Annotated in this window: 49 protein-coding genes (1 of these 49 running past the window's edge); 24 read left to right on the plus strand and 25 right to left on the minus strand. The window is 58.5% G+C overall.

The features are described 5' to 3' along the window. The coding region (locus GWQ29_RS18940; RefSeq protein WP_275920077.1) for a hypothetical protein at positions 1-367 on the plus strand (367 nt) is incomplete at its 5' end. 60 nt (positions 368-427) lie between these two features. Continuing rightward, complete coding sequence (locus tag GWQ29_RS18945) at positions 428-1,624, plus strand: NnrS family protein (protein ID WP_125602511.1); 1,197 nt, start codon at positions 428-430, stop codon at positions 1,622-1,624. 16 nt (positions 1,625-1,640) lie between these two features. Here the strand turns inward: GWQ29_RS18945 and GWQ29_RS18950 are convergent, their stop codons facing one another. Beyond that, positions 1,641-2,210, minus strand: a complete 570-nt coding sequence (locus tag GWQ29_RS18950) for an XRE family transcriptional regulator (RefSeq protein ID WP_192896390.1) — start codon at positions 2,208-2,210, stop codon at positions 1,641-1,643. Positions 2,211-2,331: 121 nt separating this feature from the next. Between GWQ29_RS18950 and GWQ29_RS18955 the strand changes: the two genes are divergently transcribed. Further along, positions 2,332-3,483 carry a benzoate/H(+) symporter BenE family transporter gene (locus GWQ29_RS18955; protein WP_125602513.1) on the plus strand — a complete coding sequence of 384 codons (1,152 nt, stop codon included), beginning with the start codon at positions 2,332-2,334 and terminating at the stop codon, positions 3,481-3,483. A 149-nt stretch (positions 3,484-3,632) separates the two neighbouring features. Continuing rightward, positions 3,633-4,697, plus strand: coding sequence for a DUF3103 family protein (locus GWQ29_RS18960; protein ID WP_021140730.1), 1,065 nt, complete (start codon positions 3,633-3,635; stop codon positions 4,695-4,697). A gap of 67 nt (positions 4,698-4,764) precedes the next feature. Here the strand turns inward: GWQ29_RS18960 and metF are convergent, their stop codons facing one another. Then, positions 4,765-5,661 (minus strand): methylenetetrahydrofolate reductase, encoded by an 897-nt coding sequence (metF, locus tag GWQ29_RS18965; protein WP_021140731.1) that lies wholly within the window; start codon positions 5,659-5,661, stop codon positions 4,765-4,767. A gap of 329 nt (positions 5,662-5,990) precedes the next feature. Here metF and GWQ29_RS18970 point away from each other — a divergent pair, with 329 nt between their 5' ends. Continuing rightward, complete coding sequence (locus GWQ29_RS18970; RefSeq protein ID WP_275920078.1) at positions 5,991-6,791, plus strand: GNAT family N-acetyltransferase; 801 nt, start codon at positions 5,991-5,993, stop codon at positions 6,789-6,791. 65 nt (positions 6,792-6,856) lie between these two features. Here the strand turns inward: GWQ29_RS18970 and GWQ29_RS18975 are convergent, their stop codons facing one another. The 6 genes from GWQ29_RS18975 to GWQ29_RS19000 all read right to left on the minus strand — a co-directional run bounded on the left by GWQ29_RS18975 (position 6,857) and on the right by GWQ29_RS19000 (position 17,130). Continuing rightward, positions 6,857-8,437 carry an extracellular solute-binding protein gene (locus tag GWQ29_RS18975; protein ID WP_275920079.1) on the minus strand — a complete coding sequence of 527 codons (1,581 nt, stop codon included), beginning with the start codon at positions 8,435-8,437 and terminating at the stop codon, positions 6,857-6,859. 8 nt (positions 8,438-8,445) lie between these two features. Then, positions 8,446-10,425 carry a methyl-accepting chemotaxis protein gene (locus tag GWQ29_RS18980; RefSeq protein ID WP_275920080.1) on the minus strand — a complete coding sequence of 660 codons (1,980 nt, stop codon included), beginning with the start codon at positions 10,423-10,425 and terminating at the stop codon, positions 8,446-8,448. Between the two features lie 219 nt (positions 10,426-10,644). Beyond that, the gene (locus GWQ29_RS18985; protein WP_021140735.1) at positions 10,645-11,256 is read right to left on the minus strand and encodes an OmpW family outer membrane protein; all 612 of its coding nucleotides are present in this window, start codon (positions 11,254-11,256) and stop codon (positions 10,645-10,647) included. A gap of 454 nt (positions 11,257-11,710) precedes the next feature. Beyond that, entirely contained in the window at positions 11,711-13,399 is a 1,689-nt protein-coding gene (locus tag GWQ29_RS18990; protein ID WP_275920081.1) for a diguanylate cyclase, read from the minus strand. Positions 13,400-13,543: 144 nt separating this feature from the next. Continuing rightward, complete coding sequence (gene uvrA, locus GWQ29_RS18995; protein ID WP_275920082.1) at positions 13,544-16,372, minus strand: excinuclease ABC subunit UvrA; 2,829 nt, start codon at positions 16,370-16,372, stop codon at positions 13,544-13,546. A 95-nt stretch (positions 16,373-16,467) separates the two neighbouring features. Further along, entirely contained in the window at positions 16,468-17,130 is a 663-nt protein-coding gene (locus GWQ29_RS19000; protein WP_275920083.1) for a LuxR C-terminal-related transcriptional regulator, read from the minus strand. Positions 17,131-17,649: 519 nt separating this feature from the next. Here GWQ29_RS19000 and GWQ29_RS19005 point away from each other — a divergent pair. Both GWQ29_RS19005 and GWQ29_RS19010 read left to right on the plus strand, forming a co-directional pair. After that, positions 17,650-18,240 (plus strand): single-stranded DNA-binding protein, encoded by a 591-nt coding sequence (locus GWQ29_RS19005; protein ID WP_005316531.1) that lies wholly within the window; start codon positions 17,650-17,652, stop codon positions 18,238-18,240. A 168-nt stretch (positions 18,241-18,408) separates the two neighbouring features. Beyond that, a complete protein-coding gene (locus GWQ29_RS19010) occupies positions 18,409-19,167 on the plus strand; it encodes a transporter substrate-binding domain-containing protein (RefSeq protein ID WP_275920084.1) in 759 nt (252 codons plus the stop codon). A 75-nt stretch (positions 19,168-19,242) separates the two neighbouring features. Here GWQ29_RS19010 and GWQ29_RS19015 read toward each other — a convergent pair whose 3' ends face one another. Next, positions 19,243-19,365, minus strand: coding sequence for a hypothetical protein (locus GWQ29_RS19015; protein WP_005316524.1), 123 nt, complete (start codon positions 19,363-19,365; stop codon positions 19,243-19,245). 455 nt (positions 19,366-19,820) lie between these two features. On the opposite strand from GWQ29_RS19015, the gene GWQ29_RS19020 reads away from it, so the two are divergent. The 4 genes from GWQ29_RS19020 to GWQ29_RS19035 all read left to right on the plus strand — a co-directional run bounded on the left by GWQ29_RS19020 (position 19,821) and on the right by GWQ29_RS19035 (position 24,236). Beyond that, on the plus strand, positions 19,821-20,699 hold the full coding sequence (locus GWQ29_RS19020) for a cation diffusion facilitator family transporter (RefSeq protein WP_034524357.1): 879 nt from the start codon (positions 19,821-19,823) through the stop codon (positions 20,697-20,699). 172 nt (positions 20,700-20,871) lie between these two features. Beyond that, positions 20,872-21,156: a DUF3811 domain-containing protein gene (gene yjbD, locus GWQ29_RS19025; RefSeq protein ID WP_275920085.1), complete on the plus strand. Its 285-nt coding sequence runs from the start codon at positions 20,872-20,874 to the stop codon at positions 21,154-21,156. A 493-nt stretch (positions 21,157-21,649) separates the two neighbouring features. Then, the gene (gene cspA, locus GWQ29_RS19030; RefSeq protein WP_005316548.1) at positions 21,650-21,862 is read left to right on the plus strand and encodes an RNA chaperone/antiterminator CspA; all 213 of its coding nucleotides are present in this window, start codon (positions 21,650-21,652) and stop codon (positions 21,860-21,862) included. Positions 21,863-22,289: 427 nt separating this feature from the next. Then, positions 22,290-24,236, plus strand: a complete 1,947-nt coding sequence (locus GWQ29_RS19035; protein ID WP_265422327.1) for a ligand-gated channel protein — start codon at positions 22,290-22,292, stop codon at positions 24,234-24,236. 31 nt (positions 24,237-24,267) lie between these two features. Here GWQ29_RS19035 and GWQ29_RS19040 read toward each other — a convergent pair whose 3' ends face one another. From GWQ29_RS19040 to GWQ29_RS19050, 3 genes are all read right to left on the minus strand, one after another. Further along, complete coding sequence (locus tag GWQ29_RS19040) at positions 24,268-25,683, minus strand: sensor domain-containing diguanylate cyclase (protein WP_275920086.1); 1,416 nt, start codon at positions 25,681-25,683, stop codon at positions 24,268-24,270. A gap of 172 nt (positions 25,684-25,855) precedes the next feature. Continuing rightward, a complete protein-coding gene (locus GWQ29_RS19045) occupies positions 25,856-27,241 on the minus strand; it encodes an ATP-binding protein (protein WP_275920107.1) in 1,386 nt (461 codons plus the stop codon). A 10-nt stretch (positions 27,242-27,251) separates the two neighbouring features. Continuing rightward, entirely contained in the window at positions 27,252-27,974 is a 723-nt protein-coding gene (locus tag GWQ29_RS19050) for a response regulator (protein WP_265422287.1), read from the minus strand. A gap of 193 nt (positions 27,975-28,167) precedes the next feature. Between GWQ29_RS19050 and GWQ29_RS19055 the strand changes: the two genes are divergently transcribed. The 4 genes from GWQ29_RS19055 (at position 28,168) to GWQ29_RS19070 (ending at position 31,711) form a co-directional block, all read left to right on the plus strand. Then, entirely contained in the window at positions 28,168-28,353 is a 186-nt protein-coding gene (locus tag GWQ29_RS19055) for a hypothetical protein (protein ID WP_265462703.1), read from the plus strand. A gap of 83 nt (positions 28,354-28,436) precedes the next feature. Further along, positions 28,437-28,766, plus strand: coding sequence for a hypothetical protein (locus tag GWQ29_RS19060; RefSeq protein WP_034524465.1), 330 nt, complete (start codon positions 28,437-28,439; stop codon positions 28,764-28,766). 373 nt (positions 28,767-29,139) lie between these two features. Continuing rightward, positions 29,140-29,490 (plus strand): hypothetical protein, encoded by a 351-nt coding sequence (locus tag GWQ29_RS19065; protein ID WP_005316566.1) that lies wholly within the window; start codon positions 29,140-29,142, stop codon positions 29,488-29,490. A gap of 226 nt (positions 29,491-29,716) precedes the next feature. Beyond that, positions 29,717-31,711 (plus strand): methyl-accepting chemotaxis protein, encoded by a 1,995-nt coding sequence (locus GWQ29_RS19070; protein ID WP_265422289.1) that lies wholly within the window; start codon positions 29,717-29,719, stop codon positions 31,709-31,711. Between the two features lie 62 nt (positions 31,712-31,773). On the opposite strand, the gene GWQ29_RS19075 is transcribed toward GWQ29_RS19070, so the two are convergent. Next, on the minus strand, positions 31,774-32,193 hold the full coding sequence (locus tag GWQ29_RS19075) for a hypothetical protein (RefSeq protein ID WP_169046939.1): 420 nt from the start codon (positions 32,191-32,193) through the stop codon (positions 31,774-31,776). Positions 32,194-32,351: 158 nt separating this feature from the next. Further along, entirely contained in the window at positions 32,352-33,353 is a 1,002-nt protein-coding gene (locus GWQ29_RS19080; protein WP_219598208.1) for a sensor domain-containing diguanylate cyclase, read from the minus strand. 495 nt (positions 33,354-33,848) lie between these two features. Here GWQ29_RS19080 and glnK point away from each other — a divergent pair, with 495 nt between their 5' ends. The 3 genes from glnK (at position 33,849) to GWQ29_RS19095 (ending at position 36,690) form a co-directional block, all read left to right on the plus strand. Beyond that, the gene (gene glnK, locus GWQ29_RS19085) at positions 33,849-34,187 is read left to right on the plus strand and encodes a P-II family nitrogen regulator (RefSeq protein ID WP_005316576.1); all 339 of its coding nucleotides are present in this window, start codon (positions 33,849-33,851) and stop codon (positions 34,185-34,187) included. A 25-nt stretch (positions 34,188-34,212) separates the two neighbouring features. After that, a complete protein-coding gene (locus GWQ29_RS19090) occupies positions 34,213-35,454 on the plus strand; it encodes an ammonium transporter (protein ID WP_275920087.1) in 1,242 nt (413 codons plus the stop codon). A gap of 603 nt (positions 35,455-36,057) precedes the next feature. Beyond that, positions 36,058-36,690 carry a porin family protein gene (locus GWQ29_RS19095; protein WP_005316583.1) on the plus strand — a complete coding sequence of 211 codons (633 nt, stop codon included), beginning with the start codon at positions 36,058-36,060 and terminating at the stop codon, positions 36,688-36,690. 300 nt (positions 36,691-36,990) lie between these two features. Here GWQ29_RS19095 and GWQ29_RS19100 read toward each other — a convergent pair whose 3' ends face one another. Then, on the minus strand, positions 36,991-37,992 hold the full coding sequence (locus GWQ29_RS19100; protein ID WP_275920088.1) for an AraC family transcriptional regulator: 1,002 nt from the start codon (positions 37,990-37,992) through the stop codon (positions 36,991-36,993). 57 nt (positions 37,993-38,049) lie between these two features. On the opposite strand from GWQ29_RS19100, the gene GWQ29_RS19105 reads away from it, so the two are divergent. Then, complete coding sequence (locus GWQ29_RS19105; RefSeq protein WP_275920089.1) at positions 38,050-38,448, plus strand: VOC family protein; 399 nt, start codon at positions 38,050-38,052, stop codon at positions 38,446-38,448. A gap of 186 nt (positions 38,449-38,634) precedes the next feature. Here the strand turns inward: GWQ29_RS19105 and GWQ29_RS19110 are convergent, their stop codons facing one another. The 9 genes from GWQ29_RS19110 to GWQ29_RS19150 all read right to left on the minus strand — a co-directional run bounded on the left by GWQ29_RS19110 (position 38,635) and on the right by GWQ29_RS19150 (position 52,162). After that, the gene (locus tag GWQ29_RS19110; RefSeq protein ID WP_169046945.1) at positions 38,635-39,132 is read right to left on the minus strand and encodes a GNAT family N-acetyltransferase; all 498 of its coding nucleotides are present in this window, start codon (positions 39,130-39,132) and stop codon (positions 38,635-38,637) included. 147 nt (positions 39,133-39,279) lie between these two features. Beyond that, positions 39,280-39,828, minus strand: coding sequence for a GNAT family N-acetyltransferase (locus GWQ29_RS19115; protein WP_275920090.1), 549 nt, complete (start codon positions 39,826-39,828; stop codon positions 39,280-39,282). A gap of 387 nt (positions 39,829-40,215) precedes the next feature. Then, entirely contained in the window at positions 40,216-40,926 is a 711-nt protein-coding gene (locus tag GWQ29_RS19120) for a hypothetical protein (protein WP_275920091.1), read from the minus strand. Positions 40,927-41,308: 382 nt separating this feature from the next. After that, positions 41,309-43,372 (minus strand): exodeoxyribonuclease V subunit alpha, encoded by a 2,064-nt coding sequence (gene recD, locus GWQ29_RS19125; RefSeq protein WP_275920092.1) that lies wholly within the window; start codon positions 43,370-43,372, stop codon positions 41,309-41,311. Then, positions 43,369-47,004 (minus strand): exodeoxyribonuclease V subunit beta, encoded by a 3,636-nt coding sequence (gene recB / locus GWQ29_RS19130; protein ID WP_275920093.1) that lies wholly within the window; start codon positions 47,002-47,004, stop codon positions 43,369-43,371. Before recB ends, recD begins: the two co-directional genes overlap by 4 nt. Then, entirely contained in the window at positions 47,004-50,408 is a 3,405-nt protein-coding gene (gene recC / locus GWQ29_RS19135) for an exodeoxyribonuclease V subunit gamma (RefSeq protein ID WP_275920094.1), read from the minus strand. Before recC ends, recB begins: the two co-directional genes overlap by 1 nt. Positions 50,409-50,679: 271 nt before the next feature. After that, entirely contained in the window at positions 50,680-51,072 is a 393-nt protein-coding gene (locus GWQ29_RS19140) for a DoxX family protein (protein ID WP_005316605.1), read from the minus strand. Between the two features lie 40 nt (positions 51,073-51,112). Then, positions 51,113-51,799 (minus strand): pirin family protein, encoded by a 687-nt coding sequence (locus GWQ29_RS19145; protein WP_021139925.1) that lies wholly within the window; start codon positions 51,797-51,799, stop codon positions 51,113-51,115. A 30-nt stretch (positions 51,800-51,829) separates the two neighbouring features. After that, positions 51,830-52,162 carry a hypothetical protein gene (locus GWQ29_RS19150; RefSeq protein ID WP_017411873.1) on the minus strand — a complete coding sequence of 111 codons (333 nt, stop codon included), beginning with the start codon at positions 52,160-52,162 and terminating at the stop codon, positions 51,830-51,832. Positions 52,163-52,419: 257 nt separating this feature from the next. Between GWQ29_RS19150 and GWQ29_RS19155 the strand changes: the two genes are divergently transcribed. Both GWQ29_RS19155 and GWQ29_RS19160 read left to right on the plus strand, forming a co-directional pair. Continuing rightward, positions 52,420-53,334, plus strand: coding sequence for a LysR family transcriptional regulator (locus GWQ29_RS19155; protein ID WP_017411874.1), 915 nt, complete (start codon positions 52,420-52,422; stop codon positions 53,332-53,334). Positions 53,335-53,772: 438 nt separating this feature from the next. Then, the gene (locus GWQ29_RS19160) at positions 53,773-54,537 is read left to right on the plus strand and encodes a helix-turn-helix transcriptional regulator (protein ID WP_005316617.1); all 765 of its coding nucleotides are present in this window, start codon (positions 53,773-53,775) and stop codon (positions 54,535-54,537) included. Positions 54,538-54,571: 34 nt separating this feature from the next. Here GWQ29_RS19160 and GWQ29_RS19165 read toward each other — a convergent pair whose 3' ends face one another. Then, on the minus strand, positions 54,572-55,336 hold the full coding sequence (locus GWQ29_RS19165) for a UTRA domain-containing protein (RefSeq protein ID WP_265462719.1): 765 nt from the start codon (positions 55,334-55,336) through the stop codon (positions 54,572-54,574). Between the two features lie 232 nt (positions 55,337-55,568). Between GWQ29_RS19165 and GWQ29_RS19170 the strand changes: the two genes are divergently transcribed. The 3 genes in view from GWQ29_RS19170 to GWQ29_RS19180 are tightly spaced (at most 9 nt apart) and all read left to right on the plus strand, a layout consistent with a single transcriptional unit that may run on beyond the window. Beyond that, positions 55,569-56,615 (plus strand): ABC transporter substrate-binding protein, encoded by a 1,047-nt coding sequence (locus GWQ29_RS19170; RefSeq protein ID WP_169047640.1) that lies wholly within the window; start codon positions 55,569-55,571, stop codon positions 56,613-56,615. A gap of 9 nt (positions 56,616-56,624) precedes the next feature. Continuing rightward, positions 56,625-57,458, plus strand: a complete 834-nt coding sequence (locus GWQ29_RS19175; protein ID WP_275920095.1) for an alkaline phosphatase family protein — start codon at positions 56,625-56,627, stop codon at positions 57,456-57,458. Continuing rightward, on the plus strand, positions 57,458-57,671 hold the beginning of the coding sequence (locus GWQ29_RS19180) for an ABC transporter permease subunit (protein WP_265434489.1). It continues 683 nt past the right edge of the window; only the first 214 of its 897 coding nucleotides appear in the window; its start codon is at positions 57,458-57,460; the stop codon falls past the right edge of the window. Before GWQ29_RS19175 ends, GWQ29_RS19180 begins: the two co-directional genes overlap by 1 nt.

Consider the following 57,671-nt stretch of genomic DNA (forward strand, 5'->3'; position numbering starts at 1 on the left):
CGTCTTGGTCACTTCACCAGACATTGAAAATCAACAAAATTGTTTGATGTTCGATGCTGTGAGTGCCCACACAGATTGCTTGATTCAAATTGTTAAAGAGCGTCACGCTTGTCGCGTTGAGGAGGCGCATATTACGCTCCTCACTTCAAAAGTCAAGCGGTTGTTTTCGCTTTTCTTTCGGCGCCGGCTTCACAAGGAAGCTGACTCATCAGTTCGGCGTGTTCCCGTGCTGGTAGGGGCGCATTATAGGGAGCGCCGCCGGGATGACAAGGGCTTTTTCATCACAATTGTTCGTTCGCTCAGATATGCAGCAAACCTGTGCGTTTTTGCTCAAAACCCCATCAACTCAGGCTTTGACTGGATTTAAATTGAACATTTAAAAAGTCACTTTATAATTGTCTTTTCAAATGTCAATTAAGGTTTCGCCATGCATCAGATCCTGGATAGCCGCAAAGAAGAACAGATAGTTCCTCTGTTCCGCCTGGGGTTTCGGCCTTTCTTCCTGCTCGGGGCCCTCTTCTCTGTCTTGGCCATGCTGGGCTGGCTGGCACAGCTCAATGGCTGGATCCTGCTGCCAGGAGTCGGCAACCCCATCTGGTGGCATGCCCACGAGATGCTGTTTGGTTTCGGTGCGGCCATAGTGGCGGGCTTTCTGCTGACCGCCGTACAGAACTGGACGGCCCATCCCGGCGTTCGGGGCTGGCCGTTGGCACTGGTCGTGGGTCTGTGGGCCGTACCTAGGTGTTTGTTGCCCTGGCTGGGAGAAGGGAACCCGGTTCTGATGATGATGGATCTGATGTGGCTACCGCTCTGCGCCTGGTTCCTGGCCAAACCCATCATAGTGACCCGCCAATGGCGCAACCTCTTCTTTGTCCCCCTGCTCGTGGTACTGACTCTGCTCAATGGCGCTAGCTGGTTATGGCATGAGGAGTGGATCGTCATAGAGCATCTGCTGATCACGACAGTAGTGCTGTTCACGACCCTGATTGCAGTGATGGGAGGACGGGTCATCCCCTTCTTCACCGCCCGAGGTACCGGCCTGGAGAAAGCCGCCCCCCTGCCGTGGCTGGAGCGCATAGCACTCGCATCACTGTGGCTTATTTTGCTGTGCTGGCTGCTGCTCCCCACCCAATGGACCACCAGCACTTATATGGTGCCTCTATATATAGTGGCTGCAGGTTTACATCTGTGGCGACAACTGCGCTGGCGCCTGCCGACCACCCTTGCTCATCCCCTGCTGTGGTCACTGCATCTCGCCTACCTGTTTATTCCGCTCGGTCTGCTCGCTCTCGGAGCGCAGGCTGCAGGACTGACCATCACCTTGTCGACGGCCAGCCACCTGCTCAGCGCCGGCTGCATGGGCACCATGATCCTGGGGATGATAGCGCGCGTCTCCCTCGGCCATAGTGGCCGAGCCTTGCAAGTAGGCCGCCGGATAAGCTGCGCGTTCGCACTGGTCATAGCGGCAGCGGTGATCCGGGTTGTGATCCCGCTACTCTGGCCTGCCTATACCCTGCACGGCTGGAACCTGAGTGGTCTGGCCTGGGTCGGCGCCTATGGGCTGTTCGTCTGGGTTTATGCCCCCATACTGACCAGCACCAGGGCGGATGGCCGTCCGGGCTGATCATCCGGGCTTATTCTCAGGGCCTGGCCGCAGGATAGTGGATCAGGTTGTGAAAGATCGCAGGTGCAACCCCCAGATTGCGATAACCATGGGGGCGGTCGGCGGCAAAGCGCACCGCCTCCCCTTGCACCAGTGAACGCCACTCCCCTTCCACCAGCACCTCCATCAGACCACTGATGACGATGACATGCTCGGTCACACCGGGCTCATGGGGTTCGGATTCGCGCTGATACCCGGGTAGCAGCGTCAATTCAAACAATTCAAAACCAAATCGCTTCTCATAAGGAAATAAGGGAGCGACCTGCATGCCCTCTCCCGCAGGCTGCTGGCGAATGGCGTCGGCGGTACGATAGAGCACCTCTCCCTGCGCTGCCGGGGTAGGCTCGATGAAGCTGGAGAAGGAGACTCGAAAGCCGGTGGCGATCTTCCACAGGGTCGCCACAGTGGGACTGGACTCTCCCCGCTCAATCTGCCCCAGCATGGCCTTGCTTACCCCCGTCTCACGTGCCGCCACATCCAAGCTCCAGCCCAGTTCGCTGCGCAATCCCTTCAGACGTTGGGCCAGATGCTGATTCATCTCTTGCATGACTGCCTCTTTATTACTCTTGCATGAATCGCCTTGTGCGCTATAGCGCACGACGATATAGTCAGAAGACACATTGTACGTAATAACGCACAAGCCGTCACAATCCGACAAGGACGTCACTATGCCCTTCGCCCTTCCCCACCTGGTGGCTGGTTTCATCGCCGTGATGGTCGGCTACACCAGCTCCGTCATCCTGATCATTCAGGCTGCTACGGCGGCGGGGGCCGATGCCACCCAGCTTGCCTCCTGGCTATGGACGCTGGGTATCGGTATGGGAATAAGCTGCATCGGCCTCTCCTTTTATTACCGCATACCAGTACTGACCGCCTGGTCGACCCCGGGGGCCGCCCTGCTGATCACCAGCCTGGGCAACTTCACCCTGGCTGAGGCCATAGGCGCCTTCGTTATCTCTTCCCTGCTGATCACCCTGTGCGGCATCAGCGGTTGGTTCGATCGCCTGATGCGGCATATCCCGGCTCCGCTGGCCGCCGCCATGCTGGCCGGAGTCTTGCTCAGATTCGGGCTGGATCTGTTCAAGGTCGCGCCACAAGATCCCTTGCTGCTTGGCACCCTGCTGCTGGCCTTCCTGCTCGGCCGCCATCTCTGGCCCCGCTACACCATGGTGCTGGTACTGGCGATGGGAATAACCATCTGTGCCCTGCGGGGGGATCTACAACTCGACACTCTGCACTGGCAGCTCGCCAGCCCGGTCTGGACCTTGCCTAACTTCTCCTTCGATGCCCTGTTCGGCATAGCCCTGCCACTGTTCATCGTCACCATGACCTCCCAGAACATGCCCGGCATTACCATATTGCGAGCCCACGGTTATCAACCGGCCACCTCCTCCCTGATCGGCTGGACCGGACTGATCGGCCTGTTGCTGGCCCCCTTCGGCGGTTATGCCTTCAACCTGGCCGCCATTACGGCCGCCATCTGCATGGGCAAGGACGTGGATCCCGATGCCAGCCGTCGCTGGCCGGCCGCCGTCTGGGCTGGCGGCTTCTATCTGCTGACCGGTTGCTTCGGGGCAAGCGTGGCCACCCTGTTCACCGCCTTTCCTGCAACGCTGGTCACCTGCGTGGCCGGGTTGGCCCTGCTCGGCACCATAGGCAGCAGCCTGCACACGGCATTGCAACAAGACGAAGCGCGAGAAGCCGCCCTGATCACCTTCATCATCACGGCCTCCGGGATCAGCCTGCTGGGTGTCGGCGCCGCCTGCTGGGGGCTACTCATCGGTGTCATCCTGCATCAAGTCAACCAGCGGAGAAACTGACCTGACCATCTGGGGAGCCTCCCGTGAGACACAGCACATAATTCAGAAAAATTGGTTCACAGCTGAAACTAATTGCCATTAAGTGGTGCCGAGGCACTTCTTCTTCCCCGATGTGTGCCTCTGTCAGACTCATAAACTGGAGAACAATAATGAGGAATCAGGCTGTCATTTTGTTACTGGCACTGCTGGGCGCCACCACCGCCCACGCTGCCGACTCGGATCGGGAGCTGGCACGCCAGCTCGCGCTGCAGCAGAAAAACCTGCTGCCACTGCTGAGCAATCAGGAGTACCAGAGCCCGCTGCCCAACCTGCTGCAAAAAGCCAGTCCACGGCTGAAACGGCAGGCGAGCGATGCCAACCAGGCCGCCATCAGCCGGCAAGGGCTGGACGGCGAGGTCAAGCAGTTGATGCAACTGCGACTGGCCAACCCGGAGCAGGCCGCCGCACTGCAACAAGGGGTCGAACCCCTGGTTGCCTATGTGCCGAGCGGAGATGAGAAGAGCTGGAGTGCGATCGAAGCTTTCGACAGCGCCGGCAACCCCGTCTATCTGGATGTGGACAAGGCACCGGCGCGACCTGTCCTGGTGGTGGAAGCAGACCCCGTCAAGGCCAAGAACGCCGGTCTGAAGGTGATGCGCAAGGCGCTGGCCGCAGCCGATCTGCAGGCTGCCCCGCGCACCGCCGCCAGCACGGCACCGCTCAAGACCAGCATCCTGAAGAAGATAAGACTGAAGGATGATCAGGAGCCCTGGCTGCTGGGTGCGGCCGAAGTCTATGCGGTGGTCGCCGGGGTCAATCCCAGCCGGGATGAGCCCGTGGTCGACATAGTCGACATGCCCTACCTCGACTATGACAACACAGACTACACCCCCAACCAGATCCTGGTGTACTGGGATCGCTACCGCTGGGGTGCCGTCGACATCGTCATGATGGAGCAGGATGACAACGTCAACTACAAGGAGCTGAGCGCCTTGTTCATCGATGCCCTCAAGCTCGCCTTTACCGCTGGCGGCGTGCCGGAGGCGCTGCCATTCCTGGATCTCGGCGGTCGCATCGTCAAGGCGCTGCCCGACTCCTGGATGACCAACAACGATGACTATCTGGATACCTTCTACACCCTGGAGCAGGACCAGAGCTATCACCAGTATCCGGGTGCCGCCGGCAATGCGGTCATCGATCTCGAACCAAAAGAGATAGCCCCAACCCGGCCTTGACAAGCCGCTATGAAAAAAAAGCCAATGAGCAACTCATTGGCTTTTTTTGTGCCTGCGGCAACCTGTGTCAGGCCGGGTCCTTCGGCCTGACCCCCAGAGTATGGCAGATGGCGTAGGTCAGCTCTGAGCGGTTCAGGGTATAGAAGTGGAAATCCTTCACCCCCTCCTGACTCAGCACGCGCACCTGGTCGATGGCGATGCTGGCGCCCACCAGGTTGCGGGTCATCTGATCGTTGTCCAGCCCCTCGAAACGCTGATGCATCCAGCGCGGGATCTTCACGTTGGTAAAACCGGCGAACTTGGCCAGGGTCTGGTAGTTGGAGACAGGTAGTATCCCGGGCACGATTTCGGCATCGATGCCGATGGCGGCGCAGCGATCCCGAAAACGCAGGTAAGTCTCCACATCGAAGAAGAACTGGGTGATGGCGCGGTTGGCACCGGCATCAATCTTGCGCTTGAGGTTGAGCAAGTCTGACTGCGCACTTCTGGCCTCGGGATGACCTTCCGGATAGGCGGCCACCGAAATATCGAAATCAGCTTCTGACTTGAGCAGAGCCACCAGATCGGTGGCATACATGTCCGGCTTGTCGAGTCCGGGCGGCAGGTCACCGCGCAAGGCCACTATATGGCGGATGCCGCTGTTCCAGTAATCGCGGGCTATGGTACGCAGCTCGTCGCGACTGGCATCGATACAGGTCAGGTGGGGCGCCGCGATCAGGCCGGTACGCTCCTTGATGTCCTTGATCACTTTGTGAGTACGATCCCGGGTGCCTGAGTTGGCACCATAGGTCACGGAGACGAACTTGGGTTCCAGCACTTTCAGCCGTTCGATGGACTGCCAGAGGGTGTTTTCCATCCCTTCACTGTTGGGTGGAAAAAACTCGAAACTAACCCCTATGTCACCGCTTAAATCGGCCAGACTCTGGTTGAGTGCCTCAACCTGACGTGCACTGTGAAATCCCATCTGCTCTCTCCCTGCCCTGCAACCCATTCCTCTACGTCAAAACGGATGTTTGGACGTCTAAACGTCTTTCTATCTTTATGAGAAAACGGATCAAAGTCAACCCTGATTTACAGATAGGAGTGAGACTCTGCTGTTTATTTGGCAATTAACCTGAAGTAACGATTGGCACCCCATCCCAAAAGCCGTGGAGTCGCGTTATGATGAACACAGATCGTCCTGGACGTTCTGAATCTGCGTGTGATTGTTTGGCCGGAGGTTTCTCCGGCCCCTTTTTCAACCTCTTCCCTTCCCTGCCGATAACCAATTGAGCAATTCGCAGGAGCCTCGTCATGGATACCCACCCCGGTTTTGCAACAGACCTGCTGTTCGATCGCTATCAGGGCAACGTGGTAGACCATGAGCAGTTCTGGGCCGTGCGCACCCCTGATGCTCCCGATTACTATTTTGGCAACTACCTGCTGCTCCCCACTCCCCCCAGCGATCGTGACAAAGGCTGGCTCGAGGCCAGTTTTGACAAGCTGATCGGGCTGGACCCCAGAGTGCAGCATCGCACCTTTCAGTGGCCGCTGGCAGAAGGCCAGAACAGCCGCGTAGCAGGTTTCGTGGCAGCGGGATATCAATACATGGAATGCGTTGTGCTGGCGCTGGATGCCACCAACTTGCACCAGGCTGCCACTATCGACCAAACCGCAGAAGCCCGCCCTTTCTCGCCCGCAGACTGGGATGTCTGGCTGGCGTTCGAGCTCAATGAGCGAGATCCCGGTCACTCGGTGGAAAACTATCTCCCCTACCTGCAATCCCGACGTCGCCTGTATGAAGCCATGATCGCGGATGGACTCGGGAAGTGGTGGGGGATCTGGCAGGAGGAGCAGCTGGTTGCCAGCTGCGGGCTCTTCTTCACCGAGACCATGGGTCGGTTTCAACTGGTACGTACTCATCAGGAGTGGCGTAACCGGGGGCTATGCCGTCAGCTGCTGAGCCAGGTCGCGCGCCAGGGGTTGGAGCGGGCCAGGCAGCTCATCATAGTGGCCGACGAGCACTACCACGCTCAGCGGGTCTATCGTTCATTGGGCTTTACCCCTGTGGCCCGCATCGGCAGTCTCTGCCGCTGGCCCCATGAGACCCAATAGTCCGAGTAGCAGGCAGAAATGAAAACGGGAGGCTGGTGCCTCCCGTTCTTTAATGGTGTTGCCATTTACTGCTGTGGCGCTTCCAACTCTTCGGACAGTGCCTGCTCAATCTCGGCAAATGGCACCGGTGACGGGGCGGCCGCCGCAGAGGCTGGCACAGCCGGCGTGATCGATGGAATGGGCGCGGTTGGGGCATCCTCTGTCACGGCGGGTGTGGCCGAAGATGGCGAAAGAACGGCAGGCTCCTCTGTCGTGGCGGAGACAGCCGAAGGCGCAGGCTCGACCGGTACCTCGGTCGCGGGGGTAGCCGAAGGCGCCGGTGCGACCTGAGCCTCAGTGGTGGGTACCGCAGGTACGACAGTGGCGGGAACAGCCGGTGCCTCACATTGGCAATCCTGCCCCTTGGCCTTGTTGCCCTGATGGGGTGGATACCAGCCCTTCAGCCCTTGCTCCAGCCGGTCTGCCGCCGCTTGTGGTGCCATCTTGCCCAGCAGCACGGCCTGACTCACCTCGGCCAGCTCATCCCCCAGTTTGGGTTTGCCACGGGAGAGGATCTGGGTCGCCACCCGTATGGTGGAATCACACTGATCGCGCCACTCCATCATCTCCTTCGCCGCCGGATTGGTGACATCAAAGAAGTGGTTGGAGAGGGAGAAGAACCCTGGCAGCGAGTTGGTATAGAGCTCGGCAAACTGGGGAGTGGTCAGCCACTGCAAGAACGCCATGGCCGCCTCCTTGTTCTTGCTGGCGGGGTTCATGCCCATGCCGATATCGGTGTGATCGGTAAAGAAACAACCATCACCCTGTTTGGCTACTGGTGGGCGCATGACGCCAAAATCGACCTTGCCGGTGAAGGGGGCGATTTCCCACGAACCCGCCACGTAGAAGGCGGCCTTGCCGGAAGTGAACAGCTCATTGGTGGCAGCATAGTCCCGGTTCTCACCCCCCTCTCCCAGGTAGGGGCGCCAGCGAGCCAGCTCCTCAAATACCTTGACGTATTGCGGGTTGTCGAGCCGCTCCTGCCCGCCGATCAGCGCCAGACGACCATCTTCCCCTTTCCAGTAGTTGGGGCCTATGTTCTGAAAACCGAGTTCGGACGAAACCCAGCTCTCGGCACCACTCATGGCCAGCGGCACATAGCGACCGTCAGCTTTCACCTTGTCTAGCGCGGCAAAGAAACCATCGCGGGTTTGCGGCACTGTCAGGCCCAACTCACTGAAGATCTTCTTGTTGTAGAAAAAACCGTGGATCACTGACGCCATGGGCACACAGAAGGTCTGGGCACCGGAATCGGTTTGCCAGGGTGACTGGGCAAAACTCGGGAAGTTTTCCATCCCCGACATCTCGGTCAGCTCCGCCAGATGACCGGCCTTGAACAGGGCAAGGGAGTCGTCAAACGGGCGACAGGTAATGAGATCTCCTGCCTTGCCATCCTTCAGACTGGTCAACAGGGTCGGCATATAGTCGACATTCTGCACACCATTGAATTTCACCTGGATTCCCGGGTGAGCAGCCTCGAAAGCAGGAATGATCTTCTGCTCCCACAATACTTTGTCATCCGTTCGCCAGCTCTCGATCACCAGCTCACTGGCCACCAGTTGACCACATAACAGGAGACTCAGGGCCCCAATCCACTTGTTAGACATAAGCCCTCCTAGACCTTGAAATGTGCGATCAATTGCTGCTGCTTGGCGACCAGATCCGCCAGCACTTCACTGCTGCTTGCCGACTCTCTCGCCTCCCGCTCGGTCTCGTAGGCCACGTCGGCGATGCCGGCGATATGTCGAGCCACCCCCTGGCTGACCGAAATCTGCTCCTGGGCGGCATGGGCAACCTGATCCGCCATCGACTTGATGGAGGTCATCCGCTCGGCGATGGACTGCAATGCCAGGTCCATTTCACGAGTCTGTTCAACACAACTGCGGGTCTGGTCCTGACTACGGCCCATCACCTCCACCACCTGTTTGCTCGAGTTCTGCAGGTTCTCGATCATCGCCTGGATCTCTTCGGTCGAGGTCTGGGTACGGTTGGCGAGCGCTCGCACCTCATCAGCCACCACGGCAAAACCGCGACCGGCATCACCGGCACGGGCCGCTTCGATGGCCGCATTCAGGGCAAGCAGGTTGGTCTGCTCGGCAATGCTGCGGATCACATCCAAAATACTGCCGATGTTGTTGCTGAACTCTCCCAGCTTGTAGGTGATGCCGACGGCCTCTTCCATGGCACCAGCCAGTTGTTCGGTGATGCGACGTGTGGTGGCCACTTTCTGACGGCCACTTCTCGCCTCATCATCAGCCAGATCCACTTCCCGTTTTGTACCATCGGTGGAACGGGCCACCTCGGTGGCGCTCACTTCCAGCTCTGTGATGGCTGCAGCCACCTGATCGGTCTGGCTCTTCTGATCCTGCACCCGTGACATGGCCCGCTCGCTGATCTCGGCGGCGCGGCTCGCCTCTTCCACCAGGTGGCGAGAGCCGGCGTTGATCTGGGAGAGCAACTCCCCCGTCTTGCCCGCCAGGGTGTCGATGGAACGGGAGAGGCTGCCGAACTCACAACTGCTCTGATAGTTGATACGGCGGGTCATGTCACCGGCAGCCATGTAATTCAACTCTTTGTTGATCATCTGTAGCGGCCGCTGAATGCTGCGCGCCGTGGTATAGCCGATGATGAGCGCTGCCCCGGCCGAAATGGCGGCGACGATCAGGATCCAGAAGCTGGCACTGCTGACCGCATCATCCGCCGTGGTACGGCTCTGGCTGGCGATGGTCCCGGCCGACTGGCCCATCTGGTCGAGCAGGCTCAAGCTGTTGACCAGGTTGGCGTCGAGCTGCTGGTTCAACGTCTGCAGGGATGCCGCCAGTTGCTGGGCATTGCGCATGGTGGCAAGCAAGCCTTGCTGACCGAGTGCCAGCTCTTGCATGCGATCCAGGTTGGACACGAAACGCTGCTTCACATCGTCGGGAACCAGCACGCGTTCGAGACGCTTGCGGGCCATCTCTATGTCCTTGCTGAGCACCTTTTCCAGCTCATTGAGGTCGGTTTTGGCATCGGCTCGGCGAATGTTTTTCAGATCACGGGCGATCCCGGAGGTGATGAGTTCGGCCTTGTTGCGCATGGAGCGCTTGCTTGCCGTCTGTTGCAGCAGCAGATCCGCCGCACGCTGATAGGTGTCCTCCAGCCGGATAAAATCGATCTCCAGCTTGTGGCGCTGAACCAGGGCATTGACCCACTGGCTGTGCTGGGCGAGCACCTGGTCCGCCAGACCATAGAACTGCCTGGTGGCGCTATCGACCTGCTGGAAGCGGGCATTGGCCTCAGCGACCCCGGTGAACTTGCCCATCTCCTGGCTCAGCTGAGTGAAGCGGCTTTGCTGCTCTTTGAACTGGCTGGCGAGTTGTGGCAACTGACTTGCCTCCTCGCTGGTCCGATAGACCAATACCCAGCGGTTGCTGTCTTGCAGGGCGCCTTTCAGGCCCGCAACGGCAATCACCAGTGGCGTCGCTTGGTCGGATACCTGCGACAAACCGTCGTTGATACCCCTGATCTTCACCGTGCTGATCACGCCAAGCAGGATCAACAGCAGCAGCATCAACACAAATCCGGCGATGATCCGCTGCACAATAGATAAACCCATGGAGACATCCTCACTCGTGGGGGGAAGGTAACGTGAACATAGACACTATCGGCACAAGCGGCGAATTATAGAGGGTGGGCTTGGGTTATTTTATTGATCCATATAGGGTTGGATCACAATTGACTGAGGATAACGCAGACACAAAAGGGCCCGAACAGTGTCGGGCCAAAGAGACGTGCTTAGCTGTTGAGGCCCTTGACGGACCGGTTCGGCTACTTGTCAGAAGCGATAGCCGACACCAAACATGAAGGCCATGGGATCGATGGAGGTCTTGATGGTACCGACGGCAGTGTGTACATCGGTGTCGATATCCATGATCCAGGCAGAGGCGTTGACGAACCAGCGATCGTTGATCGCCATGTCCAGACCGACCTGACCGGCCATGCCCCAGGAAGAGTCTACGCTGACGTCGGTTCCTGCCAGGGCACCACGCCCTTCCTCATCAAAGAAAGTGGTGTAGTTCACACCGGCGCCTATGTAAGGACGAACCTTGCTCTTGGCATCACCGAAATAGTACTGCGCCATCAGGGTCGGTGGCAGGTGCTTGACCTTGGCAACCTCACCCAGACCAGCAGTGGAAACGGAGTGGGAGAACGGAGTGGCTGCCAACAGCTCGACACCCCAGTTATCCGTGATCAGATAAGAGAGAGTCAGACCCAGCTGCATGTTGCTGTCAATTTCCAGCTCGCCGGTACCCAGTACGTCATCACTGCTCGTTTGAGGAGAGACAAATGCCAGGCCGCCGCGCACCAGAATATCGCCAGCCTGGTGGGCCATGGCGACGGGAGAAGCAAGTGCGGCTGCGATCATCAGAGGGAGGATCTTTTTCATCACATTTTTCCTTTTAGTTTTCGTTCTATGTTGCAAGCCTGAAGACTATAAAAGGATGTGAATGCGGGGTTATTGATTTAGCTCAAAAGTTACCAAGAAATAGATAGATGTGTACAGCAGCTTCCAGATTGCCTGAAGCTCCGACAAAATAAATTAAATACCATTAATAACAATAGGTTAGTTTAAATAACTTCAGATTAAACCCCATTAAATAACCATTCAAATATATCTTATGGTGGATTTAAGCAGCGGCTTGTGACTACCTAGTCTTCATGGCAGTGTATTTTTGTATCAAATGTGACTCGGCTGTGAGCGGAATATTCATAACAGACAGACCAAAGGGAAACACAATAGTCTCCGCGTAACCATCATATGAGATCCCCCTTTTTCCAGCTGATGTGGCAGGTATTTATCCCCTGCATCCTACTGTCTGTACATACCTGTCAATACAGGCTCATCCAGCGGGCTGATGGAGATGGGATGCCTGACACAAGAGGAACTCTCCCTCCACTATCTGCTCCGGGCTCAATGCCCACTGCTCCCGGGCCAGTTCACCGCTATATCCCCGCCAGCGATCCCGTCCCTCCTGCTTGGCCCTGTACAGCGCCATGTCCGCCAGCTTGAAGCTGAGATTCCAGAACGAATCTTTCAGCTCGGGGTGCAGGGGGTAACTGCAATACCCTAGTGATGCCGTCATCCGGAGGGGCACCTCTTCCCGACCGAACCGATATTCGGCAATCTTGCGGCGCAAGCGCTCAATCCGATCGGCCACCCGCTCCGCCTCCTCACAGGTCAACAACAGCAGGAATTCCTCCCCGCCCAGCCGGATCAGCGGCTCCTCCTCGCCGAGAGCATTGCGCATCAATGCGGCCAGCTGGCACAACACCAGATCTCCCATGTCGTGGCCAAAGCGATCATTGACCTGCTTGAAGTAGTCCAGGTCCAGGATCACCAGCACCCTGGCAGCGGTGACGTTATCCCGGGTCAGCAACCACTCGTCGAGGTAGCGCCGATTGGAGGCATGTGTGAGCGGATCCGTATAGGCGGCGACCTCCATCCTGGAAGAGTGCGCCTGCAAGGCACTGTGGTGCAGACTGATCTTGGCCGCCATCTCCCTGAACTTGCGGCTGAGCAGGGCCATCTCCTGGCTGCTGTCGATAAGCGGCAGCAGGCTCACATCCTGCTTGTCGCCAAATTTCTGCAACGCCTTCACCATCTCGCTGACCGGCCCCAACACTATGGCTCTCAAGCGGGCCAGGGCCATCAGAACGCAGGCGATGCTGATCAACAACATGCCAAAGAAGGTCCAGATAGCCCCCTCCATCGCCCCCTGCAACACATCACGATCGTCTTCCACTATCAGGGTCAACACGGGGTCGCCATTGCTGTCGAGCAGCAGCCCCTCTCCCCTGATCCGCTGCAGTCCCAGATCAACCAGGCGATAGCTCATCTGTGGCTTGAGTGGCTTGAAGGAGAGGAAGTTATCGGAAGGCTTTGGCTGGGAGAGGGTCAAAGAGAGGGCTGTGCGCTCAGCCAGATCATGCAGATAGCGAGCATCCAGCCAGCGAGTCACCAGCAGATAGCCATTGGGTGTGGCGTTTCCCAAGGTGTTGGTCACCGGCTGGAGCGAGTAGATGAGGGGGCCCCACTGGGATCCCCTCACACCGCTCAGGCTGCGAATCCCCTCCTGACGGGATTCACGCAGCAACTGCAGCTTGAGATCATCCAGGAAGAAGGGAAGCAGGGTCGTGTCCGTGCCTGGCGTCTCGGGCAGCAGGGTGCGGGTCCAGATCTCGGCCCCCTGCAAATCCATATAGCTCAATACGTTGAGTTCGAAATCCCGCATCGGGGTATCGACCAGCAAATTGGAACGAATATAGGCCTGATTGGGGTGAGCCAGAAAGCGATAGCTCTCATCCCAGATGCCCCAATCCCGGGTGAAGGCATTGATGGCACTGATATCACCCTGCACCGCCTTGATCACCCGCTGCAGGTGCTCCTTCATTCGCCGCTCTTCGACCCGCTGCGCCGCCGGTACTTGTGCCAGGGCAATCACGATGAGCAGCATCAGGATGGCTCCGGCCCAGACGGGAAACATGGAGTAGGCCAGCAAATGATCGATGGAGCGAGAAGGTTGAGCCATGAACGCCAATATCCTTTGGACGGCAAACGAGGGAGCGAAAACTGTCTTGTACCAAGTATGGAGTATCCACCTCCTGGGGCGACAACTGAATCACTTCCATAAAAAACAAGGGGCCCAGGGCCCCTTGTTTCATGACTGCTGTGATTATTTTACCAACAGCGGCGCCAAAAAGCGCGCCGTATGAGAATCCTCACAACGGCTGATCTGCTCCGGCGTGCCCGTCACCAGAATGCGACCGCCGCCAGCCCCCCCCTCGGGTCCCAGATCGACGATCCAGTCGGCGGTTTTGATGACGTCCAGATTGTGCTCGATGATAACGATGGTATTGCCGCGATCCCGCAGTTGATGCAATACCTTGAGCAGCTGCTGGATATCGTGGAAGTGCAGCCCTGTGGTCGGTTCATCCAGGATATAGAGGGTCTGGCCGGTGTCACGCTTGGAGAGCTCGCGCGCCAGCTTGACCCGCTGCGCCTCGCCGCCAGAGAGCGTCGTCGCTGACTGACCAAGGCGAATGTAAGAGAGACCCACATCCATCAAGGTTTGCAGTTTGCGCGCCACTGCCGGTACCGGATCGAAGAAGGCACGCGCGTCCTCCACCGTCATGTCCAGTATTTCGTGGATGTTCTTGCCCTTGTACTTCACCTCCAGGGTCTCGCGATTGTAACGCTTGCCCTTGCAGACATCGCATGGCACGTAAACGTCCGGCAGGAAGTGCATTTCCACCTTGATGACCCCATCCCCCTGACAGGCTTCGCAGCGACCGCCCTTGACGTTGAAGGAGAAGCGACCCGGCAGATAGCCACGGGAGCGCGCCTCCTGCGTGCCGGAAAGCAGCTCGCGGATCGGGGTGAACAGGCCGGTATAGGTGGCCGGGTTGGAGCGCGGGGTACGACCGATGGGGCTCTGGTCGATATCCACCACCTTGTCCAGGTGCTCCAGTCCCTCAACGCTGCGATAGGGCGCCGGGGTCGACTCGGTCGCCTTGTTGAGCTCGCGGTGGGCAATGCGGAACAGGGTGTCGTTGATCAGGGTCGACTTGCCGGAGCCAGAAACACCGGTGACACAGGTCATCACCCCGAGAGGCAGGTCCAGATTGACGTTGCGCAGGTTGTTGCCGCTCGCCCCTTTGAGTTTCAACCACTTGCCGGTGAGCGCCGTACGCTCGGCAGGAATGGCAATCCGCTTGCGGCCAGAGAGATAGTCACCGGTCAGCGAATCCGGGTTGTCGATGATCTGCTGGGGTGTCCCCTGGGCCACGATATTACCGCCGTGCACCCCGGCCCCGGGGCCTATGTCGAGCACGTGGTCAGCCAAGCGAATGGCATCCTCGTCGTGCTCCACCACGATGACGGTGTTGCCCAGATCGCGCAGATGGATGAGGGTCGTGAGCAGCCGCTCGTTGTCACGCTGGTGCAGGCCGATGGAAGGTTCATCCAGCACATACATGACCCCCACCAGGCCGGCGCCGATCTGGCTCGCCAGCCGGATGCGCTGGGCTTCCCCGCCGGAGAGGGTCTCTGCACTGCGTGAGAGACTCAAATAGTTGAGGCCGACGTTAACCAGGAAGCCGAGCCGTTCGACGATCTCTTTCAGGATCTTCTCGGCAATCTGGGCGCGCTGGCCGGTCAGGCTCAGTCCCTTGAAGAAGGCCAGCGCATCCCCGATAGACTGTTCGGCGATGGCGGACAGGTTGCGGTTGTCCACGAATACGTGACGCGCCTCTTCTCGCAGCCGACTGCCGCCGCAACTGGTACAGGATTTGTTGGCGATGTACTTGGAAAGCTCTTCCCGTACCGAGTTGGACTCGGTTTCACGGTAGCGCCGCTCCATGTTGTGCAGGATCCCCTCGAACGGATGTTTGCGCACCACCACATCACCGCGATCGTTCATGTAACGGAACTCGACCTCGGTACGGCCCGAGCCACGCAGGATCACCTCCTGGGTTTTGAGGGGCAGATCTTCCCACGCCGCCTCCAGATCGAACTTGTAGTGATCGGAGAGGGATTTGAGCATCTGGAAGTAATAGAAACTGCGCTTGTCCCAGCCACGAATGGCGCCGTTGGCCAGACTGATGGAAGGATCATGGATCACCTTGGCCGGATCGAAGTATTGCTGTACCCCGAGCCCATCACAGGTGGGGCAGGCACCGGCAGGATTGTTGAATGAGAAGATGCGCGGCTCCAGCTCCGACATGGAGTAGCCACACTCGGGGCAGGCGAAGTTGGCAGAGAAGGTCATGGGCCCAACCCCCTCCTCCCCATCCATGGGCACCACCTGCACGATACCGCCTGAAAGAGTCAATGCCGTCTCGAACGATTCGGCCAGCCGCAACGCCAGGTCATCGCGTACCTTGAAGCGGTCCACCACCACTTCTATGGTGTGCTTCTTGTGCAGCTCCAGGGTGGGTGGATCCGAGAGATCGCACACCTCGCCATCGATACGGGCCCGGATATAGCCCTGGGCCGCCAGATTCTCCAGCAACTTGATGTGCTCACCCTTGCGATCCCGCACCACGGGGGCCAGCAGCATCAGTTTGCTGCCCTCCGGCTGGGTCAGCACCTGATCCACCATCTGGCTGATGGTCTGGGCGGCGAGCGGGATGGCGTGAGTCGGGCAACGGGGCTCACCTACCCGCGCAAACAACAGACGCAGGTAGTCATAAATTTCGGTGATGGTGCCGACGGTCGAGCGCGGGTTGTGGGAGGTGGATTTCTGCTCGATGGAGATGGCAGGGGAGAGCCCCTCTATATGATCCACATCCGGTTTCTCCATCAGGGAGAGAAACTGGCGGGCATAGGCAGATAACGACTCCACATAGCGACGCTGCCCTTCGGCATAAAGGGTATCGAACGCCAGGGAAGACTTGCCTGAACCGGAGAGGCCGGTAACCACGATCAGCTTGTCGCGGGGCAGGGTCAGATTGATGTTCTTGAGGTTATGGGTGCGAGCACCCCGGACCACTATCTTTTCCATCTTGTTGCACGCTCGATACACAAATCAGAGCGAATCAGTATGGCATAGAGACTACTGGATGAATAGACAGGTTTTATCCATCATGCCCATCGATTTCAGAGATATTCTTTCGCCCAGCTAACCGCCTGCAACCGGTTCTTGACGTTCAATTTCTTGAAGACGTTATAGAGGTGGGACTTGATGGTGTGCTCGCTCACAAACAGGCTGTCGGCAATCTCGGTATTGGAGGCACCCGTCATCAGGTAGCGGATGATCTCCTGCTCGCGCGCAGTCAGCAGCGTCTGGTTGCGCAGGTGATGTTCTCCCCCCTTGCGGTAGTAGTTGACCAGATCGCACAGCAAATGGCGCGGGATCCAGTACTCCCCCTGCAACACCTTGCGAATGCCGAGCACCAGCCGATCCAGCGGATCCTGGCGGAAGAAGAGTCCGCTGGTGTGAGGCCACATCAGCAGCAACTCGCGATCCGTGCTGGTCGGGGCATTGAGCAATATCGTATTGGCTTCCCCGAAGCGACTGGAGATCTCCCTCGGCCACCCCCCCTGCTGGCTCGACTTGAGGTAATCCAGATCGACCAGAAATAATGGATGTGACTCTCGCCCATCCTGTTCCGGCAGCGCCTCCAGGGTGCTTACCAGCAGGATGGGGAGTGTCAGCTGCTCAGTCAGATAGCTCTGAAAACTGGTCGCCTGCACATTATTTTCAGTCACCAGTACGACTATGGTGTATGGGGTGGTCATGAAGAGCACGTCCTTGAACATTCAGGCCATGGTTTTTTTGGCAGCAGAGAGTACCAAGCCCCCCAAACGCTGCAGCATTAAAAAAGCATTAGACGCCAGTGTGCCTCTTTTGAAACTCACCAATTTCCCAAGCAATACAAATGACTAGCCACCCCCCCCCATTTGGGGGGAATACTGGCACTGTGCCCGGCAAAGAGTGTCACAGTGCAGTCGGAACCCGTTTTGCTACGTTTGCTCAGGCCATCCAGCCCTGCTCGCTTGCTGGTCATGGTCGGCCTCGTGTAAGTTAATCCTTCGGTTCATGCTCCGGGTGGAGGATGACAGGGCAGGAAGATGTGCGCTCGTTCACGCCAACTGTTATTATTGCGGCCAAAATCTGAAAGCGGAACATTGGCCAGCTGGCCGACTGAACCGGGTTCAGTCATCGCATGATGTGTCAGTGTCGCCAAGCGATGCTGCCTATCTCGCAGAAAACAAACGATATGTTGAATTGGTCCGGGCATATGGCCTGGCCGGTATATAAAGGGTGGAAGAGAGATTATGGCCAGTCGAGGCATCAATAAAGTCATTCTGATCGGTAACCTGGGACAAGACCCGGAAGTACGCTACATGCCGAGTGGCGGTGCCGTGACCAATATCACCCTGGCCACCTCTGAAACCTGGCGCGACAAGCAGACCGGTGAGCAGAAAGAGCGTACAGAATGGCACCGTGTGGTGTTCATGGGCAAGCTGGCCGAAGTGGCTGGCGAGTACCTGAAGAAGGGCTCCCAGGTCTATGTCGAAGGGAAACTGCAGACTCGCAAATGGCAGGATCAAGGTGGCCAAGAGCGTTATACCACTGAAGTGCTGGTAGACAGCTTCAGTGGCGTGATGCAGATGCTGGGTGGTCGCCCGCAAGGTGGCGCTGGCCAAAACATGGGTGGCCAACCTCAAGCGCAAGGCAACTGGGGTCAACCGCAACAAGGCATGCCAGCCCAGCAGCCGGTAAACCAGGCTCGTCCTGCCGCCGCACCGCAGCAGAACATGCAGCAGCCACAAGGCGGTTATGGTCGTCCGGCCCAGCAGCCCCAGTCAGCACCGCCGGTCTACAACGAGCCGCCGATGGACTTCGACGACGATATCCCTTTTTAATCGGCAATGAATCCCGAGAGGCCCTGTTCATGCAGGGCCTTTTTTTACCTGTTATTGACGCAGGCACGGCATGCGGTGCTGTTCCTGTGTGAATGTGGCCGTTATTTCCACGTGTCACAGGCCGTCTTGGGATTATGCTCAGGACGACTCGTTTGCCAGAGAGAACTCATGGTGTTTCTGCATCGCACGCTACTGCTCACCATTTGTCTGACCGCCGCCATGGTGGCCCCCCGGCTATTTGCCGCCGAACTGCTGCGGGTGGGCGTCAGCTTCGCCATCCCCCCCTATGTGATCGAGGAAGAGGGACGCGGGATCGAGCTCGACCTGTTTAAAGAGGCCTTTCGCGACAGTGGCTATGAGCCCCGCTTTGAATATCTGCCACTGGAACGCACTTTCCGGATGCTGGAGTCCGGCAAGCTTGACGCCATCATCAACGTCAAGCCCGGCATGCTGAACAATGTCTTCCTGTCACAGCCCGTAATTGCCTTCCATAACCGGGTGTTCACCCTCGGCAAGACTCATATCAGCACACTGGACGATATGAAAACCCTGAGAGTCAGCGCCTTTCAGCGGGCTCGCCAGATACTGGGAGGTGCCTTTGCCAGCATGGCGGATCAAAATCCCCGCTATGAGGAGGTCGCCAAACAACAGGGGCAGGTTCACAGACTGATGCTGGGGCGGGTGGATGCAGTGATCCTGGAGCAGCGGGTGTTTTACTACTATCTGACAGAGCTGGCCGACAGCAAATATGGCGCGGAGCTCTATGCTAGTGGCCGGGTCAGGCAATATGACCTGTTTGCGCCAACCCATTACCATTTCGCCTTTCGTCAGGTGGAGCTGCAACGCAGGTTCGATCGCCAACTGGATGCCATGCGAGCCGACGGACGCTATAGGAAGATCTTCGAGGCCTACGGCGCCACACCATAAGGCGAAAACATAAAAGCCAGCCTGTGAAAGGCTGGCTTGATACTGGCTCCAGAGGAACTACAGCGTGGAGGAGCGTTACTTTATAGCGCTGCCATTTTTCAGGTCTGCTTTCTGACGTTTGGCGTCGCGCTTCTCTTTCAGTGACATCTGCGGTTTTTTCTTGGCATCTTTGCCGTTGTGATGTTCTTTGTTACTCATCATCAAACTCCAAAAATGTTACCCAGACAGTTGGAACCCAGGTTCCAGCATGCCATCCGAATCGTAGACTTCAGTAGTACGCTTTCAGTGACGACCGATTGATCGCACTCACTCCAGCATACCCCCAATGTTGCGCAAGAATCCACCCTCATCAGCCAGGGTTCGTCCTGAGTCATGCCTCCATCTCGGCCACGATCGGATACCCGATGGCATGAAAGGCCAAAAAACCTGAGTATGCCTGATAACGTTCGCCTCCCCTGACATATTCACTCACGAATCGAAATAAATCACCAAATCAAAAATAACTATTCTTTAAATAAGACAAGATAATTTAGATAAGCATTCTCACTACCGTCAGAAACAAAATATTACAACCTGAATAGGCGGTTTTATTTTCAAGCTGATATTATCCCGACTTATTTTTATAATTATGTTTCCGAGAATAAGGACATCCCATGACCAGAAAAACGAGGGCGGCGCTGGTCTCCGTCTGCTCAAACATCACACTGATTATCATGAAGATATTCGCTGGCATTTTGAGTGGCTCCGTCAGTATTATTTCGGAGGCCATTCATTCGGCAATGGATCTGGTGGCGGCTCTCATCGCCCTGTTTGCAGTACGCAGGTCAGATATTCCCCCCGATCAACGCCATCCTTATGGACATGACAAAATAGAAAACGTCTCCGGCGTGATCGAAGCTTTGCTGATCCTGCTGGCCGCCGGCTGGATCATCTTCGAAGCTATCGGCAAGTTGATCACACCAACGCCGATCGAAAGCGTGGGTTTTGGCGTACTGGTCATGCTGATCTCGGCGCTGGTCAACAGCGGCGTCTCCACCTATCTGTATCGGGTGGCGAAAGAGGAAGAATCCGTTGCCCTGGCAGCGGATGCCCTGCACCTCAAGGCAGACGTGTTGACCTCCCTCGGGGTGGCTGTCGGTCTGTCAGGCATCTGGCTCGCCGCCGGGCTGGGTTACAACCTCTATCTGCTCGACCCCATAGTCGCCATCTGCGTGGCGCTCTTCATTCTCAGAGAAGCAATATCCATGCTTGACCAGGCTTTTCAACCACTGCTGGACCACAGCATGAACGAAGAGGAGCTGGCCATGACGACCCGAGTGATCGAACAGTGCTGCCCGGAACATGGGGGCTTTCACGCCCTGCGCAGTCGCCAGGCCGGACGCCGTCGCCACATCGATTTCCATCTGACCTTGCCCAAGGAGATGAGCATCGAACACTCCCACGCCATCTGCGATCGGATAGAAGAAGGCATAATGCGTCACATACCTCATGCCATAGTGCTGATCCATGTCGAACCAAGCGGCCACAGCTGAGAGCTGTACCAGGCAAACCGGGACATACGAGAAATCTGCAGTGAACTGGCAGATAAATGACGGAGAAAAGTGCGGAACCGGCTCTTTTATGCCAGCAGAGCGGATTGCATAAGAAATAGTCGGTGAAAATGTGTTAATGTATTCCACCCCCCAGCCGCCCCAGGAGCGCGCCGTGAAAAAGTTGGAAATGAAAGACCTCACCGAAGCCGAAAAGGCCGAGATAACCCTGTTGCTCCAAAAAGCCCAGGCCAATGCTGATCATCAGCTGACCAACGCAGAACGTAACAGGGTCCGTGAGGAAGGCCGGCTTAAAATCGTGGCAGATCGTGCAGAGGCGGCCAAGGTGGCTTCCAAACTGGCTCGGGAAAAGGCCAAAGAACGGGCCAGAAATCAGGTACTGCCAGAAACCTTCAGCTGGATCGACTCCGTCAGCAACAAGTTTCGCAGCAAGCGCTGAGTTAGCGCTGTGTTGATGAGCGCCCACCCACACCAGACCGGTGTGGGTGGGCGTTTGCCATTCAGGCCCTGCGGCAACCAAGGAAGAGCACTGCTATACCACCCTTGATCAGGAACGCCTCTACGCCAGTCAGAAAGCAGTCACAAAAAAGCTCGGCGCCAATCATAGCAAGGGCCAGCGCTCAATCTCGCCAGTGAACGCCGTGGCTCATGTGACAATATGAAGTTGATAGCACGTCGATAACCAGAAATTAATATTGAGATAAAGTTTGCTTTAACGAAGAGAGCATGTTTTAATCTCTCTCGATGGTTCGGTAGTTCAGACCTGTTTATGTTAGGCAGTCATTTTAGTAAAGCAGTGATTAGTATAAGAGTTATCTATGATAGTTCTTATTAAATAATTCTCCTTCTTTAGTGCTCCCCATACGTATTGCTGACGAAAAATCATAGATTGCCAAATTTTGGCACTTAAAACACTATTTTAGGAAATTATTATGTCTAACAAAATGACTGGTACCGTTAAATTCTTCAACGCCGAGAAAGGTTTTGGTTTCATCTCCCCGGCTGACGGCAGCAAAGACGTGTTCGTACACTTCTCTGCAATCCAGTCCACCAGCTTCAAAACTCTGGACGAAGGTCAGCGCGTTGAGTTCACCATCGAGCAAGGCCAGAAAGGCCCGGCTGCTGCCAACGTAGTTGGTCTGTAATTCAAGCAAGGAAGCCTTCACGCTAGCTAACGCCTGCTGAGAAGACCTTCTGCAAGAATTAAAAAAACCCGCCTAGGCGGGTTTTTTGTTGTCTGAAATTCAGTGTTTACCCCGTTTACCCTCTCTCTCAGCCCTTTCATCTCTCCCTCGACTCTGTTCATCTTGCTGCTTTATGTCACCCAGGTACTCCCCGCTCTGTCTGCCCCTCCTGCTGGCCCTATGACAGCTCAATAAACTTAATGAGATTAATTATCATTTACACATCTTTCACTGATCATTACAATGCCAGCCGACAAACGGGAAGATTATTCAATTGAACCTTCCCGGTCCTGATTTCACGCGGGATGCAGTGAAGTCACACCATCGAGTTCACCCAAAGGATGAATGTCACTTTCTCATTAAAAGAGTTCAGGCCAACATGATAAAAATGCACCGCAACAAGCTGACCACGCTCATTCTCGCCGCCCTCGCCTCCCACGCCTATGCCACCGAACAGGAAGTCATGGTTGTGACGGCTTCCGGCTTCCAGCAGAAGATCGAAGATACCGCCGCCTCCATCTCGGTAGTGACCCGTGAGCAATTGGAAAAACGCGCCTACCGCGACGTGACCGATGCACTGAAAGATGTGCCGGGCGTGGTGATCACCGGGGGTGGCAGCAGCAGTGACATCAGCATTCGTGGCATGGGCTCCAAATACACGCTGATGCTGGTGGATGGCAAGCGTGTCGACAGTCGTGGCACTCGTCCCAACAGCGATGGCCCAGGCATAGAGCAGGGCTGGTTGCCACCGCTGCAAGCCATAGAGCGTATCGAGGTAGTGCGTGGCCCCATGTCCTCCCGTTACGGATCCGATGCCATGGGCGGCGTCATCAACGTCATCACCCGCAAGACCGCCAGCATGACGGCGTGGCAGGGGTCGCTGCATGCTGACTCCACCTTCCAGGAGAACAAAGACTCAGGCAACATCTTCCAGACCAACGCCTACACGGCCGGCGCTCTGGTAGACGGGCTGCTGGGGGTGCGTCTGAACGGCCAGCTTTCCCATCGCGGTGAGGATCAGTTCCAGAATGGCTTCGCCGAACAGGAGATGCGCAGCGGCACTGCCGTGTTCAGCCTGACCCCTGACGAGCACAATCGCTTCGACTTCGAGGCCAGCCGCGGTCTGCAGGATCGTGATCGCACGCCGGGTGAGTCCATCCCGGCCAAGTCCAAGCCCAGCCTGAGCACTTACGAGCGCACCAACTACGCCATCACCCACGACGGCCGCTACGACTTTGGCTCCTCCACCAGCTATCTGCAGCGGGAAGAGAACACCAATCCCGGCCGCCAGATGAAGCTCATCAACACCATAGCCGACACCCACACCCAGTTTGAGCTTGGGGATCACTACCTGAGCGTGGGTGGCCAGTACCGCTACGAGGATCTGCAGGATCAGGGCAACCAGCTCAACGTGGTCAACCGCGCCAACCAGTTGACCCGCTGGAGCTGGGCCATGTTCGTGGAGGACGAGTGGGCACTGACCGACAGCTTCGCCCTGACCGGTGGCGTACGCATGGACAGGGATCAGAACTACGGCACTCACTGGAGCCCGCGTCTGTACGGGGTCTGGCATCCGGCCGAGTCATGGACGCTGAAAGGGGGCGTCTCCACCGGCTATCGTTCACCGGATCTGCGCATGTCGGCCGCCAACTGGGGCCAGGCCACGGGTGGGGGCACTCAGGATGGGATGCTGGTGGGCAGCCCGGCACTCAAACCTGAAACCAGCGTGAGCCAGGAAATCGCACTGCTGTGGGATGGTCAGGAGGGGTTGAGCACTGGGCTGACGCTGTTCAACACTGACTTCGAGGACAAGATCTCCGAGATCCGCCGTTGCACCAGCAAGAGCGATCCCTCATGCACCCTGAACGGTCATACCTATGACTTCATCAGCGACCGCATCAACGTCGACAAGGCGAATATGCGCGGGGTGGAAGGCACGGCCAACTGGGCCATCAACGAAGACTGGTCGCTCGCCTCCAGCTACACCTTCACCCAGTCCGAGCAGAAGAGCGGCTCGATGGAAGGCAAGCCCCTGAACCAGATGCCGCGCCACATGTTCAACACAACGGTCGACTGGCAGACCACAGAAGAGGTCAGCCTCTGGTCACGGGTCAACTTCCGCAGCAAGACCTCTGACTACCTGAGCCGGGTCAAGATGGCAGAGGGCACGCCTTCCTACACCTTCTTTGACACAGGTCTGGTCTACAAGGCCAACAAGAACCTGGACGTGACTGCCGGTATCTACAACCTGTTCGACAAGACGGTGGATTACACCAGCTTCGGTACAGTGCTGGACGGGCGCCGCTACACACTGGGAATGACCTACAACTTCTGATGAATCGCCGCCGCCCATCCCGGGCGGCGGCCTATGTCTCCCCTTTTTCCGCGTCCTCTTCTTCATAACAGGCTGCCTGCCAGGTATTGCGACCACGGGATTTTGAACCGTACATCAGCTTGTCTGCCTGCTGCAGCAAGCCAGCGCTCTCTGCCCTAACCCCTGATGGAACCCAGACGGCCCCCGTGCTGATGGAAAGCCCCAGCTCACCGGCACTGGTCTGCAACTTCTGAGCACTCACCCCCCGTCCGATCCGGCTTGCCCAGCCTTGCAACGCCGCCATATCTACCATCGGCAAGCTGATACAAAACTCCTCTCCCCCGATCCGGGCAAACAGCGCATCGCTTGGCAAGATGGCCTCCACCCGCTCGGCCAGGGCGACGATCACCTCATCCCCGACGCCATGGCCAAAGTGATCATTGATGCCCTTGAAGCGGTCGATGTCGAACAGCAGCAGGGCCGAAGCCTGACCGCTTGCCAGCCGCTCGGCCAAGAGCGGCAAGAAGGCGCGCCGGTTCAGGATCCCCGTCATGGAGTCTGTGTTGGCGAGGCTCTCCAGCCGGGCATTGGCCCGGACCAGCTCGGCGGTACTGCTCGCCACAGCGCGCCTCAGCTGCACTATGTAAACCAGCAATACAGCCCCTGCCGTCGCCGATAGCCAGAACCATAAGTGAATTGGATAGACGGTCTCTATATGCATCCATTTGCGGGTAATGCGCTCCCTGTCCGCCTCGCCCATGTGAGAAAATCCCTGCTCCAGCTCCTGCAACAGGGCCTGATTGCCCTTGGCGACGGCAAAACGCACCTCATCGCTGTAGAGATGGCGTACCGGAATGAAGCGGGTGGGATCTTTCGAGGTGTAGATATAAAAATTGGCCATCTGCAGATCGGCGATGAAGGCATCCAGCTTTCCGCTCAAAGCGGCACTCAGCATGGCATCGTTATCGTCAAAGGCTTGCAGGCGCGTGTTGGGAAAGTGCTTGCGGGCGTAATACTCCTCATAACCTCCCGCTACCACCCCCACACTCTCGTGCAACAGGTAGTAATTAACATCTGTGCCGCGCAGAGAATTGGCAAAAAACAGCTGGGCATCCAGCCGGGAGAGCGCCCGACCATAGTCATAGAGCGGAGTGCGCTCCGGTGACCAGAGCAGGCCACCATGTACATCGGCCTTGCCGGAGCGCACCAGCTCCAGCGAGGTCTGCCAGTCCACCAGCTTGAACTGGACCGGCCGCCCAGTGACCCGCTCGAACTCCCGCCAGTAGTCGATCAACAGGCCATCCGGCTGCCCCTTGTCATTGATGTAGGAGAAGGGCTGCCAGGCCTTGGAGTTGGCCACTATCAGGGGTTTGACCGCCGGGGTAGCCCAAACGGGCAGCAAGAGTGCAAGGAGCAGCAAACCTGCGCCCCAGCTGACCCGCCAACCTGCCCCAGAAGAGACCGCCATTCCTGAACCCACCTTGTTATTGGACATCTATGCGGCCATTTATTATCACTAGCTTCATCATAGAAGAGCAAGCATGACCCAGTATGAAATTGGCGTTATTTCAGTCTGATAGCAGCAAAATAAACCAAGGAGGGCGCCACCTGGGCGCCCTCCTCATACAGACTCGACACAGTTACAGGGGCAGGCTAATCCTGGCTTCCAGCCCACCCTGCTCCCGGTTGTGCAGGGTGAGTTCGCCCCCATGCTGATGTACCAGAGTGCGAGCGATGGAGAGGCCCAGCCCAACGCTACCGGATTCGATATTGCGCGCCTCATCGAGCCGCACGAACGGCTTGAACACATCTTCCAGCCGTTCAGGATCTATGCCAGGCCCCTGATCGCAGACCCGGATCAACAGCTCACTCTCGGTGCGCTCCAGCGATACCTCGGCACTGCCGGCGTACTTGATGGCATTGCCGATGAGGTTTTGCAGCGCCCGCCGCAAGGTATTGGCGCGGCAGGCATAAACCTGCTTTCCCTCCACCAGGCAAGTCACCGGCTGACCGGTATCGGCATAGTCGTCACACAGACTCTCCAGCAGACTGACCAGATCCAGCTCCCTGGTCGCCTCCTGTTGCCCCTCTTCCCGGGCAAAGCTCAAGGTGGCCGCCAGCATCTGCTCCATCTGTTGCAGGGTCTGCTGAATGCGTTCCTTGTCCTCTCCCTCGGCCAGAAACTCGGTTCTTAGCCGCAAACTGGTGATGGGGGTGCGCAAGTCATGGGAGATGGCCGCCAGCATCCGGGTTCTGTCCTGCACGAAGCGGTCGAGCCGGGTATGCATGCGGTTGAACGCCTGGATGGATTCACGGATCTCGGTCGGCCCCTCTTCGTGGAGCGGCTCTATATCCTCGCCACGCCCCAGCCGGTCGGCGTTGGCGGCCAGCTGCTTGAGCGGCCGGGTTGCCCGGCGAAACAGCCAGATCATCAGGCCTATCACCATGCTAGCTACCAGCATCAGGTTGAAGGTGGTCTGCCAGGACCAGCTCGACGACTCCTTGTCCACCAGAGAGCTGAACTGCAGCCAGCCCCCGTGCGGCAACTGGATGGAGCCATACAGCCGCATGTCCTGCGGTGGCGGCATCCCCTTGCGGTCCTTGATCATGCGGGAGTGGTGTTTCCAGGCGCGGCTGCGCTGGGCATCCTGCTTCAGCTCGGCACTGATCTCCACCATCAGTGACGGTGGATAGCCCAGCCGTGAACGCACCTGCTGCTCGAAACGGGGACTGCGATTCTCCGGTTGCAGCGGCTCGTCAGAGAGACGCAGCAGCAGGGTATCGCTGCGGCTCGCCTTGAGAATTTCGTCGTAGAGCGAGGGGGGGGACAGAGCCAGCAGACGCGCCACAGAGACGATGCGCTGCATGGCATTGCGGCTGTTGATGTAGCCGAGCGCCTCCTCCCGATCCGAACGGTAGATCTGGATGCTGAGGAGCTGGATCAACACCAACCCGGCCAGCGCCACCAGTATGATCTGGCCGGTGAGCCCCTTGGGCCAGAGGCGGGAACACAATCGCTTGATCATGGCCACGAGGTCACACCTGGGTCACATCGGCGGCGAACAGGTAACCGCCACCCCAGATGGTCTTGATAAGTTCGGGGTTCTTGGGATCCCGCTCCAGCTTGCGGCGCAGCCGGCTCACCAGGGTATCGATGGCCCGATCGAAGGCGACAGCCTCCCGGCCACGGGCCAGATCCAGCAGTTGATCCCGACTCAGCACCCGCTGGGGACGTTCCAGAAACACCCGCAACAGGTCGAATTCGGCGGTAGAGAGGCTCAGCCCCACGCCCTCTTCATCCACCAGCTCCCGCCGGTTGATGTCGAGCAGCCAGCGATCGAAGCGCAGATCCCGGGTCAGGGTCTCGGGGGCGGGCTGCGGCTCGACGTTGGTGCGACGCATCACCGCCTTGATGCGAGCCAGCAACTCCCGCGGGTTGAACGGCTTGGCAAGATAGTCATCGGCTCCCATCTCCAGCCCTATGATGCGGTCCGTCTCCTCCCCCATGGCGGTGAGCATTATGATGGGCAGGCAGGATTTCGCCCTCAGCTCCCGGCACAGAGTCAGACCATCCTCCCCCGGCATCATCAGGTCCAGCACCAGCAGATCGAACTCCCGCTCTTCCAGCAACCGCTTCATCTCCTTGCCATCCCGGGCACAGCTGACCCGCAGGCCATGCTGCTCCAGGAAGCGTTTCAGCAGATCGCGGATCTCGCTGTGATCGTCGACGACCAGAATGTGGGTGCTGCTTTGGTTCATGAGAGCCTCTCCTGTTAGAGCTGGCACGAGTATACGAAAATCTGTCGGGCGGTTTGTGTCAAAGTGTGCCAGATCAGCAAGATGCCACACTCTGCTACAAAAAAGCGGTCACTCGGCAAAGTTGAGACACAAGGCGAAGGTTTACTGGGGGCACACCAACTCGTCCATATTCGCTCATTGCAGGAGACAGGCCATGCTCGCCCTCACCACGCCCTTCATGCTGGCTTATGCCGCCAGTGAGGCCCTTGCCAGAGCGGCGGCCACACCACACCAGCCTGCAAAGACAGACCGCCTGACCCGGGAGCCCCCTTCGGATGGCGATGGCATCACGGCGGCCAGCCTCCCTGCGCCCGACGAGACGCGCTTTCCTTCCCCATGATGCAGACCGCGCCCGGTTCGGGCGGCGCCTGACACCATGACACACAACGCCGGCATCCTTCGGCGAGCCACACCAAGGAGACAATGATGATTAAAAAGACCCTGACCCTGTTTGCACTGGCCGGACTGGCCCACATCGGCATGGCACAAGCGGCCATTCCGGCCGACGTCAGCGCAGCCCCCGGCCTGCTGTTCGTCAACTGGCACGATAACGCCAGCAGCAGCAGCGCCAACCCGACCCTGATGATCCGCAACGCCTCCGGCGATCTACTCAAGCAGGTGCCCGCCGAGCTGAAAGGGATGCAGCAGGTACGACTGCCGATGAGAGCCCAGGGCAATCTCACCCTCAGCCTGGACGGTGAAAGCGACAGCTATCGCATGCCTTACAGCGTTGGCAGCGGCCGCCAGCGCTGAACCAACCTATTCACCCTGTGGTTTTCTCACGATAATGATGTTGCCTGACCGGCGACATAGAAATACCCCGCCAGAGACTGCATCCGGTGGGGTATTTTTATTGGTTCATACCGGCACTGAATATATTTCGGCCCGCCACTATCACTTATTCCCCTGATCCGATGAGCAGATAAATTTAACCGGGAGGCAGCCACTCTTCTATGGGAGGCCCCTGTTGTCACTACCGTCTTCAGCAAGGTGAAATACAAGATCCCGATGTCACACTCTGCTACAAAATAGGCTTCAACTGGCAAAGTTCAGACACCGGTCTGGTGTTTACTTGAGGTCAAGGCGAGCAAGCCGAATCCGAACTCAATCCGCAAGGAGATATACCATGAAGACTCTGACCAAAACTCTGCTGACCGCCACCCTGATCCTTGGCCTGCCGCTCGGCGCCTATGCCGCCAGCGAAGCCGTTGCCACTACCCAGGCCGGCGCCATGACCAATTGCCCCATGGATGGCAGCGGCATGAAAGGTGGCAAGCACCACGGTGGCCGCCACGACAAGATGGCCCGCATGCAAAACATGACTCCGGAGCAGATCCAAGCCAACCTGCAACAACGTTATGACAGGATCGAAGACCCGGCCAAGAAAGCCGAATTCGTGAAGAACCTGAACCTGCGCGCCGACGGCATGACCAAGCACGCCGACGCGATGAAGCAGTTTGCCGAAGCGCACCAGTAAGCGCATCGCAATCAGCACAAGGGTGGCCTCGGCCACCCTTTCTTTTTTCCACTTTCCCGCGCACTGCCTCACGGCAGGGGGATCACCCCGTCGAGCCGTCATTTCCCTTATCTTCTGCTCCGGGTTCTGTGAGCGATAACAAACGTTTTATGTTCGAAATGGCTAATAATGGCGACTCAAACAACAAGGTCACGCAAGACAGTGCCAACAACAGACAGGAGTCGTTATGGGGTGGAGTCTGGGAACAATCAAGGGACGATATACAGCCGTCTTCGTGGGATTCATGGTGCTGGTGTGCGCCCTGACGGTCATCGGCATCCAGATCTGGATCAAGCCGGCGCTGCAAAAGGCCGGTGAACAGAATGTGACACTGCTGGTCAGCGAGATCGCCACCGACATCCTCGATGAGCTCAACGGCGTACAGAGCCAGTCCCGCAGCATCACCCAGCTGGTCGCCCAGCTGCCAAGCGAGCAAATTGATGCCCTGCTGCCTGCGCTGATCGATCAATATGGCAATGCCATGGTGTTTGGCGGCGGCATCTGGCCGCTGCCGGATCAACGGGAAGCGGGCCGCGCCAAGTTCAGCACCTTCTTTCACAGGGATGCGGCCAACAAGCTGATCCCCAACACCTACTGGAACTCGGCCGAGGCCCCCAATTACTTCGAACAGCCCTGGCACAAGGCGGGGCAACAGGCTCCTCAGGGCATGTGCGTCTGGGCGGCGGCCTACAAGGACGGTGCCAGCCAGCAGCCGAGAACCAACTGCGCAATGGGGATCTATCGCAACGGCGCCCTGTTCGGGGTATCGACCATAGATGTGACCCTGGGTTTCTTCAACGATCTGGTGGCCAGGAAAGAGCAGGAGATAGGGGGCCAAGTGATGATCATCGAGGCTGACGGCAAGATCCTGAGCAAGAATGCCCGTCTGAACGGGGATGTTGTGCTGGGCAACCTCTCGGCTCACGCCGATTACCCCTTCGCCGGTGCCATCGCCAGCCTGATCGGCCAGAGCCGGGGTACTGGGCTGTTGCGCGCCACTTTCCAGGATCAGGGGCAGGAACAGACATTGCTGCTGCAGGCCATAGAGGGGACTCCCTGGTTGCTGGCCACCGCCCTGCCAACCAGCACCCTGACCCAGGACAGCCAGGACGTGCTCACCACGCTGGCCGCCATCCAGCTGCCCCTGGTCGGACTGCTGTTCGTGCTGATGCTGCTGGCCATCACTCAGCTCGGCAGCCGCTTGCAGACCCTCAAACAGAATATCGACGCCCTCTCTGCCGGCGATGCGGACCTGACCGCCCGCATCCAGGTGAAGGGGAATGACGAGCTGGATCACATCGCTCTGTCGGTGAACCGCTTCATCGCCTATTTGCAGCAGATGATGGTGCAGGTGACTGACGCCACCGACCTCATCACCCGCGAACTGGCGCAGCTCGATCAGCAGACGGGTCAGGCAAGACGGATCCTGGGTGAACATGCCGCCGAGACGGATCAGGTGGTCACCGCTCTCACCGAGCTCAGCTCCACCGCCGACAGCGTGGCACAACACGCCAGCGACTCGGCCAGCTTCACCGAAGCCGCCAACGGCCAGGCCGCCAATTCACGCAAGGTAGTGGGATCGGCTTCCGCCAGCGTAGTGGCCCTGATCGACGAAGTGGATCTCGCCGCCGCCAAGGTGCTGGAGATGCAGGAAGATGCCAAGCAGATTGGCAGCGTACTCGGAGTGATAGGTGGCATCGCCGCCCAGACCAACCTGCTGGCGCTCAATGCCGCCATCGAAGCGGCCCGGGCCGGTGAACAGGGCCGCGGTTTCGCCGTGGTGGCTGACGAAGTGCGTGCCCTGGCGGCCCGTACCCAGAACAGCACCGCCGAGGTGGGCAGCATGCTGTCGCGCCTCACTCAGGGGGTGGCCGACGCCGTCGTCGCCATGGAGCAGACCAAACGCAGCTGTCAGGCCGCGGCAGATACCACTGGGCAGGTGACTGGGGGGCTCGACAGCATGGCCGACTCAGTGGTGCAGATCCACGATCTCAGCAGCCAGATCGCCACCGCCGCCGAGGAGCAGAGCCGGGTGACAGAGGAGATCAACCGCAACATGGTGAGCATCCGCGACATGCTCAACCTGCTGGTAGAAAATGGCCGCAACACGGAGCAGAGCGCCGAGTCGCTGCTCAGCTCCAACCGCCAGTTGCTGGCCCTGGTGCGTCGCTTCAAGGTGTGATCATGAACGTCAGCCAGCAAAAAGGGGCCATCAGGCCCCTTTTTCATGCACGTCACTCAGACTCAAGCCTTGGCTTTGTCGGCCAGGTTCAGGGTCTTGACGGTTTCGCCTTCGAACTTGATGACCACGTTCTTCTGGGCCACTTCGGACTCTTTCAGCAGAGTCTTGGTGGTTTCAGCCAGCAGCGGGGAGGCCTTGTTCAGGGCGCTCAGGTCATAAGTCCACACTTCCAGACCGGCTTCGGTCTTGGTGGTGATGGGCGCGCCCAGCTTGTCCTTGATGGCTTGCTTGTTGGAGCCGCCTTCCTTGATGTCCAGCGCTCTCTTGATCGCTTCGTTGGAAGCGCTGTCCATGGCGGTACCAGCCATCTCTTTGGCACTGCTGGTGACACTGCTGGTCACTGTATCGGTCAGGGAGTCCATCAGACCGGCGTGGGCAAACAGGGGCAGTGCAGTCAGGGCAACCAGGATGCTCTTTTTCATCGATTCATGTCTCATGGGGGATTAAAGAGCGCGCATCAAACCAGCGCCCTCAACAGGAGTCAAGGCAATCGCGCGGTCAATACGCATTCGGGGGGTAAATGAGAGAAATCCGACAACCGGTCGCGACCGGGCAACCGGTGAAAACAGGCCCTTGTCATCTATTCACCGATCTGGTTCTTGCCCGCCAGCTTGGCCTGATAAAGCGCCCGATCCACCCGTACCATCAGCTGGCTCAGGGGCTCATTCAGCCGGTATTCCGCCAGCCCGAAACTCAGGGTGATATCGCGCTGCTCGCAGACCCGTGACTGGGCGATCAGCGCCCTCAGCTTGTCGGCCACCCGCCTGGCATCAGCAAGAGCGGTATTGGGCAGCACCACCATGAACTCGTCCCCACCCCAGCGGGCCAGCAGGTCAATCTCGCGAATATGGCTTTGCACCCGCGCCACTACGTTGATCAGGGTTTGATCCCCGGCGGCGTGGCCATGGCTGTCATTGATCTGCTTGAAGTCATCCACGTCAATGGCGATCACCGAGAACGGCTGATGAAAGCGCTTGGCCCGTTCGCACTCCATCTGGATATCCCGCTCGAGCCGATAACGGCTGGCGGCGCCGGTCAGGGCATCGGTTTCTGCCAGCTGGCGGTTCTCTTCCGCTTTTTGCTGCAAGATCCCATTGAGCTGAACCAGCTCGGCCGTACGTTTGGCGATCAGCTGCTCCAGTGAATGGTTGCGTGACTCAAGCTGTTCATAGAGCAGCTTGCGTGCATGGATATTGCGATGGGCACCTATCATGCGCGCCACTGAACCATCCGGATTGCGCGCTATGATATGGCCGCAATCCTCGATCCAGATGTAGCTGCCATCCTGACAGCGGCAGCGGTACTCGACCCGATAGTCGGGTGCAGAACCCGTCAGATAGGCATCGAAGCAGGCCATCACCCGCGCAATGTCGTCGGGGTGGATCACCCCCTCCCAGGTGAAGACGTTGTTGCCCAGCGAATGGGGCTCATAGCCCAGCATCTGATACCAGCCCGGGTTGCGATAGACAAAACCGGTATTGACGTTCCAGTCCCAGATCCCGTCACTGACCACCTCCAGAATGCCGTGCACTACGGCCTCACTAAGGTCCGAGATCCTGATCGTGTCACTCTCTTGCAGCATAAAGACCATCCTTGTTCTTCTGCCCCGCACAGTGGCGGGGATGCTCAAGCCCGATTGTTGAATAAACAGCGGGGGGACTATCACCCGGCAGCTTGCCCGCCGCTCTTTGCCCGCCCAGACCTGCCCTGCTATTGGCCATATTATCGGCAGAAATCAGGTTCGTATGAACAACGGCTGCAACCAGTGTGGTTCAGGTTATTGCGTCTGTCCGGTTATAAATCCTGAATGACGCAGGCAAACCCATGAGCCGGGCACGCCCAGTCGACAAGGGATTCATCCAGCCGAGCCAGGGACCCCCCCCTGCGGCTGCGTGTCAGTAGATGGCGATAATTGCACCAATGAGGGGCACCGCTTTGGCGCGGCCCTGTCCAGATTGGGTAAACATCACACTACATAGGCCAGATATAAACTTAAAGCATTGAAAATAAACACTAATACTTTTGGCCCACTAATTGCTTTGATCAGGGTCAACCACCAAAGGATTGGGGAAGCTGCATGAAACTGATCACCGCCATTATCAAGCCATTCAAACTGGATGACGTTCGCGAAGCCATCGCCAGTCTCGGCGTCGAGGGGCTGACCGTCTCCGAGGTCAAGGGCTTCGGTCGCCAGAAGGGGCACACCGAACTCTATCGCGGAGCCGAATACCAGGTCGATTTCCTGCCCAAGGTAAAGCTGGAGATCGCCACCCTGGCCGACAACGTCGAGCACATCATCGAAGCCATATGCAAGGCCGCCTACACCGGCAAGATCGGTGACGGCAAAATTTTCGTCTATGACCTGCAGGCTGCCGTGCGGATCCGCACCGGCGAGACTGACGCAGAAGCCCTTTGATACAACAGGAACCGAGGAACACAACATGGAAGAGTTGATCAAGTCCGTTTCAGAGCTGCGCTATGCGCTCGATACCTTCTATCTGCTGATATCCGGCGTGCTGGTCATGTGGATGGCCGCCGGCTTCTCCATGCTCGAAGCCGGGCTGGTACGCGCCAAGAACACCACTGAGATCCTGACCAAGAATATCCTGCTCTACTCCATTGCCTGCATCATGTTTCTGCTGGTTGGCTACAACATCATGTACGTGGACAACGCCGCCAGTGGCTGGTTGCCAAGCTTCGGCAGCCTGATCGGCACCCAGGCTGACGATGCCGGTCACTCACTGCACTCCGACTTCTTCTTCCAGGTGGTGTTCGTGGCGACCGCTACCTCCATCGTCTCGGGGGCCGTGGCCGAGCGGATGAAGCTCTGGTCCTTCCTGCTGTTCTGCGTGGTGATGACGGGCGTCATCTACCCGATGGAAGGGTACTGGACCTGGGGCGGCGGCTTTCTCAAAGAGGCCGGTTTCTCCGACTTCGCAGGCTCAGGCATAGTGCATATGGCCGGTGCCGCCGCCGCCCTCGCCGCCGTGCTGCTGCTCGGTGCCCGCCGCGGCAAATATGGCAAGCAGGGTGAGATCTACCCCATACCGGGTTCCAACCTGCCGCTGGCAACCCTGGGTACCCTGATCCTCTGGATGGGCTGGTTCGGTTTCAACGGTGGCTCGCAACTGGTGCTCTCCACCGCTGCCGACGCCACCGCCATCGGCACCGTGTTCGTCAACACCAATGCCGCAGCGGCAGCCGGTGTGGTCGGTGCCCTGCTGGTCAGCAAGCTCACCTGGGGCAAGGCGGATCTCACCATGATCCTTAACGGCGCTCTCGGCGGCCTGGTTGCCATCACGGCCGACCCAGCCTCCCCCAGCCCTCTGTTCGCCAGCCTGATCGGTGCCCTGGCCGGCGCCCTGGTGGTCTACGCCATCGTCGCCTTCGATCGCCTGAAGATTGATGATCCGGTCGGCGCCATCTCGGTACACGGTGTCTGCGGTCTGTTCGGCCTGATGGTAGTGCCCCTCTCCAACGAGAGCGCCACTTTCTCGGCCCAGCTGCTGGGTGCGGCCGTCATCTTCAGCTGGGTGTTTGGTGCTTCCCTCATCGTCTGGGGCCTGCTCAAGGCCACCATGGGGCTGCGAGTCAGCGAAGAGGAAGAGATGATGGGAGTCGACGTGCACGAATGCGGCATCGATGCCTACCCCGAGTTCGTTACCGTCAAATCCAGCATCTGACCGACTGAACAAGCACAATGCAACAGGGCCGGAGGCAAACCTCCGGCCCTGTTTTTTATTGCCAAGAACGGGTGCTGTGTGAATATCCTGGGTGCACAGTGCCATGCACCCTCGTCATGCCCCAGTGAGGCCAATGGCACAAATGTGTTCAACACAGGGCAAAGGTGCGCTGTTTATCGGGCCTGAGGCACTCTGTGGGATTGAACGAATAACCGCCATCATGCCCATGATGACCTCTGTTTACATCCGCACAATAAACACACCAGAGATCAAAGTGTCATTACCGACAGATGAAGGGAAATACTCAATAAAATCAGATTTGTGCCATTCAAATTCGCCACAGCCATTATATCTTGCCAGCCCGCCTTGTTTTTATTTATATAAATAAAGCTAAAACTCTAAACGAGTCATTTATTGAGCATAATGCTCTACCATTATTTTCCATAATATAAAAACCCATGACGACAATGGGTTGTTATTGCTGAATGCACTGACTATAATCCGCGGCCCTCCAGCAATGGCGGACAAAGGGAATATAAATAAACTTCATGGATAGAAGTATTTCAACCACGCAGAGTTCACGCATACAGGAATAATTTATCCATGAATACCTTCAATAAAGCGCTCGTTTTCTCCCTGCTCGGTCTGGGTATCAGCACTGCCGCCTGTGCAGAAGGCTGGTATGCAGGGCTGGATCTGATCACCTCCAAGGCAGATCTGGATGGCATGGCGCAGCAAGCGTATGACGCCAAATTGATGGACGATCGTCTCGATGGCGGTAGCCTGATCGTGGGTTACAGCTTCAAACCCTGGCTGGCCATTGAAGGTGGTCTGCATGCCCAGCAGATGAGCCAGCTGATGTGGATCACCAGTTCAGTGGCCACCGGCTTTGTTGACACCACCATAGACACCCGCAGCATCAGCCTGGCCGCCAAGTTCAGTCAGCCGCTGGCATATGGCTTCTCTGCCTACGCCAAACCTGGCCTCGCCTATACCCGCACCGAAGTCGAAGTGATTGGCAACGGCAGCATACCTGCGCTGGGAGTCAACGAGCAGGGTCGCATCGACGAAGCGAAAGGCCGGGTTCATCCCAATCTGGAAGTCGGTTTCGACTATGCCTTCAACAGCAGCATCTCTGCCGGTATCGGCTATGAGCGTCAATTCAGCGCCCTGACACTGGGTGACGATCACCACTCAATGGATACGTTCAAGCTGGGTCTTCGTTACCACTTCTAAGTTATCTTGTTCCTCAGGGGGAGATCTCCCCCTGCTTTTCCCGCCAATGGATCTTCTCTCCCGGTTTCCATCCGCCAGAATATAAGTTACATCCGCCATTCAGGTTATTTGACGATCTATATCCGAATCCGGCAATAGCTGTGTTACCTGATCCGAACAGATATTCTCCCTGCTTATTCCCCCCATGCTTCACCCATGTTTTGGCATCCCATTGGGGCGGGTCAATATAGCTCAGTTGCTGTGCCAAATGGTGCCAGGCAATGCTTATTCCGCTATTTTTCGATCAGGTCTGTGCACCGCTTATTCTATCGACTCAGTGCCGCCTCTCCGTGCGGATCCGGCTTTAAATGCGGGATGGTGCAGATTGCGATAATGGCTGGGAGCCAGACCCTGCTGGCGCTTGAAGGCGGTGGAAAAGTGATACTCGTTCTTGAAGCCGCACAACTGGGCCACCTGTTTCACCGAGTCGCCGCCGCTGGCCAGCAAGAGGGCGGCTCGTTGCAAGCGCAGCCGTTGCAGCAAGGCCATGGGGGCCAATGCAAAGTGCTGCTGACAGAGACGATAGAGCTGGCGCTCGGAGAGGTGCAGGGCGTCTGCCATCCGCCCTATGTCCCAGCACTCGGCCAGGGATTCTTTGAGCATCAACTCGAGACGCAGGGCCTGCCGCTCGCCGCGGCTCTGCCCTTCTCCCTTTTGCAGCAGGCGGCGCAGATAAAAACCGAGCTGTTCTACCAGGAGCGCACTGAGCAGCGGGTCCTGATGGCGCTCCTGCTCCGCATAGAGGTTCTCAATGGTACGAAGCAGTGCCCCCTGCTGGGAGGTGCAGCCCAGACGAGGGCGGCTGGCGAAGGCATCCCAGGGGGAGTCCTTGTGCAGCAGCAGCCACACCAGATCCCAGTCACCCTTCGCCGCCGGTTGTGGCTGCTCCGGCGCTGGCCACTGCGTCTGTGCTAGCCGCGTCTCCGGTAACCGCATCTCTGGCAACTGCGTCTCTGGTAACCGATAGCAGAGCGGCTGGCCCGCCGGGATCAGGGCCCACTCCCCGACTTGCAGCCGCTCGAAGCTATCGCCAATCAACACCTCCCCCTCCCCCCCCAGGGTGAGCAGAAAACAGTGCACGTCCTCAAAGCAACGCTCGATCCTATAGTGGGTGCGCAGGCGAGAATAGCCCACCAGCCACACCTGCTCCTGTGCAAGGGCGGGCAACAGACTGTCACAGCAGATCTGCTCGCGGCAGTCGGGGGAGACGTCAATGACTTCAGGATTGGCAGTTTCAGACATCATCAGGACGGGCTCAGCCATGTCGAACATTCAAGGCCCAGCATAGCATGGAGGACATCAAGTCACAGGAGACAGGCCATGCACATACATCACGTCGCCATCTGGGCACAGGATCTGGAGGCACTCAAGACATTCTACTGCACCTTGTTTGGCGGTCAGGCGAATGAGCGATACCACAATCCGGTCAAACAGTTTGCGTCCTACTTCGTGCGCTTCGAGGGGGGCGCCAGTCTGGAGCTGATGCACAGCCCCATCCTCTTTCCGGCAGATCTCAGCCTGCCGCACCCGCTGCAGGGGCTGGCACATATTGCCTTCTCTCTCGGCAGTGTGGAGGAGGTGGACAAGATGACAGCACGCCTCAAGCTGCTCAAGGGCGCCGAGGTCAAACACCTGGACGGCCCCCGCTGGACCGGTGACGGCTATTACGAAAGCACCTTCCTCGATCCCGAAGGAAACCGGCTGGAATTGACCATCTAGCCCCTGTATTGGCACCTCACCCAGATCCTCTCCGTAGGTTCGATTAGCAAAGCGTAATCGGACGGCGGTAACGACATTGCCCCCTTCTCCCGCTTGTATCAAAAGGAGGAGAAGGGCTGAGGATGAAGGGCCGCGATATCATTGCCGTAATGGGCGGACATCAAATCGCTGTGCAATACGCTTCGCTTATTGACCCCCACCACAGGAGGTATCCAATTCAAGCCGATAAAAGTCCGTCTCTGCGTGTTTTGGATTGTGACGAAAGAACTGCCAGCCAAACCGCCGGTAATGGTTCAGCGCCCGCAAATTGGTTCGACTCACGGAGAGAATGGCCCATTTACAGCCCGCCCCCAGCAACTGCTGGCGAATATAGGCCTGCAACTGCGCGGCCAGACCACTGCCGCGATAGTCGGGGCACAGATAAATCAGCTGCACATAGCCCGTCTCGGGTTCATCGGAAAAGCTGCGAAATTCCAGCTGGCCCACCAGTTGTTCACCCGCCCAGACATGAATGTAATGCCATTGCGCTTGCCCCAGCCTTTCGCGGATCCGCTCCCGATAGCCGTCGATAAAGTCGGCAAAGCCATCAAAGGTATGAAAGCTGCAAAAATAGGCATCCCTGCGTGCCTGCACACAGAGCTCGTAATCGCGCTCCAGATCGATGGTGTTAAATTCAAGTCTCAAGCAATGACATCCTGTCGTGTGTAAGTAGGGTGTAATAAGCGAAGCGCATTACACCTTTTGGCAGATAAATAGCAGCGGTGCAATTCACTTCGTTCATTGCACCCTACCTGCTTGAGGTCATGTACATGATGTGTAGCAGTACGAAACTTAAACTTTTTTCGTCATGAGTATCGTCTCATAACCTTCAAAAACACCAGAAATAGCTAAAAACTCTCCAGCCCTTACAAAGCCTGCATTTTCATAAGCCCGTAACGCTTTTTTATTGTCTCGCTCCGGATCGATGATAAACGTATCTGCGGTAGCATCTATTGTTGAACGGAAAAACATAATGAACTCGTTGATTGCTATAGCTGCAAGCCCTTTTCCAAGGAAAACTTCCTCACCGATCATAAAATCCAGGCTGACAGTACTTCCTGTTTTTGATAGGTACGATTTCCAGAGATCCGGAACTTCATCATCTTCCGATATTTTATTTGACATCATGAGGCAAAATGGCTCACCACTTTTACACCCAATCCAATAATAAAATATTCCATCAAAATAGGGGCTTGTTATTTTTCGGCCTTTCATAAAGATATCAAGATCTTCTCGATAGGCATCACTGTTGTCCCAAAACTCTTGGACGTAAGGTTTATTTAGCCAACTCAAGACCTGCTCTTTATGCTGCAAAGTCGCTTTTTCAAAAGTAATACTCATATTAATCGCCAGCATTGTTAATCAGATTTAATAATATCACTTTAACCTGAACCTCAGATTAATGCCAGTAGGTAGGGTGTAATAAGCGAAGCGCATTACACCTTTTGCCAGATAAATAGCAGCGGTGCAATTCACTTCGTTCATTGCGCCTACCCGATTGTACGCGTTGGCAATGACGTGTGAATTCGGGATATAACCACGGAGCCAAATATCCCTTCTCCCGTTTATTAAAAAGGAGGAGAAGGGCTGTGGATAAGGGAAGGAAAAAAGAGATTTCGCGGTAAATGTTGGGCTTCACTACGCTCAGCCACAACCTACACATTCGGTAGGTTGGTGCTGAGCCTGCGAAGCCCAACATACGAGATCGGGACTAGGGCGGATCGAAAACTAAACGGTAAGCGCTGGCATTGAAATGTGGCGTCTTGTGCCCTTTGGCAGATATGAACCGTAAGGGAAATATACATTTAATACTTCATCCTGCTTGTATTCTATCAGGCTAATTCTAACTGTTCTTTGTGGAAGCGTTTCTCTCTGAAAATCTGAAACCAACCCCAATACTTTTAGTAGTGTTAATGCAGGAAATATATCCTTATAGTTAACACCTATTTTTGAAGTTATTTTTGACAAGGATACTTCTGAATGCTCATCATCATTCCCTCTGATAGCCAGTAAATAGACCACTAGTTTAAGGGCATGCAATTCAACAGGATGGCGGTTCGATATCATTTTAAAAAAATTAATATCCCCACACTTATCAACAACATCTTTAATAGGAAACTTGCACCACCCAGGATTATTATAATTAGGTATACTATACACCCTAACTCTTTTGCCAGTGGCTTCAATTACATTATTAGCTATAAGCCATTTTAACGCCCCACTAATTACAGTACGACTTAAGTTAGCGACAGATGACATCTCATCATAAGTTATAACACAGCTATTTTTTGGATTGTCACTTGGCGCCAAACGAATGCATATTAATATATATATTTTTATGATGGCAATATTTACTGCAACATTTTTATTAGCATTTAAATCTTTCAACTTTCCACTGGAGATCCATTTTGATGGCATTTTAGCCCATGATAACTGCATTATACTCTCCCCAGTAATAAAGCAACCGCGAGGAAAAAAACAGAAAGACATAATACAAAAAATGACAATGAAGCAGCATTTTTTGACACAAAATCCAGTAACTCAATAACCTTATCCAAAAGATCCATTTAGTACCTACCTATACGCACTGTGGCTCATGTGCAGGCATTATGTAATGCAAGCAGGGGCTTTCCAATAAGGAAGTACTAGTCTCTTCTAGAGATAAGCAATGCGTAATGCACTGATATTAAACATAAAATCACCCTTCATTAGTACATAGGAATACTTCATTAGTACATAGTGAACCCCAGTTACTTACCCCCTGACCGATTAATGATGCTTCGTTAAAGGGCAGCAAATCCCTTTACCGCCGTCCGATCACTCACTCCCGCAACCTCTCCGCCAATCCGGAATAACGCTCGGTCTTTTTCCGCACCGCTTGTGCCAGCAGGGCGCGATCGCCGTAGAGATCGAGGCGCGCCTTGGCGCGGGTGATGCCGGTATAGACCAGCTCACGGGTCAGCAGCGGGCTGGGGCTGTCGGGCAGCACCAGCACTGTATGGGCAAACTCCGAACCCTGGGATTTGTGGATGGTCATGGCGTAGACAGTCTCGTGGGGCGGCAGACGGCTGGGCAACAGGGCGCGCAGGGTGCCGTCCGGCTGCTCAAACCATACCTTTAACCGCCCGCTTTCATCCGGCAGGCAGAGCCCCATATCGCCGTTGTAGAGGCCGACCCCGTGGTCGTTGCGCACCACCATTACCGGGCGACCGGCATACCAGTCGCCATCGCGGGCAATCAGTCCGGCCCGTGACAGGGCCAGTTCAAGCCGTTCGTTAAGCCCCAACACCCCGAAGGGGCCGTCGCGCAGGGCGCAGAGGATCTGGAAGCCGTTGAAAGCCTTGAACACGGCGGCGGGCTCTTCCCCCGCGCGGGCCGCCTTCAGATAGCTGCCGTAACCGGCCACCCCCTGGGCAATCAGGGCGTCGTAGGCTTCACCCGCCCAGGGGTGCAGGCTGATATCGGCAAATCCCATGCCCCAGACCGATTCCACCGCCGCCGCATCGCCGCCGTTGCAGGCGCGCGCCAGCTGGCCAATGCCAGAGTGCTGATCAAAGCGCCAGCTCTTGGCCAGCAGGCAGAGGCTGTCGCGCACCGGTGCCCCCGCGGGCGTGCCCTGCAAGCGGTAGCCGGTCTGGCGGGAAAGCCAATCCGCCTGCGCCGGGCTGATGCCCTGTTCGATAAAGCTGCAAATATCGCCGAGCACGGCCCCCGCCTCCACCGAGGCGAGCTGATCCTTGTCGCCGAGCAGGATCAGGCGGGCGTGGCTTGGCAACGCATCGAGCAGGCGCGCCATCATGGGCAGGTCGACCATGGAGGCCTCATCCACCACCAGCAAGTCGAGGTGCAACGGGTTGCCCGCGTGGTGGCGGAACTGGCTGCGCCCCGGGATCACCCCGAGCAGCCGGTGCAAGGTGCCCGCTTCGGTGGGAATGGCTTCGACCCATTCGGGGGGCAGATCGAGGGCCTGCAAGGCAGAGCCGATACTCTCGGTCAGGCGTGCCGCCGCCTTGCCGGTGGGGGCCACCAGCCGGATCGCCGGCGCCTTGCCTGCTTGCAGGCCGGTCTCCACCAGAATGGCGAGCAGTTTGGCCACAGTAGTGGTCTTGCCGGTGCCGGGGCCGCCGGAGATGACCGCAAAGGGGCGCGCCGCCGCGGTGGCCGCCGCCAGCTTCTGGCCGTTGCAGCAGAGCGACTCGGGCACCAGCGCATCCAGCTTGCCAAGATCGCTCGCCGCCTGGGCGCTAGCCAGCAGTGCCTCAATGGCGGGCCAATCCACTTCATGGGGGAATACCAGATCGAGATACTTCTCGATAAAGTGGCGGGCCGAGAAGTCGGGGGCGAGGCGGGCTTTCAGCAGCGCCCCGAACACCAGCCCGTAGTCGCGGGCAAACAGCCGCGACAGGGCCGGAGCTATCTCGGGCCATTCGGCGCGTTCACTCAAGGCTCGAAGGTGGTGGGCCACCCCCAGCTCAAAATCGTGGTAGCGGGTGAGGTAGAGCCGCCCGTGCCAGAGCCGCAGCGGCCAACGCGGGGCGACCCCGTCATCTTGCTCGGTGCCAACCAAGGGACTCTCCGCAAACAGGGCGGGCCAGCGGGCAGGATCCGCCAGATCCAGTAGCAGATCCCGGCTCTGCTGGGGATCCAGCCCGAACGGCCGCAAGGATCCTGTTGCCAGCATCGCCAGCGGCAAACAGACATGGCCGCGCCCCAGCTCGAAGCAGGCGAGCGCAGCCCCCAGCACCAGCTCGGGGCTGCCGCCCAGGTCGGCCACCAGCTTGGCAAATTGCAGATCCAGCTGGCGGATGCAGCCAGCCAGCGCCAGTGTTTTCAACCGTTCAACCATCATTGCGCTGGTCGCCGTGCTGATCATGGTGTCGCTCATACCTCTACCTCGTTCAATGCTTGGGATCCCGCTGCTGGCAGCTCACTGCCTGCGCTAAACAACCGATCCAGCCCCAGCACCAGTTCACGGCTCGGCCGGGTATGGAAAATGCCCCCCTGCGGCATGCCGCGCAGGAACAGATAGAAGACCCCGCCAAAGTGCTGCTCGAAGTCGTAGCCCGACAGGCGCAGGGTGAGCAGCCGGTGCAGCGCCAGCGAGTAGAGCTGGTATTGCAGGTCGTAGCGATGCTCGGCCATCGCCCGCTCCAGCGCCGGTCGGCTGTAATCGGCCGGGCTCATGCCGAGGTGGTTTGATTTGTAGTCGAGCAGATACCAGCGCCCCTGCCACTCGAACACCAGATCGATAAAGCCCTTGAGCATCCCCTGCACTGTGGCAAAGCTGAGCGGCTTGTTGCCCCGCGACAGCGGGTCGTGCTGCTGGCAGAGCGCGGTCAGCGCCGGTGCCGTCACCCGCCCCATGGGCAGGAAGAACTCCAGCTCCACCTGTTTGCGCTCGGGCGCCAGATCCCGCAACCGTACCGGCTCGCCAAAGCCGGTATCCAGCGGGGTATCGAGCACCGCCTCCACATGCTGTTGCAGCACTTGGGCCCAGCTCTCGTCGAAGCCATCTTTCGCCAGCAGGACAGCGATATGGTGTGCCAGCGAGTCGCCACCGGCGCTCTGAAAATCGATGGTTTCGAACAGGCTGTGGAGCAGGGTGCCGGGGCGCGCCCCTTTCGGGAAGGTGAAGATGGAGGGCTCAGGCGCTACCACCTCCCCCGACTCAGCCAGCAAGGCAGCCGCGCTCGCCGACTCTGTGGCTACCTCGTCATCGAAACCGGGATTGGCCAGCACGCCCTTGCTGTGACCGTGGCCCTGCGCCGCGAGCCCCGAGTAGGAGCTGATCCACCAGTCCCGCTCAAGGGAGCCGGTAAAGTGGCGCACCTGCGGCTCGCCAAGCTGCTCCTGCTCCACTGGCAGCGGGGCGGGACGGGTGAGCGAGGGCTCACCGACAGCCACCCCGGGCAGCGCCTGCGACAGCTCGGTCAAAGCGGTCGCCAGGGTTTCGGCATCTCCCTCTTCGCCCTTTTGCAGCAGATAGCCGATGGCGGTGTGGTGCAGGTCTGTCTTCTCCGACTTGCCGTTACCGGCCCGCACCGGTGCCAGCCCCAGCCAGGTGGCGTAGACGCCCCGGGTCAGCGCCACGTAGAGCAGTCGCAAGTCTTCGGCGAGGCGCTCCTTGTCCGCTTCGGCAAGCGACGAGTCGGCGCCGGTCAGGTCGAGAATGGTGCGATTGCCCGCTTCATCCACCTCGTGATAGAGCGGGGTCTCGGCGGTTCTGTGGCTGCAGATAAAGGGCAGGAACACCAGCGGGTACTCCAGCCCCTTGGATTTGTGGATGGTGACTATCTGCACCAATTTGCGCTCGGATTCGAGCCGCAGTACCTGTTCCGCATCCTGGCCGCTCGGGCGGCTCACCGCCTCCCCCAGCCAGCGCAGCAGGGCATATTCCCCATCCAGCTCGCTGCTCACCTGTTGCAGCAGCTCAGCCAGATGAAGGAAGTTGGTCAGCCGCCGCTCCCCATAGGGGCTCGCCAGCAGGGAGGAAGCGAGATTGCGCCTGTGCAGCAGGGCCCGCAACATGGCCAGCACGCCGCGGCGGTGCCAGATCTTGCGGTACTCCATAAACTCCTGCACCGCGCTCTCCCACGCCCGTTCATCCGAGGCCAGCGCATCGAGCGCCTTGGCATCCAGATCGAACAGCCCGGTCGCCAGCGCAGCCCGCAGGCTCCTCTCCTCACTCGGGTTCTGGCAGGCGTGCAGAATGAGCAGTATCTCCCGCGCCTCCACCTGCTCCAGCACGCTCTCGCGGTTCGACAGATAGACGGAGGCGATGGCGAGCCTCGCCAGCTCCTGCTGCACCAGCTTGCCCTCGGCGCCGGTACGCACCAGCACGGCGATATCTCCGGCCTTCACCGCCTGATCGCCTATCTGTGCCTTGCCCTCACGGGCCAGGGTCAGCAGACGGTGGATCTCGGCGGCGGTGGCGCGGGCCATCTTGCTCTGGTAATCCCCCCGATTGAAGGTGGGCTGGCCGCTCAGCTGCCAGCAGTGGAGCACAGGGGCGGTGACACCATCGAGCAGCAGCGCCTTGCTCTTGCCCTGCGCCTCTACCGGCAGGAAGGGGATATCCGCCTCGTAGATAAAGGGATCCTTGGCCCGCTCAAACAGGCCGTTGACCGCCCCCACCAGCGCACTGCTGGAGCGCCAGTTGCGCCCCAGGGTGTAGTGGGCGCTCACATTTCGCCGCGCCTGAATGTAGGTAAAGATGTCGGCGCCGCGAAAGCCGTAGATGGCCTGCTTGGGGTCACCGATCATCAAGAGCGCAGTGTCTTGGTGGCCGCCACTCTCTTGTGAACCATAGAGACGATGGAAGATGCGGTACTGCTGGGGGTCGGTATCCTGAAATTCATCGATCATCGCCACCCGATAGGTGGCGCGGATCCGATCGCAGAGCCGCTCGCCAAGACTGGAGCCGAGCGCCCCGTCGAGATCCTTGAGCAGGTCATCGAACGAGAGCTGATGAGCCTGCCGCTTGCTCGCCTGCATCCGGCTGCGCACCACCCTGGCCGCCCGTTGCAGGATAAGGTCACGAATACCGGGGCGGCTCGCCAGCAGTTCGTCGATCTGGCTGAACAGCGGCAGGGTTGGTAACGCCTTCCCCTTGCTCAGCTTGGCCTCCAATGTTTCCTGGCCGAAGCGCTCGAGATCCTTGGGCAGGTTATAACCGCTGGTCGGATCCTGCGCCCAGTCCCCGATCTTGGCGAGCCAGCCTTCGTAGTTCTTGCCGGTATAGAGCTTGATTTGCCCCTCTGTCTGGCGGCGGATCTCGTCCCCTTGCGCCAGCCAGCCATTTTTCACCGCCTCGATACGGGCCATGGCCGCCTGATGACGAGCGGCAAGAGTCTCATCCCCCAGCGCAGGCAGTATCTCCAGCTCGCTGTTGTCGAGCCAGCTGCTCATCTCCCGCAGCAGGGCGGCGGGGCTCGGCCAGAGCGCACGCACCGAACTGGCCAGGGTTTTATCCACCGGATAGAACTCGGCGCGCCAGTAGTCACTCACCGCCTGCAGCCTGAGCTGGCTGTCGTCTGTGAGAAATTCAGTTTCAAAGAGGGCGCCCGACTCGAAGGCATTCTGCGTCAGCATCCGCTGGCAGAAGCCGTGGATGGTAAAGACAGCCGCCTCGTCCATCTGCCGTTCGGCGGCCAGCAGGCGACGGGCCGCCAGTTCGTGATCCTCCACCTCTTCAAGCAGCTGGGTCAGCAGCACATCCTTGCTCTCACCACGCAAAAACGCGAGGCGCGCCTCGTGGATGCGGGCGCGGATCCGCCCGCGCAGCTCGGCGGTGGCCGCCTCGGTAAAGGTCACCACCAGGATCTCGGTCACAGAGAGCGGCCGTTCGTGGGCGCTGGGCTGACCGGCATCCGCCCCCTCTTCGATAAGCGGGCCGTGACCCAACAGCAACCGCAGGTAGAGACCGGCTATGGTGTAGGTCTTGCCGGTACCGGCAGAGGCTTCGATCAGTCGTTCACCGTGGAGGGGAAAGCGCAGGGTATTGAGCGGGTTAGCCATTATTTCAGCTCCTCCAGGGTCTTGAGCAGCGGGGTCAGGTGCTCGCGGGCCAGCGCCTGCAACTGGCTCAGCACGGCTTCATCCAGTTCGGGGAAACAGCGGACAACGTAAACATCCTGCCCCTCACCAGTCACCATCCAGCCGCCGTTGAAACGGGTGAGGGCCGCCTTGTCGGCGGCATCCGGTTTGTCGGGCTCCTTCTCCATCGCCTTGAGCCAATCCCAGGCCGTATTGGGGAAAAACGGCAGCGGCCGCTTCATCCCCTGCGCCCAGAGCGCCACCAGCGCCGCCAACTTGGGCCTTGCCTCGTCGGCCGAGAGCTTGGGCAGCCGCAGACTCTGTTTGGCATCGAACAGCAGGGTGTCACCGGGAGCACAGCTCAGGCAGAGGCAGAGGTGCTGGATCCAGCCCAGCAGCAGATCCTTGCCGTTGAAGCTGCCGGGTTTGACCACCAGCAAGCGCCCCTTCTGGGTGTCGATCCACCCTTGCAGCTGGCCCTGGGCCAGGGAGATATCGATCTCCACCGCCTGTTTTTCACTGACCCAGGGGCGCAGGCGCTCCGCCAGCTTGCCCATCTCGGCGTCCAGATCCTCCAGCAGCAGGCTGCCGAACCATCCTTGCGGCAGCAGGCCGGTGAGCTGCAACCGCTCACGCCGCACCGCACTGTCACCCTGTGCCAGATGGGCATCGAGCAGCAGGGCCTTGAGCTGGTAGTGCTGCAAGCCGTCCAGCTCGAACGGCTCGCTGTCTTCGATATTGGCCTCGTTGAGTTCAAACCACACCTTGAGGCGGCGGTTGAGGAAATACTTGGCGGGCTGGCGATAGAAGCGCAGCAGCTCCGCCAGCTCCAGCCCCTGCTCTCTCCCCCATTCGGGCGGCAATGGCAGCTCGCCACTCTGGAAGTTGGCGGCACCACGCACCGGATTGAGGGCGGGCAGCCAGTCGGCGGCATAGGTAAAGAGGCGGGACTCTGCTTCCGGATAGAAGTAGCTGCGGCTGTAGGGGGTGAGCGGGTGCTCGACCACCAGGTGCTTGAGCAGCCGCTCGCCGGAGGTCTCGTCGTCGAGCGCATCATCCCCCGCCAGCACGAAGCCCTGGCGTACATAATCGATCAGCTCCGCCAGCAAGACGGACGGCACCTTGTCGCTGTTGTCCTGGGCGCTGAAGCCCTGATAGCTGATATAGAGCCCCTGCTGGGCGCTGAGCAGCGCCTCCAGGAACAGGTAGCGGTCATCATCGCGGCGCGAGCGATCCCCGCGCCGCGACGCCACCGCCATCAGATCGAACCCCATGGGGGCCAGGGTGCGCGGGTAGACGCCGTCGTTCATGCCGAGCAGGCAGACCTGCTTGAAGGGGATGGAGCGCATCGGCATCAGGGTACAGAAGTTGACCTGACCGGCGAGGAAGCGCTGGCTGGAGCGGGACTCCCCCAGTACCTTGCCGAGGTAATCTTGCAGCAGGTCGGCGGTGATGGGCTGATCGAAGCGGGCCTCGCCAAGCTGGGTCTGCCAGTCGGCCAGCTGGCTGCGGATCAGTTGCAGCAGGCGCTCTTCTTCCTCGTCGGCCAGATAGAAGCGATCCAGCAAATCAAGGAGGCAGGCTGACCACTCGGGCAGGCTCTGCTCACGCTGCAAACGGGGCAGAAACTCCGCCAGTGAGTCGACAAACCAGGCCAGCTTGCCAAGGGCCAGGCCCTGCTGACCTTCGATCTCGGCATAGGGCAATATGCTGGCCACAGCGCCCTGCTGCCCTGCACCATGATCGGCACAGAACGACATGCCCGCCACCGGCTCGCCGTCGCCCATGGCAAAGCCAAGCAGCATACGGCGCAGGCCGAACAACCAGCTGTTGCCGGACATGCGCGGCAGCTCAAAGCGCTCCGGGTAGGCATCATCCAGCCCCCAGCGGATGCCGGTCTCCTGCACCCAGACCCGCAGCTGGTTGAACTCGTCGTCATCCAGCTCGAAGCGGCGCAGCACGGCGGGCACCTCGAGAATGGCGAGCAGCTCGCCGGCGCCGAGGCGGGCGTTCGGCAGGTGCAACAGGGCGAGGAAGCTTTGCAGCAGCGGGCTCTCCTGACTCGCCGCCCGATCCGATACCGCGAACGGGATCTGCCCTCGGGCACCAAACACGGCCTGAATGTAGGGGCCATAGCTGTTCACATCCGGCATCATCACCACCACATCTTTCGGGGTGAGGGACGGGTCCCGCTCGAACAGTGCCAGCAGCCGGTCGTGCAGCACTTCGAGTTCCCGCATCGGGCCGTGGCAGGCGTGGATCTGCAGGGATCCATCCGTTGGATCGATCGGGCTCTTGTGGTGGCTGCTGTCGAGATCGAACTGGCCCTCGCCCCGCGAAGCCAGCTCCAGCACATCCTTCTGGATCGCGCGCAGCAGCCTGACATTGCCACTGGCGTCCAGCTCGTCGCTATCGACGAATGCCTCGATTTGTGGCACCTCCAGCTCCATCAGCTGGTGCAGGTAGTCGCGCCCCAGCTTGCCCATGGAGGCGAGCAGCGGGTTGGCGGGCCCCTGCAGGGTGTCGAGGTCCGTGCCCGGTTTGAGCTTGTTCTCCAGACGCGCCAGGGTTTTGCGATCGAGCAGATCCCCCCAGTAGTAGCGGCAGGGATTGGTGACGAACAGGTGCACCTCCACCTCCGGCCGGCTGCCAAGGGCCAGCAGGGCTTCCACATAGCGCGGTGGCAGCGCCGAGATGCCGAACACGAAGACCCGCTGGGGCAACTTGCCCGGCAGATCCCGGGTACGTTGCAGCTCGTGGATGAACTCCTCGTAGAGGTTGGCTCTGTGGTAGCCGCTGGGGCTCAATGCCAGGGTGCGGGCCACCAGCTCGCGCCACAGTTCCGGCTGCCAATCCTGACCACTCACTCCGGCCAGATCCTGGCTCCCTGTTCCGACCAGCCCTTCCCCCTCTTCCCAGCGAGCGATCCAGTCAGGCCGGTAAACCAGATACTGGTCGAACAGATCCGCCACCTTCTGGCAGAGCTGCCACAGTCGAACCTGTTCGGGATCCCCGGCAGGATCTTGCTCATCCCCACAGCCCAGATAGGCGGCGAGCGGTGCGAAGGCGGGACGATCAAGCAGGGCGGGCAAAATGGTCATCAGCTGCCAGCTCATGGCGCCCTTGTTGTAGGGGCTCTGGCGCGGCACATCCGCCAGCACTCGGGTGAACATCTCCCAGATAAAGCTGGCGGGAAGCGGAAATTCGATATTGGCGGCGATGCCGAATGCCTTGGCCAGTTCCAGCTTGAGCCACTGGGCCATGCCAGGACTCTGCACCAGGATCTGTTCCTGCTCGAAGGGGTGAGCGAGAGGTGCCTGCCGGATGTGGTTGACCAGCAGCTCCTTGAGCAGATCCAGCTGATTGGAGTGGTAAAGGGTAAACATGGACGACTCCCGCCAATTCAAACGAGGGGGTGAGCACGGAAAAAGATGAGCGATTCCCGTCACTTCACACGAAATGAGATTGTCAGGGATCGAGGGGGAAGATGCAAAAGGCGCTTGTTGCCCCTGATGACGCCGGCGGCAGAATATGCGGGCGGTCGCACATTTGTCCCGGGCACAAATATGCGGGCGGTCGCACATTTGTCCCGGGCACAAAAAAGCCGGTGCAGTTGCACCGGCTAAAAGGCGTTGGAAAACTTGAACCTTCAGGGTATTACCAGTTCTTGCCGAGGCGGGCATCCAGACTGAACGCCCCTGCACCGGCCGCCGCCAGGGCCAGGAAACCACCGGCCACCGAGACGTTCTTCATAAACATCAACATCTGCATCTGATCCGCAGGCTGATAGTGGAAAATAAAGGCGGCCATCAGGGTAAAACCGGCCAGCAATACGGCGATGCTGCGGGTAAACAGGCCCAAAACCACCGCCAGACCACCACCCAGCTCAAGCAAGATCACCAGCGGCAACATGAACCCGGGCACGCCCATGGCTTCCATATAACCCTGAGTACCGGCATAACCACCGATCTTGCTCCAGCCTGCCATCACAAACATCAGCGCCAGCAGTACACGACCCACCAGCAGTGCCATATCTTTCATCTTGTCCATTTCAAATTCCTCGTTTTACGTCAAATCACCGCTGACTGCTTCAGGGTAGGTCAAATAACAGGGCTTGGCTGGCACTCGTTGCCACCAGATCCCATTTGGGTTCATCACGACTGAGTACCCCGTCGCCGGGTCGGGCAGCCAGACCGTTGGCGGTCAGCTCCCCTGAAATCATCTGCAGGTAACCGTGTCGGCCAGCCAGCGCCCAGGTGAGACTCTCACCGGGTTCGAGCTGCAACTGCCATACGCGGGCCTGCTGGCGGATCCTGAAGGATCCTGCTTCGCCATCCGGTGATGCGACCAGCGTCAATCCCGGGTTGGCTTCAATCTTCTTCTGCTGATAACCGGGGGCCGTGCCGTGTTCGTTCGGCTCGATCCAGATTTGCAACAGGGAGAGCGGCTCCGTCTGCGAGGGGTTGTACTCGCTGTGCCGGATGCCGGACCCTGCGCTCATCAGCTGGAAATCCCCTGCCGGTATCTGCTCGGCGTGGCCGAGGCTGTCCTTGTGCTCTATGGTGCCGCTCAGCACGCAGGTCAGAATTTCCATGTTGGCGTGAGGATGAGTGGCGAAGCCGCCACCGGGTGACACCAGATCCTGGTTGATGACCCGCAGCACCGAGTGTCCCATCCAGTCCGGGTCATAGTAGTGCCCGAACGAAAAACTGTGGCGCGCATCCAGCCAGCCGAAGTTGGCCTTGCCACGCGCTTCTGCGGCTCTCAATTGCATCATGGTGTGCTCCTCACGTACCAAATAGGTCGATTAACGTTGGCGGCCGTCACCCAGACCGAACGGGATGCGGTAGTCACTGCTCTGATCACCCAGGCTGACGGTCAGGTTGCCCTGAGTGCGGCTTGGTATCTTCACCTGCTGAGCGCCCATCAGATTGGCGTGGACAGAGGCAACCAGATCACCGGACTCATCGCGCACTTCCAGCATGGGGTTGGCCTTGCCATCCATCGCAGCGGTTGCATGCCAGTTTACAAACAGCACGCCCGGTGCGGCATTGAGGTCGGCAGGAACAGAAGCCTGTGCAAAACCTGCAGTCATCAGGCCTGCAACGGCCAACATCTTGATTACGTTTTTCATGTTCATTTACTCTCTTGGTTTTTGTGTCATTGCCTGGGCCGGTTTGGCCAGAATCAATGCATCCGTGCAAGAGGTTATTCAAATAGTGTGTTGTTCTTTCACCGAAGTCAGACATCCTGATTTACGATGTCACAGCCCGGAACTACCTTTTATTTGGCCGCTCGGCCTTCCTGCCTAAGCGTTGATTGAATATTAAAGTGACTTGGCCTAAGTTGTTAGCGAGATAAACTGGCAAACATGTTCAAAAAAATTGAAGGTATGAAATGGCCAAGGAATCGAACAAGGAACGGGCGCTGACCCTGGAGGCGATCCGGGTGCTGGACGCCATCGATCGCCGCGGCAGCTTTGCGGCGGCCGCCGACGAGCTGGGCAAGGTCCCCTCGGCGCTGAGCTACACGGTACAGAAGCTGGAAGACGAGCTGGACGCCATGCTGTTTGATCGCAGCGGCCACAGAACCAAGTTCACCCCGGCCGGCCGCATGCTGCTGGAGCGGGGCCGGGTACTGCTGGAGGCGGCCGAACATCTGGTGGGCGAAACCCGGGCGCTGGCCCGGGGCTGGGAAACCGACATCACCATAGCCGTTGATGCCCTGGTGCCGGTGCAGGCGCTCTATCCCCTGGTTGAAAGACTGGCCGAGTTGACGGATACCCGATTGAGGTTTCGCGCCGAAGTGCTGGCGGGCAGCTGGGAGTGTCTGGAAGATGGCCGCGCAGACCTGCTTATCTCCTCTCTCAACCCTGACATCATGATGACCGGCATCAAGCATCAGGCGCTGCAGGAAGAGGTGATGCTCTATGTCGCCCACCCGGATCACCCGTTGCACCGGGAGCCCGAGCCCCTGGCGGACGAGACACTGCGCCGCTACCGCGCCATAGCGGTAGCCGACTCTGCACTGCGCAAACCCGTGCTCACCTATCGCCTGCTCGACAAACAGCCACGCCTCACCGTCAGCACAATGACAGAGAAGCGTGATGCCCTGCTGGCGGGGATCGGCGTCGGCACCATGCCACTGAGCTGGATAGAAGAGGATATCAAGGCCGGTCGGCTCAAGGTGATCAGCCCCGAATATCGTCACCAGATCCAGGTCGTGCTGGCCTGGCGGCGCGATACCATGGGCAAGGCCAAGAGCTGGCTGGTGCGGGAGATCCCCAAACTGTTTCCCTGCAAGGGAGAGTAAGACAGGGAACACTCAGCATGACAAACGGAGGCGGCGCTCGCCTCTGCTTGACGGCGGGCTCAAATTCGGGGAAAAGAAAAAAAGCGGACCTCTTGCGAGTTCCGCTCAATGCCAGGAAAGAATAAAAACCTTGCGGTTTAAAAAACCCTTAAATTGGAAGCAAACAATCGTTTTCTCAACCAGGAAGGTCTTGAATCCGATTCGTTTTGAATTATGCGCGATGTTTTATGCATCACCAGTAAAATTTTGAACGGTTGAAGGATATGCACCGCTGAGTATCACTATCTGCAACCTTCATCGCTAACTGGTCTGGCCATTTCAATCGTTTTCAACGGGTTTATTTCCTCTGGTTTTTTTAAGTGTCAATATCTGAGCCCATAACCAGAAAAGAACTCAGTTTCTGACACAACATAAAGATGCAGATAAAGGAATAGTTGCATGACCTATAGCCAGACCCTGGCCAACCACATTCTCGACACCCTGAAGAAGACCCTGACCGACAAGGGGATCCGCTATCAGACCCTGGCAGAAGCCATGGGCGTCTCCATCGCCACCGTCAAACGCATGATGAACAAGCCCTCCCTGCCGTTCGATACCCTGCTGGAGATCTGCCACCTGGTGGGACTCTCGTTCGAGGAGCTGCTGGATCGCACTCAGGATGCCCAGAGCCGCCGGGCCGTCTTCACCCAGGAGCAGGACGAGGCGTTTCACAAGGAGCCGGGGCTTTATGCCTTTCTCGCCAACATCTTCTGGCGCGACAAGACCCTGATCGATCTCAAGCGGGAGTACAGCCTGACCGATGCCTCCTGCTACCTCTACCTGCGCAAGCTGGAGAAGCTCGGCATCTTGCAGCTCGGCATCGACAACAGCTACCACTTCCTCATCAGCGAGCGCATCAGCTTCGAGCAACACAGTCGCTTCGCCCGCCAGCAGGCACGCCAGGCCATGTCGGTGCTGGGGGACTATCTGGTGGAGAACATGCACAAGTCCAACAATTACATGGCGCTGTGCCAGCTTCATCTGGACGAGAGCGAGGCCATGGCACTGATCGAGCGGATGAAGGAGTACTGGCATCAGGAACTCAAGCTCAACCGCCCCGCCATCGGCCAGCGGGAGGGCAGCAAGACCTACACAATGTCGCTGCAGCTGGCGGACTGCGGCTATCAGAGCTTCGACGATCTGATCCCAAATATCGACAACTGATCCCGGCGGATCCTGCGGGATCCGTCTGATTTGGTCAGCTCGATAGCGGCAATTCGGACCGTCTTGCTGCCATCGGATGCAGCGCCCGCGTATCCAGACAGATACGTATGGCATCCGGCCGCCAGTGTTCAATATCGCAATCCACCAGCCCCCCTCTCTCGTCATAGTTGACCCGTACCAGCCGCAGCACAGGGCTCCCTTCCGCCAGATTGAGGGAGCGGGCTATGGCGCCCCGTGCCGCCGAGGGGGTGATCTCGAGGCTTGCCCCGCCCTGGCCTATGCCATAGCGCTGCTGATAAAGCTCGGTGAGGGAGCTGGCCAGCGGCGCGCTGGCGATATCGGGAAAACGGCTGGCCAGCAGATGGTGGCTGACATGGAGCACGGGACGATCGTCGATCAGGCGCAAGCGGCGGATCTCGTAAAGCGGCGTGAAGGGATCCAGCCCCATCCAGTGACACAACTCGCTGCTGGCCAGGGCGCTGCCGTGGGCCAGTACCCGGGTCTCGGCGATACGCTGCTGCTCGCCGATCCACTGGTGGAAATGGGTATGGATAGCGGGATCATAGGTGAGTCTGGGCGGTGCCACGAACCAGCCGCGCCGCTCGGCCCGGTAGATAAGGCCATCCGCCTCCAGGCTCGACAGTGCCTCCTTGATGGTGATGCGGGTGGTGGCAAAGCGCTCGCTCAAGGCCCGTTCGGCGGGCAGCTGCTGCCCCGCCGCCAGCTGGCCGCTGCCGATATAGCGGCGCAGGGTCTGGCAAATCTGTTCACACTTGGAGGGGCTCCGGCCAGCGGCCATACCCTGCTCGCTCAATCGCAACTCAGTCACTGTCACATCCCCTGGTCATTCAGGTTTGTTCACCGCTGGAGTAGACCAGCGTCTATTGGCCCTGAGTTGTAACCCGTCTGGATGACAGTGCCATGACAGCCCAATTGTCATCAAACTGCCATCAAAACGCCCCGCCACCGTCATATTCCCCCTCTAGCATCCCTCTCGAACCTTAACTGACCTAGTCCAGAGGGATGGGATGATGAAAAGCGTGATCGCAAGTGCACTGGCCCTGGTGGCCATCAGCCAACCACTGTTTGCCGCCGAAAATATCGCGGATCTTGAGAAGGCCGCCCGCGGCGAAGGCCAGCTGCACAGCATCGGCATGCCCGACAGCTGGGCCAACTGGAAGGACACCTGGCAGCAACTGGGCAATATCTACGGCATCAAGCATCAGGATACCGACATGAGCTCGGCCCAGGAGATCGCCAAGTTTGCCGCCGAGAAGGCCAACGCCACCGCCGACATCGGTGACGTGGGCGGCGCCTTCGGTCCGGTCGCGGTCAAGCAGGGAGTTACCCAGCCTTACAAACCCTCCACCTGGGCAGACATTCCAAACTGGGCCAAGGATGCGGACGGTCACTGGATGCTGGCCTATACCGGCACCATCGCCTTCCTCATCAACAAGGATCTGGTCAAGGCCGCCCCCACCAGCTGGCAATCCCTGCTCGGCGGTGACTACAAGGTGACCCTGGGTGATGTGGGCGTCGCTTCCCAGGCCAACAACGGCGTGCTGGCGGCTGCCTATGCCACCGGCGGCAGCGAGAAAAACCTGAAACCCGCGCTCGAGCTGTTCGGCCAGCTGGCCAAACAGGGGCGCCTCTCCCTGAACGACCCTTCCATCGCCAATATCGAGAAGGGTGAAGTGGAAGTGGGCGTGCTGTGGGACTTCAACGCGCTCAACTACCGCGACAAGATAGACCCCAAGAAGTTTGATGTGGTTATCCCGAGCGACGGCTCCGTCATCGCCGGCTACACCACCATCATCAACAAGTGGGCCAAGAACCCCAACGCCGCCAAGCTGGCGCGGGAATACATCCTCTCGGACGCAGGTCAAATCAACCTGGCCCGCGGCTACGCCCGTCCCATCCGCAGCAATGTGGTATTGCCGGATGACGTGAAAGCCAAGCTGTTGCCTGCCGAGCAGTATGCCAATGCCAAACCGGTGCAGGATCATGCCGCCTGGGAACAGAGCTCCAAGGCCCTGCCGCGCCAGTGGCAGGAAACCGTCATGATCAACATGCAGTAAGGGTATCCAGTGCAACACAAGGTGATAGTGGTACTTGTGGATGGCCTGTCTGCCGAGGTAGCCCACACAATGGGCTACCTCACAGGCATAGTCGAGGCACAGCGCGGCTTATATACGACCCTGAGCTGTGCCCTGCCCTCCCTCTCCCGGCCGCTCTACGAGTGCATCCTGACCGGCGTACCGCCAGTGGCCAGCGGCATCACCCACAACGGTGTCAGTCGCTTGAGCCAGCATGAATCCATCTTCCATCTCGCCCGAGCCGGCGGCAAACGCACGGCAGCCGCGGCCTATTACTGGGTGAGCGAGCTCTATAACTGCACTCCCTGGCTCGCGTTGCGGGATCGCTATACCCATGACGCACAGCTGCCGATCCAGCACGGCTGCTTCTACTGGGATGACAGCTACCCCGACAGCCATCTGCTGATGGATGGCGAGTGGCTCAGAACCCAACATGATCCCGATTTTCTGCTGATCCACCCCATGGGAGTGGACGATGCGGGCCACAAGTTTGGCCTGGATTCGCGCCAGTACCGCAACCAGGCACGCCGCATGGACAGTCTGCTGGCCGATCTGCTGCCCCAGTGGCTGGGGGAAGGCTACCAGGTACTGGTGACCTCGGATCACGGCATGAACAACGACTTGAGCCACGGCGGCACCTTGCCTGAGGAGCGCACTGTGCCGCTCTGGCTGTTTGGCGATGCCTTTGTGGCCCAGTGGCCTGCCGGACCGGCCTTGCAACAAACCCAGCTCTGCGGCCTGATGGCCGACTTGCTTGGCGTTGCCCATGACAAGCCTAGCGGCCTGCCGCTGCTCAAGGCTGCCTGCCTGCGCGAGGTGCACTGATGATCTCTGCTGCCACCCGGATCCTGCCGAATCAAGCCGTGATCCCGCGTCAAGCCCGTCGCCACTGGCTGCCTGCGCTGGTACTGCTGCCGTTTTTCCTCTTGATGATACTGTTCCAGCTCGCCCCCATGGTGTGGGTGCTGGTGGGCAGCTTTCAAACTCCGGATGGCTGGGGCCTGGATCATTACCGGGAGATCCTGAGCTCCCCCTTCT

The organism is Aeromonas sp. 2HA2, from assembly GCF_029237345.1.
In the GTDB taxonomy this organism is placed as follows: domain Bacteria; phylum Pseudomonadota; class Gammaproteobacteria; order Enterobacterales; family Aeromonadaceae; genus Aeromonas; species Aeromonas salmonicida.

What these genes read in the sequence shown, in the direction of transcription:
- GWQ29_RS18975 (WP_275920079.1), bottom strand. Translation starts at nt 8,437, where the DNA reads ATGTCTAACAAGTGGATTGGGGCCCTGAGTCTCCTGTTATGTGGTCAA.
- GWQ29_RS18955 (WP_125602513.1), top strand. Translation starts at nt 2,332, where the DNA reads ATGCCCTTCGCCCTTCCCCACCTGGTGGCTGGTTTCATCGCCGTGATG.
- GWQ29_RS19170 (WP_169047640.1), top strand. Translation starts at nt 55,569, where the DNA reads ATGAAAAGCGTGATCGCAAGTGCACTGGCCCTGGTGGCCATCAGCCAA.
- GWQ29_RS19015 (WP_005316524.1), bottom strand. Translation starts at nt 19,365, where the DNA reads ATGAGTAACAAAGAACATCACAACGGCAAAGATGCCAAGAAAAAACCG.
- GWQ29_RS19145 (WP_021139925.1), bottom strand. Translation starts at nt 51,799, where the DNA reads ATGATGCAATTGAGAGCCGCAGAAGCGCGTGGCAAGGCCAACTTCGGC.
- GWQ29_RS18945 (WP_125602511.1), top strand. Translation starts at nt 428, where the DNA reads ATGCATCAGATCCTGGATAGCCGCAAAGAAGAACAGATAGTTCCTCTG.
- recB (WP_275920093.1), bottom strand. Translation starts at nt 47,004, where the DNA reads ATGGCTAACCCGCTCAATACCCTGCGCTTTCCCCTCCACGGTGAACGA.
- GWQ29_RS19165 (WP_265462719.1), bottom strand. Translation starts at nt 55,336, where the DNA reads ATGGCCGCTGGCCGGAGCCCCTCCAAGTGTGAACAGATTTGCCAGACC.
- GWQ29_RS19055 (WP_265462703.1), top strand. Translation starts at nt 28,168, where the DNA reads ATGCTCGCCCTCACCACGCCCTTCATGCTGGCTTATGCCGCCAGTGAG.
- cspA (WP_005316548.1), top strand. Translation starts at nt 21,650, where the DNA reads ATGTCTAACAAAATGACTGGTACCGTTAAATTCTTCAACGCCGAGAAA.
- GWQ29_RS19020 (WP_034524357.1), top strand. Translation starts at nt 19,821, where the DNA reads ATGACCAGAAAAACGAGGGCGGCGCTGGTCTCCGTCTGCTCAAACATC.
- GWQ29_RS19045 (WP_275920107.1), bottom strand. Translation starts at nt 27,241, where the DNA reads ATGATCAAGCGATTGTGTTCCCGCCTCTGGCCCAAGGGGCTCACCGGC.
- GWQ29_RS19115 (WP_275920090.1), bottom strand. Translation starts at nt 39,828, where the DNA reads ATGAGTATTACTTTTGAAAAAGCGACTTTGCAGCATAAAGAGCAGGTC.
- GWQ29_RS19005 (WP_005316531.1), top strand. Translation starts at nt 17,650, where the DNA reads ATGGCCAGTCGAGGCATCAATAAAGTCATTCTGATCGGTAACCTGGGA.
- recC (WP_275920094.1), bottom strand. Translation starts at nt 50,408, where the DNA reads ATGTTTACCCTTTACCACTCCAATCAGCTGGATCTGCTCAAGGAGCTG.
- GWQ29_RS18985 (WP_021140735.1), bottom strand. Translation starts at nt 11,256, where the DNA reads ATGAAAAAGATCCTCCCTCTGATGATCGCAGCCGCACTTGCTTCTCCC.
- GWQ29_RS19080 (WP_219598208.1), bottom strand. Translation starts at nt 33,353, where the DNA reads ATGCTGCAAGAGAGTGACACGATCAGGATCTCGGACCTTAGTGAGGCC.
- GWQ29_RS19065 (WP_005316566.1), top strand. Translation starts at nt 29,140, where the DNA reads ATGAAGACTCTGACCAAAACTCTGCTGACCGCCACCCTGATCCTTGGC.
- GWQ29_RS18990 (WP_275920081.1), bottom strand. Translation starts at nt 13,399, where the DNA reads ATGGCTCAACCTTCTCGCTCCATCGATCATTTGCTGGCCTACTCCATG.
- GWQ29_RS19095 (WP_005316583.1), top strand. Translation starts at nt 36,058, where the DNA reads ATGAATACCTTCAATAAAGCGCTCGTTTTCTCCCTGCTCGGTCTGGGT.
- GWQ29_RS19120 (WP_275920091.1), bottom strand. Translation starts at nt 40,926, where the DNA reads ATGCAGTTATCATGGGCTAAAATGCCATCAAAATGGATCTCCAGTGGA.
- GWQ29_RS19155 (WP_017411874.1), top strand. Translation starts at nt 52,420, where the DNA reads ATGGCCAAGGAATCGAACAAGGAACGGGCGCTGACCCTGGAGGCGATC.
- GWQ29_RS19035 (WP_265422327.1), top strand. Translation starts at nt 22,290, where the DNA reads ATGCACCGCAACAAGCTGACCACGCTCATTCTCGCCGCCCTCGCCTCC.
- GWQ29_RS19140 (WP_005316605.1), bottom strand. Translation starts at nt 51,072, where the DNA reads ATGGACAAGATGAAAGATATGGCACTGCTGGTGGGTCGTGTACTGCTG.
- GWQ29_RS18970 (WP_275920078.1), top strand. Translation starts at nt 5,991, where the DNA reads ATGGATACCCACCCCGGTTTTGCAACAGACCTGCTGTTCGATCGCTAT.
- glnK (WP_005316576.1), top strand. Translation starts at nt 33,849, where the DNA reads ATGAAACTGATCACCGCCATTATCAAGCCATTCAAACTGGATGACGTT.
- GWQ29_RS19105 (WP_275920089.1), top strand. Translation starts at nt 38,050, where the DNA reads ATGCACATACATCACGTCGCCATCTGGGCACAGGATCTGGAGGCACTC.
- GWQ29_RS19100 (WP_275920088.1), bottom strand. Translation starts at nt 37,992, where the DNA reads ATGGCTGAGCCCGTCCTGATGATGTCTGAAACTGCCAATCCTGAAGTC.
- GWQ29_RS19090 (WP_275920087.1), top strand. Translation starts at nt 34,213, where the DNA reads ATGGAAGAGTTGATCAAGTCCGTTTCAGAGCTGCGCTATGCGCTCGAT.
- recD (WP_275920092.1), bottom strand. Translation starts at nt 43,372, where the DNA reads ATGAGCGACACCATGATCAGCACGGCGACCAGCGCAATGATGGTTGAA.
- GWQ29_RS19150 (WP_017411873.1), bottom strand. Translation starts at nt 52,162, where the DNA reads ATGAACATGAAAAACGTAATCAAGATGTTGGCCGTTGCAGGCCTGATG.
- GWQ29_RS19070 (WP_265422289.1), top strand. Translation starts at nt 29,717, where the DNA reads ATGGGGTGGAGTCTGGGAACAATCAAGGGACGATATACAGCCGTCTTC.
- metF (WP_021140731.1), bottom strand. Translation starts at nt 5,661, where the DNA reads ATGGGATTTCACAGTGCACGTCAGGTTGAGGCACTCAACCAGAGTCTG.
- GWQ29_RS19000 (WP_275920083.1), bottom strand. Translation starts at nt 17,130, where the DNA reads ATGTTCAAGGACGTGCTCTTCATGACCACCCCATACACCATAGTCGTA.
- GWQ29_RS19010 (WP_275920084.1), top strand. Translation starts at nt 18,409, where the DNA reads ATGGTGTTTCTGCATCGCACGCTACTGCTCACCATTTGTCTGACCGCC.
- GWQ29_RS19040 (WP_275920086.1), bottom strand. Translation starts at nt 25,683, where the DNA reads ATGGCGGTCTCTTCTGGGGCAGGTTGGCGGGTCAGCTGGGGCGCAGGT.
- GWQ29_RS18980 (WP_275920080.1), bottom strand. Translation starts at nt 10,425, where the DNA reads ATGGGTTTATCTATTGTGCAGCGGATCATCGCCGGATTTGTGTTGATG.
- GWQ29_RS19060 (WP_034524465.1), top strand. Translation starts at nt 28,437, where the DNA reads ATGATGATTAAAAAGACCCTGACCCTGTTTGCACTGGCCGGACTGGCC.
- GWQ29_RS19050 (WP_265422287.1), bottom strand. Translation starts at nt 27,974, where the DNA reads ATGAACCAAAGCAGCACCCACATTCTGGTCGTCGACGATCACAGCGAG.
- uvrA (WP_275920082.1), bottom strand. Translation starts at nt 16,372, where the DNA reads ATGGAAAAGATAGTGGTCCGGGGTGCTCGCACCCATAACCTCAAGAAC.
- GWQ29_RS19075 (WP_169046939.1), bottom strand. Translation starts at nt 32,193, where the DNA reads ATGAAAAAGAGCATCCTGGTTGCCCTGACTGCACTGCCCCTGTTTGCC.
- GWQ29_RS19160 (WP_005316617.1), top strand. Translation starts at nt 53,773, where the DNA reads ATGACCTATAGCCAGACCCTGGCCAACCACATTCTCGACACCCTGAAG.
- GWQ29_RS18960 (WP_021140730.1), top strand. Translation starts at nt 3,633, where the DNA reads ATGAGGAATCAGGCTGTCATTTTGTTACTGGCACTGCTGGGCGCCACC.
- GWQ29_RS18950 (WP_192896390.1), bottom strand. Translation starts at nt 2,210, where the DNA reads ATGCAAGAGATGAATCAGCATCTGGCCCAACGTCTGAAGGGATTGCGC.